The organism is Actinacidiphila yanglinensis (genome assembly GCF_900107965.1).
GTDB classification, from domain to species: Bacteria; Actinomycetota; Actinomycetes; order Streptomycetales; family Streptomycetaceae; genus Actinacidiphila; species Actinacidiphila yanglinensis.
In genome coordinates, this window is the sequence record NZ_FNVU01000005.1 from 56686 (window position 1) to 112747 (window position 56062).

53 protein-coding genes (2 of these 53 running past the window's edge) are annotated in these 56062 nt (G+C 72.3%); 24 read left to right on the top strand and 29 right to left on the bottom strand.

What is annotated here, in order from left to right; genetic code table 11:
- The 6 genes from C4U44_RS12855 to C4U44_RS12880 all read left to right on the top strand — a co-directional run.
- Positions 1-230, top strand: partial view of an ABC transporter ATP-binding protein gene (locus C4U44_RS12855; RefSeq protein WP_103885893.1) — the 3' end only. Its footprint begins 718 nt before the window's first position; 230 of the gene's 948 nt are visible here — the last part of the coding sequence; its start codon lies beyond the left edge, outside the window; its stop codon occupies positions 228-230.
- Positions 227-1441, top strand: coding sequence for an ABC transporter permease (locus tag C4U44_RS12860; RefSeq protein ID WP_103885894.1), 1215 nt, complete (start codon positions 227-229; stop codon positions 1439-1441). The genes C4U44_RS12855 and C4U44_RS12860 overlap by 4 nt, the downstream gene beginning before the upstream one ends.
- A gap of 50 nt (positions 1442-1491) precedes the next feature.
- Positions 1492-2310 (top strand): hypothetical protein, encoded by an 819-nt coding sequence (locus C4U44_RS12865; protein WP_103885895.1) that lies wholly within the window; start codon positions 1492-1494, stop codon positions 2308-2310.
- Positions 2311-2406: 96 nt separating this feature from the next.
- A complete protein-coding gene (locus C4U44_RS12870) occupies positions 2407-3159 on the top strand; it encodes a response regulator transcription factor (protein ID WP_103885896.1) in 753 nt (250 codons plus the stop codon).
- 155 nt (positions 3160-3314) lie between these two features.
- Positions 3315-4847 carry a sensor histidine kinase gene (locus C4U44_RS12875; protein ID WP_235032040.1) on the top strand — a complete coding sequence of 511 codons (1533 nt, stop codon included), beginning with the start codon at positions 3315-3317 and terminating at the stop codon, positions 4845-4847.
- Between the two features lie 196 nt (positions 4848-5043).
- Entirely contained in the window at positions 5044-6627 is a 1584-nt protein-coding gene (locus C4U44_RS12880; RefSeq protein WP_103885898.1) for a hypothetical protein, read from the top strand.
- A gap of 18 nt (positions 6628-6645) precedes the next feature.
- Here the strand turns inward: C4U44_RS12880 and C4U44_RS12885 are convergent, their stop codons facing one another.
- The 3 genes from C4U44_RS12885 to C4U44_RS12895 all read right to left on the bottom strand — a co-directional run bounded on the left by C4U44_RS12885 (position 6646) and on the right by C4U44_RS12895 (position 8454).
- Positions 6646-7011, bottom strand: coding sequence for a hypothetical protein (locus C4U44_RS12885; RefSeq protein ID WP_103885899.1), 366 nt, complete (start codon positions 7009-7011; stop codon positions 6646-6648).
- Between the two features lie 80 nt (positions 7012-7091).
- Positions 7092-7511 carry an RbsD/FucU family protein gene (locus C4U44_RS12890; RefSeq protein ID WP_103885900.1) on the bottom strand — a complete coding sequence of 140 codons (420 nt, stop codon included), beginning with the start codon at positions 7509-7511 and terminating at the stop codon, positions 7092-7094.
- Between the two features lie 88 nt (positions 7512-7599).
- Positions 7600-8454: a chitosanase gene (locus C4U44_RS12895; protein ID WP_235032041.1), complete on the bottom strand. Its 855-nt coding sequence runs from the start codon at positions 8452-8454 to the stop codon at positions 7600-7602.
- Between the two features lie 197 nt (positions 8455-8651).
- Here C4U44_RS12895 and C4U44_RS12900 point away from each other — a divergent pair, with 197 nt between their 5' ends.
- Positions 8652-8882, top strand: a complete 231-nt coding sequence (locus tag C4U44_RS12900; protein WP_103885901.1) for a DUF2277 domain-containing protein — start codon at positions 8652-8654, stop codon at positions 8880-8882.
- A gap of 230 nt (positions 8883-9112) precedes the next feature.
- Positions 9113-9553 carry a PPOX class F420-dependent oxidoreductase gene (locus tag C4U44_RS12905; protein WP_103885902.1) on the top strand — a complete coding sequence of 147 codons (441 nt, stop codon included), beginning with the start codon at positions 9113-9115 and terminating at the stop codon, positions 9551-9553.
- Between the two features lie 259 nt (positions 9554-9812).
- Here C4U44_RS12905 and C4U44_RS12910 read toward each other — a convergent pair whose 3' ends face one another.
- Positions 9813-11258, bottom strand: coding sequence for an LCP family protein (locus C4U44_RS12910; protein ID WP_235032042.1), 1446 nt, complete (start codon positions 11256-11258; stop codon positions 9813-9815).
- A 334-nt stretch (positions 11259-11592) separates the two neighbouring features.
- Positions 11593-12459, bottom strand: coding sequence for a helix-turn-helix domain-containing protein (locus C4U44_RS12915; RefSeq protein ID WP_103885904.1), 867 nt, complete (start codon positions 12457-12459; stop codon positions 11593-11595).
- A gap of 181 nt (positions 12460-12640) precedes the next feature.
- Between C4U44_RS12915 and C4U44_RS12920 the strand changes: the two genes are divergently transcribed.
- Positions 12641-13120 carry an ATP-binding protein gene (locus C4U44_RS12920; protein ID WP_103885905.1) on the top strand — a complete coding sequence of 160 codons (480 nt, stop codon included), beginning with the start codon at positions 12641-12643 and terminating at the stop codon, positions 13118-13120.
- A gap of 90 nt (positions 13121-13210) precedes the next feature.
- Here C4U44_RS12920 and C4U44_RS12925 read toward each other — a convergent pair whose 3' ends face one another.
- On the bottom strand, positions 13211-13447 hold the full coding sequence (locus tag C4U44_RS12925) for a DUF397 domain-containing protein (RefSeq protein ID WP_103885906.1): 237 nt from the start codon (positions 13445-13447) through the stop codon (positions 13211-13213).
- A gap of 235 nt (positions 13448-13682) precedes the next feature.
- On the opposite strand from C4U44_RS12925, the gene metG reads away from it, so the two are divergent.
- Positions 13683-15416 (top strand): methionine--tRNA ligase, encoded by a 1734-nt coding sequence (gene metG / locus C4U44_RS12930; RefSeq protein WP_103885907.1) that lies wholly within the window; start codon positions 13683-13685, stop codon positions 15414-15416.
- A 26-nt stretch (positions 15417-15442) separates the two neighbouring features.
- On the opposite strand, the gene C4U44_RS12935 is transcribed toward metG, so the two are convergent.
- The 4 genes from C4U44_RS12935 to aspS all read right to left on the bottom strand — a co-directional run bounded on the left by C4U44_RS12935 (position 15443) and on the right by aspS (position 19516).
- The gene (locus tag C4U44_RS12935) at positions 15443-16309 is read right to left on the bottom strand and encodes a L,D-transpeptidase family protein (RefSeq protein ID WP_235032044.1); all 867 of its coding nucleotides are present in this window, start codon (positions 16307-16309) and stop codon (positions 15443-15445) included.
- A 32-nt stretch (positions 16310-16341) separates the two neighbouring features.
- On the bottom strand, positions 16342-17133 hold the full coding sequence (locus C4U44_RS12940; RefSeq protein WP_103885908.1) for a hypothetical protein: 792 nt from the start codon (positions 17131-17133) through the stop codon (positions 16342-16344).
- Positions 17123-17659 (bottom strand): SigE family RNA polymerase sigma factor, encoded by a 537-nt coding sequence (locus tag C4U44_RS12945; protein WP_103885909.1) that lies wholly within the window; start codon positions 17657-17659, stop codon positions 17123-17125. Before C4U44_RS12945 ends, C4U44_RS12940 begins: the two co-directional genes overlap by 11 nt.
- Positions 17660-17749: 90 nt before the next feature.
- Positions 17750-19516: an aspartate--tRNA ligase gene (gene aspS, locus C4U44_RS12950; RefSeq protein WP_103885910.1), complete on the bottom strand. Its 1767-nt coding sequence runs from the start codon at positions 19514-19516 to the stop codon at positions 17750-17752.
- Between the two features lie 165 nt (positions 19517-19681).
- Between aspS and C4U44_RS12955 the strand changes: the two genes are divergently transcribed.
- Positions 19682-21835 carry an ATP-binding SpoIIE family protein phosphatase gene (locus tag C4U44_RS12955; protein ID WP_103885911.1) on the top strand — a complete coding sequence of 718 codons (2154 nt, stop codon included), beginning with the start codon at positions 19682-19684 and terminating at the stop codon, positions 21833-21835.
- Positions 21836-21851: 16 nt separating this feature from the next.
- On the opposite strand, the gene C4U44_RS12960 is transcribed toward C4U44_RS12955, so the two are convergent.
- The 5 genes from C4U44_RS12960 to C4U44_RS12980 form a co-directional block, all read right to left on the bottom strand.
- Positions 21852-22232, bottom strand: a complete 381-nt coding sequence (locus C4U44_RS12960) for a YybH family protein (RefSeq protein WP_103885912.1) — start codon at positions 22230-22232, stop codon at positions 21852-21854.
- 140 nt (positions 22233-22372) lie between these two features.
- Positions 22373-23086, bottom strand: coding sequence for an SDR family NAD(P)-dependent oxidoreductase (locus C4U44_RS12965; protein WP_103885913.1), 714 nt, complete (start codon positions 23084-23086; stop codon positions 22373-22375).
- A gap of 274 nt (positions 23087-23360) precedes the next feature.
- Positions 23361-24287: a LysR family transcriptional regulator gene (locus C4U44_RS12970; RefSeq protein WP_103885914.1), complete on the bottom strand. Its 927-nt coding sequence runs from the start codon at positions 24285-24287 to the stop codon at positions 23361-23363.
- Between the two features lie 76 nt (positions 24288-24363).
- Entirely contained in the window at positions 24364-25404 is a 1041-nt protein-coding gene (locus C4U44_RS12975; protein ID WP_103885915.1) for an LLM class flavin-dependent oxidoreductase, read from the bottom strand.
- A gap of 197 nt (positions 25405-25601) precedes the next feature.
- The gene (locus tag C4U44_RS12980; RefSeq protein ID WP_103885916.1) at positions 25602-26984 is read right to left on the bottom strand and encodes a dihydrolipoyl dehydrogenase family protein; all 1383 of its coding nucleotides are present in this window, start codon (positions 26982-26984) and stop codon (positions 25602-25604) included.
- Between the two features lie 329 nt (positions 26985-27313).
- On the opposite strand from C4U44_RS12980, the gene C4U44_RS12985 reads away from it, so the two are divergent.
- The 5 genes from C4U44_RS12985 to C4U44_RS41110 all read left to right on the top strand — a co-directional run bounded on the left by C4U44_RS12985 (position 27314) and on the right by C4U44_RS41110 (position 32103).
- On the top strand, positions 27314-27625 hold the full coding sequence (locus C4U44_RS12985; RefSeq protein ID WP_146088258.1) for a hypothetical protein: 312 nt from the start codon (positions 27314-27316) through the stop codon (positions 27623-27625).
- Positions 27626-27662: 37 nt separating this feature from the next.
- The gene (locus tag C4U44_RS12990) at positions 27663-29279 is read left to right on the top strand and encodes an alpha/beta hydrolase (protein ID WP_103885918.1); all 1617 of its coding nucleotides are present in this window, start codon (positions 27663-27665) and stop codon (positions 29277-29279) included.
- A 70-nt stretch (positions 29280-29349) separates the two neighbouring features.
- Positions 29350-29847, top strand: coding sequence for a hypothetical protein (locus tag C4U44_RS12995; protein ID WP_146088259.1), 498 nt, complete (start codon positions 29350-29352; stop codon positions 29845-29847).
- Positions 29848-29958: 111 nt separating this feature from the next.
- A complete protein-coding gene (locus C4U44_RS13000) occupies positions 29959-31500 on the top strand; it encodes an FAD-dependent monooxygenase (protein ID WP_103885920.1) in 1542 nt (513 codons plus the stop codon).
- A 93-nt stretch (positions 31501-31593) separates the two neighbouring features.
- Entirely contained in the window at positions 31594-32103 is a 510-nt protein-coding gene (locus tag C4U44_RS41110) for a hypothetical protein (protein WP_146088260.1), read from the top strand.
- Between the two features lie 10 nt (positions 32104-32113).
- Here the strand turns inward: C4U44_RS41110 and C4U44_RS13010 are convergent, their stop codons facing one another.
- Positions 32114-33280, bottom strand: a complete 1167-nt coding sequence (locus tag C4U44_RS13010; RefSeq protein ID WP_103885921.1) for a PP2C family protein-serine/threonine phosphatase — start codon at positions 33278-33280, stop codon at positions 32114-32116.
- 133 nt (positions 33281-33413) lie between these two features.
- Positions 33414-34307, bottom strand: coding sequence for an SDR family oxidoreductase (locus C4U44_RS13015; RefSeq protein ID WP_103885922.1), 894 nt, complete (start codon positions 34305-34307; stop codon positions 33414-33416).
- 103 nt (positions 34308-34410) lie between these two features.
- On the opposite strand from C4U44_RS13015, the gene C4U44_RS13020 reads away from it, so the two are divergent.
- Together C4U44_RS13020 and C4U44_RS13025 are read left to right on the top strand one after the other, a co-directional pair.
- Entirely contained in the window at positions 34411-34980 is a 570-nt protein-coding gene (locus C4U44_RS13020; RefSeq protein WP_103885923.1) for a TetR family transcriptional regulator, read from the top strand.
- A 346-nt stretch (positions 34981-35326) separates the two neighbouring features.
- Positions 35327-37390 carry a PD40 domain-containing protein gene (locus C4U44_RS13025; RefSeq protein WP_160145025.1) on the top strand — a complete coding sequence of 688 codons (2064 nt, stop codon included), beginning with the start codon at positions 35327-35329 and terminating at the stop codon, positions 37388-37390.
- Between the two features lie 78 nt (positions 37391-37468).
- Here the strand turns inward: C4U44_RS13025 and C4U44_RS13030 are convergent, their stop codons facing one another.
- The 4 genes from C4U44_RS13030 to C4U44_RS13040 form a co-directional block, all read right to left on the bottom strand.
- Positions 37469-37981, bottom strand: coding sequence for a DUF6907 domain-containing protein (locus C4U44_RS13030; protein WP_103885925.1), 513 nt, complete (start codon positions 37979-37981; stop codon positions 37469-37471).
- A gap of 84 nt (positions 37982-38065) precedes the next feature.
- A complete protein-coding gene (locus C4U44_RS13035) occupies positions 38066-38470 on the bottom strand; it encodes a hypothetical protein (RefSeq protein ID WP_103885926.1) in 405 nt (134 codons plus the stop codon).
- Positions 38471-38637: 167 nt separating this feature from the next.
- Positions 38638-38766, bottom strand: coding sequence for a hypothetical protein (locus tag C4U44_RS43235; RefSeq protein ID WP_265737323.1), 129 nt, complete (start codon positions 38764-38766; stop codon positions 38638-38640).
- The gene (locus tag C4U44_RS13040; RefSeq protein WP_103885927.1) at positions 38763-38960 is read right to left on the bottom strand and encodes a hypothetical protein; all 198 of its coding nucleotides are present in this window, start codon (positions 38958-38960) and stop codon (positions 38763-38765) included. The genes C4U44_RS43235 and C4U44_RS13040 overlap by 4 nt, the downstream gene beginning before the upstream one ends.
- A gap of 222 nt (positions 38961-39182) precedes the next feature.
- On the opposite strand from C4U44_RS13040, the gene C4U44_RS13045 reads away from it, so the two are divergent.
- Both C4U44_RS13045 and C4U44_RS13050 read left to right on the top strand, forming a co-directional pair.
- A complete protein-coding gene (locus C4U44_RS13045; RefSeq protein WP_103885928.1) occupies positions 39183-40022 on the top strand; it encodes a helix-turn-helix domain-containing protein in 840 nt (279 codons plus the stop codon).
- On the top strand, positions 39998-40219 hold the full coding sequence (locus C4U44_RS13050; protein WP_103885929.1) for a DUF397 domain-containing protein: 222 nt from the start codon (positions 39998-40000) through the stop codon (positions 40217-40219). Before C4U44_RS13045 ends, C4U44_RS13050 begins: the two co-directional genes overlap by 25 nt.
- A gap of 44 nt (positions 40220-40263) precedes the next feature.
- Here the strand turns inward: C4U44_RS13050 and C4U44_RS13055 are convergent, their stop codons facing one another.
- Positions 40264-40989: an SDR family oxidoreductase gene (locus C4U44_RS13055; protein ID WP_103885930.1), complete on the bottom strand. Its 726-nt coding sequence runs from the start codon at positions 40987-40989 to the stop codon at positions 40264-40266.
- A 134-nt stretch (positions 40990-41123) separates the two neighbouring features.
- Between C4U44_RS13055 and C4U44_RS13060 the strand changes: the two genes are divergently transcribed.
- On the top strand, positions 41124-41969 hold the full coding sequence (locus C4U44_RS13060; RefSeq protein ID WP_103885931.1) for a LysR family transcriptional regulator: 846 nt from the start codon (positions 41124-41126) through the stop codon (positions 41967-41969).
- A 4-nt stretch (positions 41970-41973) separates the two neighbouring features.
- Here C4U44_RS13060 and C4U44_RS13065 read toward each other — a convergent pair whose 3' ends face one another.
- Both C4U44_RS13065 and C4U44_RS13070 read right to left on the bottom strand, forming a co-directional pair.
- Positions 41974-44121, bottom strand: coding sequence for a WD40 repeat domain-containing serine/threonine protein kinase (locus tag C4U44_RS13065; RefSeq protein ID WP_146088261.1), 2148 nt, complete (start codon positions 44119-44121; stop codon positions 41974-41976).
- An 86-nt stretch (positions 44122-44207) separates the two neighbouring features.
- The gene (locus C4U44_RS13070; RefSeq protein WP_200823253.1) at positions 44208-45668 is read right to left on the bottom strand and encodes an MFS transporter; all 1461 of its coding nucleotides are present in this window, start codon (positions 45666-45668) and stop codon (positions 44208-44210) included.
- Positions 45669-45945: 277 nt separating this feature from the next.
- Between C4U44_RS13070 and sigJ the strand changes: the two genes are divergently transcribed.
- Entirely contained in the window at positions 45946-46932 is a 987-nt protein-coding gene (gene sigJ, locus C4U44_RS13075) for an RNA polymerase sigma factor SigJ (protein WP_103885934.1), read from the top strand.
- A 96-nt stretch (positions 46933-47028) separates the two neighbouring features.
- Here sigJ and C4U44_RS13080 read toward each other — a convergent pair whose 3' ends face one another.
- The 3 genes from C4U44_RS13080 to C4U44_RS13090 form a co-directional block, all read right to left on the bottom strand.
- Positions 47029-48018, bottom strand: a complete 990-nt coding sequence (locus tag C4U44_RS13080; protein WP_103885935.1) for an LAETG motif-containing sortase-dependent surface protein — start codon at positions 48016-48018, stop codon at positions 47029-47031.
- A gap of 372 nt (positions 48019-48390) precedes the next feature.
- Positions 48391-49353 (bottom strand): pirin family protein, encoded by a 963-nt coding sequence (locus tag C4U44_RS13085; protein WP_103885936.1) that lies wholly within the window; start codon positions 49351-49353, stop codon positions 48391-48393.
- Positions 49354-49687: 334 nt separating this feature from the next.
- Positions 49688-50206 carry an SseB family protein gene (locus C4U44_RS13090; RefSeq protein ID WP_103885937.1) on the bottom strand — a complete coding sequence of 173 codons (519 nt, stop codon included), beginning with the start codon at positions 50204-50206 and terminating at the stop codon, positions 49688-49690.
- Positions 50207-50345: 139 nt separating this feature from the next.
- Between C4U44_RS13090 and C4U44_RS13095 the strand changes: the two genes are divergently transcribed.
- Both C4U44_RS13095 and C4U44_RS13100 read left to right on the top strand, forming a co-directional pair.
- Complete coding sequence (locus C4U44_RS13095) at positions 50346-52172, top strand: acyl-CoA dehydrogenase (RefSeq protein ID WP_103885938.1); 1827 nt, start codon at positions 50346-50348, stop codon at positions 52170-52172.
- A gap of 142 nt (positions 52173-52314) precedes the next feature.
- The gene (locus C4U44_RS13100) at positions 52315-53610 is read left to right on the top strand and encodes a M18 family aminopeptidase (protein ID WP_103885939.1); all 1296 of its coding nucleotides are present in this window, start codon (positions 52315-52317) and stop codon (positions 53608-53610) included.
- A gap of 20 nt (positions 53611-53630) precedes the next feature.
- Here the strand turns inward: C4U44_RS13100 and C4U44_RS13105 are convergent, their stop codons facing one another.
- Together C4U44_RS13105 and C4U44_RS13110 are read right to left on the bottom strand one after the other, a co-directional pair.
- Complete coding sequence (locus C4U44_RS13105) at positions 53631-54671, bottom strand: S66 family peptidase (RefSeq protein ID WP_103886266.1); 1041 nt, start codon at positions 54669-54671, stop codon at positions 53631-53633.
- Positions 54672-54721: 50 nt separating this feature from the next.
- On the bottom strand, positions 54722-56062 hold the 3' portion of the coding sequence (locus C4U44_RS13110; protein ID WP_103885940.1) for an FdhF/YdeP family oxidoreductase. Its footprint extends 975 nt past the window's final position; 1341 of the gene's 2316 nt are visible here — the last part of the coding sequence; the start codon falls outside the window, past its right edge; the stop codon is at positions 54722-54724.

The window sequence follows — 56062 nt, forward strand, 5'->3', positions numbered from 1 at the left end:
ATGTGCTCGCCATCATCGACCGGCTCAACGCGTCCGGCCGCACCGTCGTACTGATCACCCACGAGGACGAGGTGGCCCGGCACGCCAAGCGGGTGCTGCGGCTGGTGGACGGGCAGGTCGTGGAGGACGTGCGGCAGGCCGCGGTCGACGGGCCGCCGCCCGCGCTGCGCGACCCGGCGCAGTTCGCGTCCGAGCGTCCGCACGCGCTGAGCGGGGGTGCGACCCGGTGAACCCGTTCGAGATCCTGCGGTTCGCCGTCGGCGGGCTCGCCGCGAACAAGGTGCGCTCGGCGCTGACCATGCTCGGCGTGCTGATCGGCGTGGCCGCCGTGATCATCCTGCTCGCGGTCGGCAACGGCTCCTCGCAGTCGGTCAAGGACTCCATCGAGAAGCTGGGCACCAACTCGCTCACGGTCAGTTCCGGCGGCGGCTTCGGGTCCGGCTCGTCCGGCGCGACCAGCACCAAGCCGCTCACGGTGGACGACGCCCGCGCGCTGGCCGACCCCACGGACGCCCCGGACATCGAGTCCGTCGCGCCCGAGGTCACCACCTCGCAGTCGGCGATCTACAACGGCACGTCGCACACCGTGGGGCAGGTCGTGGGCACGTACCCGGCCTACTTCAAGACCTCCAACAGCAAGGTCGACAAGGGCGACTACTTCAGCGACGACGACGTGCTCAACTCGCGCAAGGTCGCCGTGATCGGCTCCACCACCGCGACCGACCTGTTCGGCACCGTCTCGCCGATCGGCAAGAAGCTGGTCATCGGCGGCACCCCGTTCACGGTCGTCGGCGAGCTGGCCACCAAGGGCGGCACCGGCTTCCAGGACCCGGACGACACGGTGATCGCGCCGCTGCCGACCGTGCAGAACGCCTTCACCGGGTTCGGCCCGATCAGCCAGATCCTGGTCGAGGCGAAGTCCGCCGGCGCGACCACGCCCGCGCAGAACGAGATCACCACGATCCTGATGGGCACCCACGGCATCACCGACGCCAACGCGCTCGACTTCCAGGTCAGCACCCAGGCGTCGCTGCTGAGCACCCAGTCCGACACCAACAAGACGTTCACGGTGCTGCTCGGCGCGGTCGCCGCCATCTCGCTGCTGGTCGGCGGGATCGGCATCACCAACATCATGCTGGTCACGGTCACCGAGCGGACCCGGGAGATCGGTATCCGCAAGGCGATCGGCGCCCCCAAGGGGGTCATCCTCGGGCAGTTCCTGGCCGAGTCCACGCTGCTGTCGCTGATCGGCGGCGGCCTCGGGGTGGTCGGCGGGCTGATCGGCTCGCGCTTCACCATCGTCGGCATCAAACCCGCGGTCATCCCGGAGTCGGTGTGGGGCGCGTTCGCCATCGCCGTCGCCATCGGGCTGTTCTTCGGCAGCTATCCGGCCAACCGGGCGGCCGGCCTGCGGCCCATCGAGGCCCTGCGGCACGAGTGATGTTCACCAAGACAGACAAGCGACACAAGGGATCAGGAAGAGGGGTCGAGATGGCGCGACGCCGCACCGGGCTGGTCAAGGCAGACGCCGAGACCACAGGCGGGATCGAGATCATGGAAGGGCCGCAGCCGACCGGGGGTTCGGACGCCGCGGACAGCCCGGACGGCGGGTACGCCGCCGCCGGGTACGTCAGCGGGTACGACACCCAAGCCGGCGGCCACTCCGTCGAGCGCCCCGCCGAGCACCCCGAGGACATCCTCGCGGAGCCGCCGGACGCCCGTGACGTCTCCGCCGAGCTGGCCGCGCCCCCGCGCCGCAAGCTGCCGTGGCTGACACTCGTGCTGTCCGCCTGCGTGGTGGCCGCGGCCGCGTTCTCCGGCGGCGCCCTCGTCGAGAAGCACCACCTCAACGGCAGCACCACGGCCGGGCGGTCCGGCTTCCCGACGGCTGCGACGGGCGGCGGCACCGCCGGCGGGGGCGGCCGCTTCGGGCAGACCGGCGGCGGCACCGGCACCACCGCCGGCGGCGGCACCGCCGCGAACGGTCTGACGGTCGGCACGGTCAAGCTGGTCGACGGCAAGACCCTCTACGTCACCGACGCCCAGGGCAACATCGTCAAGGTCACCACCGGCGGCTCCACCAAGATCACCGAGTCCAAGAGCGGCAAGGTCTCCGACCTCAAGGCCGGCCAGAGCGTGACCGTGCTCGGCACCAAGGGCTCCGACGGCAACGTGACGGCGACCACCGTGACCGAGGGCGGCAGCACCGCGGGCGGCTTCGGCGGTTTCCCGGGCGGCGGCTTCGGCGGCGGATCGGGGGGCGGCTTCGGCGGCGGCACCGGCGGAGCGGGCGGCGGCACCGGCAACTGACATCCGGCTCACAGCAACAGCACGTACCGTGCGGTCAGGGCGTGTCCGGCAGAGGTGTCGGGCACGGCCGCGCGCACCGGGCCGGGAGGAGTGCCCATGGAGACACCCGAGGCCAGCCTGCTGGTCGTGGACGACGAACCGAACATCAGGGAACTGCTCTCCGCGTCCCTGCGGTTCGTCGGGTTCAAGGTGTCCTCGGCCGCCTCCGGCGCGGACGCGCTGGCCGCCGTCGCGCGGGAGCGGCCCGACCTGGTGGTCCTCGACGTGATGCTGCCGGACATGAACGGCTTCGCCGTCGTCCGGCGGCTCCGCGAGGAGAGCGGGCCGCACGCCCGCGCGGGCGGCGGCGCGCCCGACCGGCTGCCGGTGCTCTTCCTCACCGCGAAGGACGGCGTCGACGACAAGATCAGCGGCCTCACCGCGGGCGGTGACGACTACGTCACCAAGCCGTTCAGCCTGGAGGAGCTGATCGCCCGGATCCGGGCGATCCTGCGCCGTACCGGCGGCCCCACCGACGACGGCCGGCTGGTCGCGGGAGACCTCGAACTCGACCCGGTCGGCCACCAGGTGCTCCGCGGCGGCCGGCCGGTGGCGCTGTCCCCCACCGAGTTCAAGCTGCTCGCCTACCTGATGGCCAACGCCGACCGGGTGGTGTCCAAGCTCCAGATCCTCGACCACGTGTGGGCCTACGACTTCGGCGGCGACCTGAGCATCGTCGAGTCGTACATCTCGTACGTGCGGCGCAAGGTCGACGGCGCCGCGGGTGCCGCGGCGGGCGGGCCGAAGCTGATCCACACGGTGCGGGGGGTCGGCTACGTGCTGCGCCGCCCCGCGCCGGGCCAGGGCTGAGCGGCACCGCGATGGCGTTCCCGCCGCCGCGACCCGCCGGACCGCCCACCGTGCCGAGAACACCCGGAACACCCGGAACACCGGGCGCGGGAAAGGCACCGGGTGTCCTGTGGCGGCGGGCCCGGCGACGGGCGGCCGGCTTCCAGTGGTCGGCGGTGTCGCTGCGCTCCCGCCTGGTGCTCCTCGCCCTGGTGCTGGTGCTGCTCGGGCTGGCGGTGAGCGACACGGTGGTGCTCGGCTCGGTGCGCGGGCAATTGGTGCAGCGCGTGGACCAGCAGCTCCAGCGCTACGGCCAGCCGCTCGCCCGGCGGATCGGTACGGACGGCATCCCGCCGACCCGCTACCTGGCGCCGGGTCCCGGCCGGGGCGGCGGCACGGTGGACGGCTCCCAGGACGCGAACGGCCCCGGCGGGGCGCGGTCCTGGCTGCCCAGCCAGTTCGTCGTCGCCTTCGCCGGGTCCGACGGGCACGTCGCGGACCTGTTCCGGCTGCCGGTCGCCGCGAACGACCCGCAGCCGCTGTGGCCCACGATGGACGCGACCCAGCTGCACGCACGCCTCGACCGGCCCTTCGACGTGCGCAGCGACCACGGCGGCGGCAGCTGGCGGGTGCTGATCGCGCCGGTCCCCACCGGCAGGGGCGCGACCGTCACCCGCGACGGCACGCCCGCCGCCGACCTGCCCGCGGGGGTCGTGGTGGCCGCCTCGCTGGACGACGTCTCCACCACGACCAGCCGGCTCAGCACCGCGTTCCTGCTGATCGGCGGGGTGGTGGTGGCGCTGCTCGGTGTCGCGGGCTGGTTCGCCGTCCGCGCCGGGCTGCGGCCGCTGCGGCGGATCGAGGCGACCGCGGCGGAGATAGCCGCGGGCCGCCCGCTGTCGCACCGGATGCCCGAGGCGTCACCCGGGACCGAGGTCGGGCGGCTCTCGTCGGCGCTCAACGGCATGCTCGCGCAGATCGAGTCCGCGTTCGCCGTCCGCGCCGAGTCCGAGCAGCAGATGCGGCGGTTCGTCGCCGACGCCAGCCACGAGCTGCGCACCCCGCTGGCGGGCATCCGCGGCTTCGCCGAGCTGTACCGAATGGGCGCGCTGGCCGACGAGGCCGACGTGAAGCGGACCATGGCCAGGATCGAGAGCGAGGCGGTGCGCCTCGGCGGCCTCGTCGAGGACCTGCTCACCCTGGTCCGGATGGACGAGCAACGGCCGGTCCAGCTCGCGCCGATGGACCTGCGCACCCTCGCGGTCGACGCCCTGCACGACACCACCGCGCTGGACCCGACCCGCCCGGTCACGCTCACCGGCCCCGGCGCCCCGGACACCCCGCCCGGACCCGCGCCCGTCCTCGGCGACGAGGCCCGGCTGCGCCAGGTGGTCGCCAACCTCGTCGGCAACGCCGTCGCGCACACGCCCCCCGGCACCCCGGTCCGGATCGGCGTCGGCACCTCCGGCGGGTACGGCGTCCTCGAAGTCGCCGACTCCGGACCCGGACTGGCCCCGGACCAGGCCGCCCGCGTCTTCGAGCGGTTCTACCGCGTCGACGCCTCCCGCTCCCGCGCCACCGGCGGCGGCGCCGGCCTCGGCCTCGCCATCGCCTCCGCCCTGGTGACGGCCCATCACGGCACCGTGGAACTCGACACCGCGCCCGGAGAAGGCGCCACCTTCCGCATCCGCCTCCCCTCCGCCCGCTGAGCTCGCCGTTCCGGCGGCGCGGGCGACTCCGCGGCATGGTGCGAGGGTTACGGATGGGTATCGGGGGACAACCATCCGCCCGGATAGCGGCTCTTTGTAGGCACACGCGCGTTCAACTGCGATTTCGGTGATTCGCGCGTCTACGCTCGCGAAGCCCGGGTGGTCCCGCGGCACGCCCGAGGCTGGAAGGTCGCCGATGCCCGAACCGCTGAGCCAGGCACGCCCAGGACCCGCGCAGGTACGCGCGCTCGCCGCACGGAACGCCGGGCGGGCGGAGCGGGCGCCCGCGGCGCAGGCCCCGCGCCGCGACCTGTGGGTCGCGGCCGTGTGCGCGCTGTTCGTGGCCGCCCAACTCCTGCTGGTGCTGCCGGGCGCCCGGCTCGGCTGGGACGAGACGGTGTACACCAGCCAGGTGAGCGGGCGGATTCCGGCCGCGTTCTTCAGCGCCCCGCGGGCCCGGGGGATCTCGTTCCTGGCCGCACCGGTCGCGCAGTTCACCGACTCCCCGGTCGCGCTGCGGCTGTGGATGGCGGCGCTGTCCGGTATCGGCCTGTACGCGGCGCTGCGGATGTGGCGGCCGCTGCTGCCCGAACGCGTCCTGGCCCTGGCCGCGGCCCTGTTCGCCGGGTTGTGGATCACGCTGTTCTACGGGCCGCAGGTGATGCCCAACCTGTGGAGCGCGTACGGGGCGCTCGCCGCGGTGGGCTGCTTCCTGCGGGCGGGCCGCAACCGCGCGGACCGGGCCGCGCTGGTCGGGCTGGCCGCGGGGGTGACCGTGGTGGGGCTGATGCGCCCGCCGGACGCGGCCTGGCTGGTGGCGCCGCTGGCCGTCGCCGCCCTGGCCGTGCCCCGCTGGCGGCGGCCCGCGCTGTTCGCGGTGCTGGCCGCCGGGGTGGTGCTGGGGTGCGCCGAGTGGGTGATCGAGGCGTACGTCCGCTACGGCGGCCTGGCGGAGCGGCTGCACCGCTCCAGCGGCGTCGAGGGCGGGATGGGCCTGCACATGGCGGTGGACGACCAGGTCCGCTCGCTCAACGGGCGTGCGCTGTGCCGCCCTTGCACGGTGTCGTGGCGGCACAAGGACGCGTCGGTGTGGTGGTTCGTGCTGCCGTTCCTGGCCGCGGGCGGCGCCGTCGCGGTGCCCCGGGTACGGCGCTCCGCCGTGTGGCTCGCCGGCCTGATCGCGCTCGCGATGGCCGTGCCGTACCTCTTCACGATCTCCTACGCGGCGCCGCGCTTCCTGCTGCCGACGTACGCGCTGCTGGCGCTGCCGGTCTCCGAGTGCCTGTGGTGGCTCGTCACCCGCTCCGGGGCCCGCGCGGGGCGGCCGGGCGAACGGCCCGGCATGCCCGCCGTGGTGCGGCTGCGTCCCGCCGCCACCGCGCTGGTCGCCGTCCTCCTGCTCGGCCATCTCGCCGTCCAGGGCAGCGTCCTGCGCACCGCCACCCGGAACAACCACCGCACGGGCAACGAGTACCAGGCCGTCGCCGACGGCCTGCACGCCCACGGTGTCCGCGCGCCGTGCACGCTGACCGGTGTCTCGGCGGTCCCGATCTCCTTCTACACCGGCTGCTCGTCACGGCAGTTGAGCGGTCCGGACGAGAGCATCACCACGGCCGGGCTGCTGGCGCAGACCGGTCACCGGCCGGTAGCGGTGCTGGTCACCGGGGGCGGCCGGCCGCCGGCCTTCGCCCGCGACTGGCGCTCCGTGGAGCTCCCCACCCCGCACGGCGCCCGGCACTTCCGCGCCTATCTGGCGCCGGACGCGCCGCGATCGGGATGAGCCTTCGCGGTCACGGCTCTAGACGTCCGCGATCTCCTCGGCGTACACCCGGGTGAGCGGCTGCGGGCCCACGTACTGCTGGCAGTTGCAGGTGCCCGCCTCGTACTGCGTCGGCTTGCGGTCGGCGTCCCACGCGGTCGGCACCTCCACCGCCTCGTGGCACTTGCCCTGCTTGTCGTGCTTGGCGAGGTGGTGGGTGCAGCCGCACACCGGCTCGGGGGCGCGCCCGGCCGCGGCGATCTCGCGCCGCTCGGCCTGCGCCGCCTGCAGCCGCTCCATCTGCCGCTTGTGGCGGGTGCGCAGCGCGGTGCGCACCGTGTCGTTCACCGACTTGACGGCCCCGAGGCCGAAGACGGCTATCACCCACCAGACCCAGGCATCCATCGCACCGCACCCCGTCCGCTCGTGCCGTTCGGCACTCACTGCTGTGACGCGTACAGCTTAAGGGCGCGGCCCGCCCCCGGTCAGTCCGTGCGGACGCCGAGGGTGAGCAGCAGGTTGGCGTACGTCCGCCGGTCGCCGGTGGCGATCACCAGCGCGGTGTCCGCGGCGCGGGCGGCGTCGTAGAAGGCGAAGCGGTCGAGGCCGTCGAGGGGCACGCCGGGCAGCGCGGCGCGGAACTCGGCGAAGACCTCGGGTTCGGCCTGCTCGGGCGGCGGGGTCATCACCGTCGCGGCCTCGAACGGGGCGGCGTCCACCAGCGCCGCCAGCACCTCGGTGACCAGCATCCGGTCCGGGCCGAGGTTGAGGTAGACCCGCTCGGCGGCCGGGTGGGCGCCGGTGGTGTGCGGGAAGTGGCCGTCACTGATCAGCACCCGCGAGCCGTGCCCCGCCGAGGCGAGCGCGGCAAGAATCGTCGGGTGGGTGAGCTGGTAGCGCAGCATGTACGGCTCCTCGAACGCGCAGGCGGGCGTAGAGATCGGATCTCTACGCCCGCGAGCGTACCGGGACCGGCAGGCCCGGCGGCAGGCCCTACGGCAGGGTCAGGATCTGGTACGAGTCGCCGTAGGTCTTCCAGTGCAGCGGCGGGTCGAGGTTGAGGTTCCCGGCGTTCAGGAACACCCGCTGCTCGGTGTCGACCCGGCTGGTGTCGTCGTGCGCGGCCTCGGTGAGCATCGCGGCCTTGCGCGCGTCGAGATACGCGTTCAGGTACGTCGTCTCGTCGCCGCCCTGCGCGGGCGTCTTCGCCTTCTTCATCGCGGTCTTGCGGATCCCGCCGAAGCTCACCGGGTCGTCGCCGGGGCCGTGCATGACCATGGCGTCGTAGTAGATGAACTGGCCCAGCGTGCCCAGCCCGTCCGCCTTGGCCTGGTCGACCGCCGGGTTGAAGTACACGTCGTCGCGCTCGTCGTCCTGCGCCTGCTGGAAGACGGTGTCCTTCGCGGCGGTCTTCCACGCGCTGACGAACGCCGAACCGAGGCCGGAGTGCGAGTCGGAGCCGTTGTCCCGCTCCAGGGCGGGCAGGTACTTCGCGAGCGGGTTGCCCGGCTCCATGTCGGTGTAGTGCTGGACGAGTTCGAGCATGTCACCGGTGCCGGAGCAGAAGCCGATGATGCCTGCCGTGTAGCCGCGGCCGTCGCCGATGTCCTCGATGTACTTGTACTGGGCCTTCCAGTCCAGCGAGGAGTTCTCGGCGGAGGAGACCAGCTCCATCGCCATCTCCTTCTTGTGCGGGTCGTCCAGGCCCGCGCCGGTCGCGGCACTGGAGCTGCCTGCCATCGACAGGGTCGCGGTGCCCGCGGCGAGGACGGCCGCCGCCGCGGCCAGCGCGGTGCGCCGGGTCAGGGTGCGGCGCGGGGCGCCGGCGTGGTGGGGGGAGGTGTGCACGGTGCGTCTCCGTTTCCGGCCGCGGCCCGGTGCGGGGCGCGGCCAACTGCGGTGGCTGTGCCGTTAGTTAGGAAAGCTTCCTAACGTATGCCGAGCATTGAAGCACTCCCGCCGCCGCGTGCCAAGGGGTCGGCGCGGGTCCGGCGGGCGCCGGTCCGCAGCCGCCGCCTGTCGGACCCGCGCGGCACACTGGAGGCATGTGCAGAAGCATCAAGACCCTGCGTCCGCCGATGGTCCCCGAGGTGCACGACGAGGACATCCGCGCCGCCGCGCTGCAGTACGTCCGGAAGGTCTCCGGGTTCCGCGCGCCCGCCGCGCACAACCAGGAGGTGTTCGACGCGGCGGTGGCCGCCGTCGCCGCGGCCACCGCGGAGCTGCTCGACGGCCTGGAGGTGCGGGGGGCCGCGCCCGCCAGGGTGGCGGGCTGACGTACCTCAGGGCTGCGGCCTGGCCCCGCGTCCCGGGCGTTGTCGGCCCCCTCGCCTTGGGCCTGTCGTGTGGATCTCCGTGGGTGAAGGAGCGGTGTCCGGTGCGTACAGCTGCAAGGCGGAGGAGGGAGTCGACGCGGAGCGTCATTGACCGACGAGAACGCAGCAGATGTGCGTGCCGGGCGCCGCGACGCCATGGAGATCCACACGACAGGCCCTAGCCTTGCGCCATGGCGCACATGACCGAGGCGGAGTGGCGCGCGTTCGCCACCACCGGCACTCGCACCGGAAAGCTGGCCGTCCAGCGCAAGAACGGCCGGCCGCACGTCACCCCTGTCTGGTTCGTCCTGGACGACACCGACCCGGGGGACGTCCGGGTCGTCTTCACCACCTGGCACGAGTCGCTGAAGGCCCGCGCGCTCCAGCGCGACCCGCACTTCGCACTCTGCGTCGACGACCAGGAACCCCCGTATTCCTACGTGCTGTTCGAGTGCACGGCCGAGCTGGTCGAGGACACCGTCGTCATCCAGGACTGGGCCACCCGCATCGGCGCGCGCTACATGGGGGTGGAGCGCGCCGCGGAGTTCGGTGCGCGCAATGCGGTTCCCGGGGAGTACCTGGTCCGCGGCCGCATCGACCGTCTCACCGCGGAGGCCCGCGTAGCGGATTGAGGGGACCCCCCGTCTTGGTGCGTTCCGCCCGGTTGAGGGACCACCTACCGGTGGTGGGTCCCCCCGAGCGGGTGCGTTCCGCCCGTCGAGGGACCACCTGCCGGTGGCCGGTTACGCGCGCAGTTCCCCGCGCCCCTTGGTGGTGACCCTCTTTTCGCGGAAGGAGCCGCACATACCAGGGGCGCGGGGAACTGCGCGAACAACCACCGCCGACCGCAAGGTCCCTCAACCGGCGGGACGGGGCAGCCCGGGGGGTCCGTCAGCCGTAGGAGAGTTTGGAACAGGGGTCGGCGTCAGCCGTTCGTGCCTGGTCCGCGAGGGACTTCAGCGGCACCGCGGGCCCTGAGGCGGCGGCCGAATCCGCGTAGTCCTGGCCGACCACGAGATTGATCCCGCTCATCGGCAGAGCTTCCAACTCCGCCCCGGGAAAGAGCTTCGCGACTGTCACGGCCTGCGCAGCCTCCCCCGCGCCGTACTCCACGAGCGTCGTCCGGTGGTCCTGGGACTTCGCGGTGGCCGTGCCGGTCACGGTGAACCCGGACTTCGACAGCGTGGCGGACGCGGACGTGGCGAGCCCGTCCGTCGTGGTGCCGTTGAACACGCCGACGGAGATCCCGGTCCCGTCGACGTGCGGCGCCGCGGACGGCCGGACACCGACCTGCCCCGACGTCTGCCCCGACTTCGCGTCGAGGGTGCCCGAGCCGCCCTTCCCGGCCGCGCTCGCCCCCGACAGCGTCCGGTTCGCCCGCAGTTCGGCGAACAGCTCGTCCACGTCCGGGTGGACCAGGTCCATCCGCGGCCCGGCGTACCTCCAGGGAGCGGTGATGAACTGGATGTTCCTCAGGTCGATGTGCTTGAGCGACAGCCCGAAGGACACCAGCTTCGCCGCGCTGCCCAGGCCCGGGTCCACGGTGAGCGACTTCGTCGCCGCGTCGGCCAGCGGCAGCAGCGTCGTCGGGTTCATGCCCTGCCCCTTGATCTTCGCGATCAGCGCGGACAGGAACGCCTGCTGGCGCAGCATCCGCCCGACGTCCGAGCTGTCGCCGATGCCGTGCCGCACCCGGACGTAGTCCAGCGCCTTCTGCCCGGAGACCTTCTGCATGCCCTTGGGCAGGATCAGCTTCCCCTGGTAGCCGAGGTCGGGGTTCATGTCTCCGGAGTGGACGTCGTTGGGCACGCAGACCTCGACGCCGTGCACGGCGGTCGTCATCGCCGCGAAGCCCTCGAAGTCGACGACCATGGTGTGGTCGACGCGCATTCCGGTCAGCTTCTCCACGGTGTTCTGGGTGCAGGCCGGGTTGCCCTTGGCGGTGTCGCCCATCGAGAAGGCCGCGTTGAAGACCGCCCCGGGCTGGTCCGGCGACCACCTGCCGTCGGGCAGCAGGCAGGGCGGGATGTCGACGATCGAGTCGCGCGGGATGGAGACGCCCACCGCGTGCCGGTGGTCGGGGTAGACGTGCAGCAGGATCGTGGTGTCCGAGCGGCCGATCGCCCCGGACTGGCCCTTCCCGCCCAGCTTGGCGTTGCCGCCGGCGCGGGAGTCGGAGCCGATCAGCAGGACGTTCACCGATGTGTTGTCGTCGGCGTCCGGGCGGTCCTTGCTGAGGCCGGCCGAGTCGAACGTCGAGATGTTGGCGTTCAGCCGGAAGTAGATCGCCCCGACGCCGCCGGCCACCAGCAGCACGAACGACACCGCCACGGCCACGATCCAACGTTTTCGGCTCCGCCGGGGCTTGCGCCCACGAACGCCCATCCGCACACCTTCGGTCCCGACGTGTACTTGCATGCCCTACCTGTCCGGCATGCCACTGTACGTGCTCGGGATTTCGGCGACGGCGAATGCGCGAAGGGGTGACCTGAAAGAGTATTTTCCGGTTGTCGCGCGGGAGTTGCCGCGTCGGTCGGCGGGCATGCGTCAGCGCCGGGGCGCCTGTGGCGGCATCCCCGGATGATGACCCGAGCGGGGGCGGCGCCCCCGCGGGGGAACCCGGCCCGAACCCGTCACCTCGGCGGGCGGTCTCCCACCCGTCCGGGTGATCTCACAACTCGCGTTCCAGCGCGCGCAGCCAGTCCCGCGATGCGGCGGAGTCCAGCGCGATCCGGTCCAGCGCGTCCATCGCCTTGGTGTACTCGACCACTTCGTCGTGCTTGTCGACGTACAGCGCCCCGGTGAGCTGCTCCAGGTACACCAGGTCGGGCAGGTCGGACTCGGGGAAACTCAGCAGCGTGAAGGCACCACCGCCGGCCGCGTGGCCACCGGTCGCGAACGGCAGGATGCGTACGTCGACGTTCGACGACTCGGCCGCTTCGAGGAGGTGGCCGACCTGATCCCGCATGACCTTCGGTCCGCCGAACGCCCGCCGCAGCGCGCCCTCGTCCATCACCGATACGAAATGGGGTGCCCGCTCGGAGACGAGGAGCTTCTGCCGTTCCAGACGTAGGCCGACTCGTCTTTCCACCCAGGAGTCGGCCGCACCCGGGTGACCGAGCCGGATCACCGCCCTTATGTAGTCCTCGGTCTGCAACAGGCCATGCACGAACTGCACCTCGAAGGTGCGGATGAGCGCCGCCGACTCCTCCAGCCCCACGTAGGTCTGGAACCAGGTCGGCATCACCTCGCCGTACCCGTGCCACCAGCCCGCCGCGTTGGCCTCCCGGACCAGTCCCAGCATCGCCAACCGCTCGGTCTCCTCTGTCACTCCGTACAGGGTCAGCAGATCGGCGACGTCCCGCTCCTTGAAGCTGACCCGTCCCAGCTCCATGCGGCTGATCTTCGACTCGGACGCGCGGATCGAGTAGCCCGCGTCCTCCCTGCTGATGCCCTGAGACTCCCGGAGGCGCCGCAACTGCGCTCCGAGCAGCATTCGTCGCACGATGGACCCGCCTCCCGGCTGCCCTGCGCTCATAGGTCACGCTCCGCCCTTAGCTCATCAGCAGTGTGCCACTAATGCGCTGCGGGCAGTACCCATACAGTCACTCTCCATCGTCACGTGCATCAATTCCTTGCAGATGCACGTGCAGACGCCCTTGCATGGTGGGGTACTGATCCATGAGCATGGAGACCGTGCAGATACCTCGGGGGCTCGCATGAGGGCAGAGGCAGCAGCCGTGCTCGAACCGTTATGGCAGGGAGTACTCGCGCCGGAACGACTCGGCGCGGGCAGCGGGGCGACCTGCGAGCTCTCGGCTGCCCCCGAGTCGGTGCGCGAGGCGCGCCGTTTCACGCGTGGCACCCTTCAGCGCTGGGATCTGCAGGTGCTGCGCGACTCGATGGAGCTGGTCGCCTCCGAACTCGTCACCAACGCACTGCGGTACGCGGTGCCCATCGGCACGCCCGGCGTGCCGGTGCGGCTGAGCCTGGTGCGCTGGACATCCCGCGTGGTGTGTGCCGTACGCGATCCCAGCGGGGTGGCGCCGATCGCGAAGGACCCGGACTACGTCGCCGAGACCGGCCGCGGGCTGCACCTGGTCGAGTCCTTCAGCGAGAACTGGGGCTGGCACCCGCTCAACGGAGCGGGAAAGGTGGTCTGGGCGCTTTTCCTCGCGCCCGGAGGTAGTGCTCTTTAACGTTCCTTGCCTCGGGCACCGTTGTCCGGATGCCTGTCGCGGTGCCGGCGCGGGTGCCCTCGGGCCACCGGACACCGGGTTCCCGCACTTCTACGGCATTAGGTGATCGAACTCCCCGGCCTTGACACCGATGATCATCGATTCGATCTCGGCGCGGGTGTAAATCAACGCGGGGCCGTCCGGAAAGCGTGAATTGCGCACCGCGACCTCGCCGTCCGGCAGTGCGGCGAACTCCATGCAGGTGCCATTGGCATTGCTGTGCCGGCTCTTCTGCCAGACCGCCTCAGCAAGATCCTCCGCAGCCATTCCGTTGTGCGTCCGGCGCATCAGCAACTCCTACATATGTGCCTCGTCTGGTACTCGAATCATAACTCGTCAGCAAGTCGCGTGCATGTGCACGTGCATGTGCACGTGCAGTCACGCGCGGTGATCTTCAGGCCAGACCAGCCGGGTTCCGGAGGGGGTTAATCCACCGTCGGTTACCCCTGTTCAGGTCCGATACGCTATTGACGGTCCGTAGACGAATTACTCACTCCGCGCAACGAATTGGGAGCAGCCTGCAATGGCTCGTCACCTCATCACCTCGGCCCTGCCCTATATCAACGGGATCAAGCACTTGGGCAACATGGTGGGGTCCATGCTCCCGGCGGACGTCTACGCCCGGTATCTGCGCGACCGCGGCCACGAGGTGCTGTACATCTGCGCCACCGACGAGCACGGCACCCCCGCCGAGCTCGCCGCCAAGGAGGCCGGCCTGCCGGTCGACATCTTCTGCGCGCAGGCGCACGACGCGCAGAAGGCCATCTACGACGGCTTCGAGCTCTCCTTCGACCACTTCGGCCGCAGCTCGTCCGCGCAGAACCGCGACATCACCCAGCGCTTCGCCCGCACCCTGAACGAGAACGGCTTCATCGAGGAGCGCGCCGTCCGCCAGGTCTACTCGCTGGACGACGAGCGCTTCCTGCCCGACCGCTACATCATCGGCACCTGCCCGCACTGCGGGTACGACAAGGCGCGCGGCGACCAGTGCGAGAACTGCACCCGGGTGCTCGACCCGACCGACCTGATCGAGCCGCGTTCGGCCATCAGCGGGAGCAGCAGGCTGGAGGTCCGTGAGACCAAGCATCTCTTCCTCCTCCAGTCCAAGCTCGCCGGGGAGGTCGAGGCGTGGATCGACGCCAGCAGCGGGGACTGGCCGAACCTGGCGTCCTCGATCGCCCGCAAGTGGCTGACCGAGGGACTCCAGGACCGGTCGATCACCCGGGACCTCGAGTGGGGCGTCCCCGTGCCCGCCGACACCTGGCCGGAGCTGGCCGCCGAGGGCAAGGTCTTCTACGTCTGGTTCGACGCACCGATCGAGTACATCGGTTCCACCAAGGAGTGGTCCGACGCCGCGGCCGAGGGCGAGAGCCGCGACTGGCGGTCGTGGTGGTACGCGGCCGACGGCGGCGAGGCCCCGGTCCGCTACACCCAGTTCATGGCGAAGGACAACGTCCCCTTCCACACGGTGATGTTCCCGGCCACCCAGCTGGGCACCCGCGAACCGTGGAAGAAGGTCGACTACGTCAAGGCCTTCAACTGGCTGAACTACTACGGCGGGAAGTTCTCCACCTCGCAGCGCCGCGGCATCTTCACCGACGCCGCGCTGGAGATCCTGCCCGCCGACTACTGGCGCTACTTCCTGATGGCCAACGCGCCGGAGTCCGACGACACCTCCTTCACCTGGGAGTTGTTCACCTCCTCGGTGAACAAGGACCTCGCCGACACGCTCGGCAACTTCGTCAACCGGGTGCTGTCCTTCTCCCGCAAGCGGTTCGGCGACGCGGTGCCGGAGGGCGGCACCCCCGGTGCGGCGGAGGCGAAGCTCGGCGAGCAGATCGCCACCCTGCTCGGCGAGTACGAGGGCCACATGGAGACCCTCCAGTTCCGCAAGGCCGCGCAGGCCCTGCGGGCGCTGTGGAGCGCGGGCAACTCCTACCTTGAGGAGAAGGCGCCCTGGATGGAGATCAAGACCTCGCCGGAGGGCGCCGCGCTCACCCTGCGCACCGCGATGAACCTCATCCACCTGTACGCGGTGATCTCCGAGCCGTTCATCCCGGCCTCGGCCCGCGCCATGCGCGCCGCCTTCGCCCTGCCCGGCGACGACGCGCCCTGGGTCGACGCCGAGCAGGCCCGCGCCCTCACCACCGTGCCCGCGGGTACCGCGTTCACGGTGCCGCCGGTGCTGTTCGCCAAGATCACCGACGACGACCTGGCCGCGTACACCGAGCGCTTCGGCGGCGACCCGGACGCGTAGCGAAGGGGGCGGCGCGGGGCGGTCCCTCAGCGGGCGAGGGCCTTGGCGTCGCCCATCACCACCACCGGGTGCCGGTCGGGCGTCAGGGTGCGCAGCAGGGTCTTCATCACCGACTGCGGGAGGGAGACGCAGCCGTGGGTCGGCCCGCCATGGTCGACGTGCAGCCAGATGCCGCCGCCCCGGGAGTCGCCGAGCGGCCGGGTCCAGTCCCGCGGGCTGGTGCCGGGCTTGCGGTTGTAGTTGATGGCGATGACGTAGTCGAACGCCCCGGCCAGGGACTCGCCGTGGAAGCCCGTGCCCGGTGAACCGAACCCGATCGGCGCGTGGTCGTACGTCAGCTTCGTGCCGGGGTCGGCGAGCCGGCCGCCCGCGTCGGTGAGGGTGAACACCCCGATCGGGGACCGCAGGTCGCCCCCGTGGTGGTCGTCGCTCCAGCCGCGCAGCGCGTTGTGCGCGGCCCAGACCGGGCCGGCCGGGGTCCAGCCGGTGACCGGGTCGCGCCGGTAGAGCCGCACCGTGGAGGTGGGCGCGTCGTGCCCCTTGCCGGTGACGAGCACCACCTGTTGTGCGTCGGCGGGGACTTCGGCGAGCGTCTTCGGACCGACGCCGGGCAGCGCCGCGGCGGCCGGCGTGGTCGGTACGGTCCGCGGCGCGTCCCGTCCGGCCCGGCCCGCGACGCCGGCCGCGCCGCTCACCGGGTCGCCGAGCGGCCCCTGTTCGGCCAGCCGTGAGGGTCGCGCGCCGCTGCCGCTCGCACCGGCGCACCCGGCGAGCAGGGCGGCGGCCGCGACCACGCTGACGGCCGCGGCCAGGACGGTGCGACCGCGGGCGGTACGGCGCGGGGCCGTACGGCGCCCGGTGCTGCGGCTGCGGTCGGGTCGGGCTGTGCGCATGGTCGGGTCAGGGCCTTTCCTCGGTGGCCGCCTCATCCGAAGTCGGCCGTCGTCAGTACGTCGTGGACCTGCGCCTGATCGGCGCTCGTGGGGTGGGACATGCACGCCGTCGCCTGGATCAGTGCGTCGGAGCCGGACGGGTCGGAGAACGTCTCGACCAGCTGGTCGGTCCCGCCGACCGTCCGGCAGGCGGCCACGACGGGCTCCGGCCCGATCAGCCGTCCCTGCAGGCGGAACTTGTCCGCCATCAACTGGTTGTGCGTGACCCGCACCTGGATCAGTACGCCGCCCTTGTCGAGGTTGCGCACCAGCGGCGTGCAGAAGTCGTCGAGCGCCTGGTCGCAGCCGTTCTTCGGCAGGCCGAGGCGCTGCGTGGACACGTAGGCGGTGTCCTTCCCGGCGGGGTCGAGGACGTACCAGGACGGCGGCGTCCGCAGCCGCGCCCCGGCCAGGGCGGGGAAGGAGGAGAGACGGTAGCCGGGGGGCACCGTCGAAAGTGCCGTGCCGGTCGGCGTCGGGCTGCCCGTCGTGGCCGGTCCGCCGGTCGCGCGGCCGGCCCCCGGCTGCGTGCTCGCCGGGGTGCGCGCGCCGGACTGCGCCTGCGTGCGCTGGGCGTTCGTGGCCCGGCCGGCGCCGAGTTCCGGCAGCAGCAGGCCCACCGCGGCGACCACGACCACCGCGGTCGCTGACGCGCCGATCGCCGCGCGGCGCTTCCTGCGCCGCCGCATCCGCTCCCGCACCCGTTCCAGGCGCTGGGCGGGCGCGGGGAGTTGGGGAACGGCACGTTCGAGCAGTGCGCTCAGCTCGCGCTCTTCATCGGTCATCGGCCCCGCCGCCCGCGCCCAGTACCGACACGGCGGGCGGCAGCCGGTCCCGCAGCGACCGCAGCGCCTTGGATGCCTGGCTCTTCACGGTTCCCTCGGAGCAGCCGAGTATCTCCGCGGTCTCCGTCACCGACAGGTCCTCGAAGTACCTGAGCACGACCACCGCGCGCTGCCGCACCGGCAGCGCGCGTACCGCCAGTCCGAGCGCCTGCTCCAACTCCACGCTCTCGTACGGGTCCTCGACCGCCGCCTGTTCCGGCATCTCCCCGTGCGGCACCTCGCCGCGCCAGCGCCGGCGCCACCAGGAGGCGTGCGTGTGCACCAGTGCCCTGCGCACGTACGCCTCCGGGTTCTCCCCGGCGATCCGGCCCCATTTGGGCCAGGTCCGGGCGAGCACCGTCTGCAGCAGGTCCTCGGCGAGATGGGCGTCGCCCGTGAGCAGCCAGGCGACCCGGAGGAGCCGAGGGCCCCTCGCCGCCACCCACTCCTCGAACCCGGGTTCGCTCAACGCATGTCCTCTCCACACCTCTTCAACAGGGTGGGGCCCGGAAGAGGTTGCCTCGCGAGAGGGGGTGCCGCCGAAGGGGCGCGGCTGACCGCGCCCCTTCCTGCTAGCTCATCCCTTCGGGGCGGGCTTGCGCAGCTGGAGGTTGAGTTCGCGCAGCCGGGTGTCGGGCACCTCGGACGGCGCCCCCATCAGGAGATCCTGCGCGTTCTGGTTGAGCGGAAACGCGATGGTCTCGCGGATGTTCGGCTCGTCGGCGAGCAGCATGACGATGCGGTCCACACCGGGGGCGATCCCGCCGTGCGGGGGCGCGCCGAAGTGGAAGGCGCGCAGCATCCCGCCGAACTCGGCCTCGACCGTCTCCCGGGAGTAGCCGGCGATCTCGAACGCGGTGTACATGACGTCGGGTTCGTGGTTCCGGATCGCGCCGGAGGACAGCTCGATGCCGTTGCACACGATGTCGTACTGCCAGGCGAGGATGTCCAGCGGGTCCTTGGTGCGCAGCGCTTCGAGGCCGCCCTGCGGCATCGAGAACGGGTTGTGCGAGAACTCGATCGCGCCGGTGTCCTCGTTCCGCTCGAACATCGGGAAGTCCACGATCCAGCAGAACCGGAAGACGCCCTCGTCGAACTGCCCGGCGCGGCGGGCCGCCTCGACCCGGACCGGGCCCATGATCTTCGAGACCTCGTCGAACTCGCCGGCCCCGAAGAAGATCGCGGTGCCCGCCTTGGCGCCGACCGCGTCCAGCAGCGCGGTGGTGTCCTGCTCGGTGAGGAACTTCGCGATCGGACCGGTGAGCGCGCCCTCCTCGCCGACCCGGACCCAGGCCAGGCCCTTCGCGCCGAGCGAGACGGCGTAGTCGCCGAGCGAGTCGAAGAACCGCCGCGGCTGGTCCGCGGTGTCGGGCACGGCCAGCGCGCGGACGTGCTTGCCCGCGAACGCCTTGAAGCCGGAGTCCGCGAAGATCCCGGAGACGTCGACGAGTTCGAGCGAGGTGCGCAGGTCGGGCTTGTCGTTGCCGTACTTGAGCATCGACTCGCGGAACGGGATCCGCGGGAAGGGCGAGGTGACCGTGCGCCCGCCGCCGAGCGCGGTGAACAGGTCGGTCATCACCTTCTCGATGACGCCGAACACGTCCTCCTGCTCCACGAAGCTCATCTCGACGTCGAGCTGGTAGAACTCGCCGGGGGAGCGGTCGGCGCGGGAGTCCTCGTCGCGGAAGCAGGGCGCGATCTGGAAGTACCGGTCGAACCCGGAGATCATCAGCAGCTGCTTGAACTGCTGCGGCGCCTGCGGCAGCGCGTAGAACTTCCCCGCGTGCACCCGGGAGGGCACCAGGAAGTCGCGGGCGCCCTCGGGCGAGGTCGCCGACAGGATCGGGGTGGCCATCTCGTTGAACCCGAGCGCGGTCATCTCGCGGCGCAGGAAGGAGATGACCTGGGTGCGCAGCATGAGGTTGCGGTGCATGCGCTGGCGGCGCAGGTCGAGGAAGCGGTTGGTCAGCCGCATCTCCTCGTTGGCGTTGTCCTCGGGGAAGACCGGGAAGGGCAGCGGGTCGGCGGCGCCCAGCACTTCGAGCGCGGTGACCTCGACCTCGACCTCGCCGGTGGGCAGCTCCGGGTTGACGTTCTCCGCGGAGCGGGCCAGCACGCGGCCGTCCACCCGCAGCACGGACTCCTTGGACTGGCCGCTGAGCTGGTCGTAGACCGGGGAGCCGGGGTGCACCACGAGCTGCGTGAAGCCGTAGTGGTCGCGCAGGTCGACGAAGAGGATGCCGCCCAGATCGCGGCGATTGTGCAGCCAGCCGGACAGGCGGACGTCGGTGTCGACGTCGGTGGCGCGCAGCTCGCCGCAGGTGTGGGACCGGTACCGGTGCATCAGCTTCGTCCTAGGCGTGGGATGTGACAGAAGTCGTGGAATGTCGTGGAATGCGGTGGAGTCGCGTGGCGTGATTCGGCGAGGGCAAGCCTACCGGCGCCCCTGGGCCGGTCCTCCACAGGGATCTATTCGCCCATATCATCCGCCGCACCATAAACTGGCCAAATGCGCACAGAGGACGTCCTTGCTGCGGTGGGCTACGGCCTGTGGCAGTGGGACGAATCGACCGGCACCATCGCGGTCGACGGACGTGCCGCCCGCCTGCTCGGTCTGCCCGGCGGAGCCGCCACCCGCCGGTCGTCGGAGGTGCGGGCCTGCCTGCACGCCGCCGACTACGTGGCGCTCGCCGGCGCCGTCTCGCTGGCCGCGGCCGAGGGCACCGTCGCCGAGGCGCTGCTGCGGGTCGTCGGCGAGGGCGGCCGGGTGGAGCGCACCGTGCGGGCGCGGGTGCGGCCGCAGGGCCCGCTGCTCAGCGGCACCCTGCACGAGATCCGCGAGCCGACCGGTGGGTACGACGGCCAGGACCCCGGTCGCCCCGCCGGCGACGGGCGGCTGCACGGCCACGGCCTGGGCCACAGCACCGGCCTGTCCGACCTGGCCCGCACCCGCGCCAACCACGGCGACTGGCGGCGGGCCCGCGAGGCGTTCCTGCTGGACGCCGGCCGGGCGCTCGCCGAGGCCGACTCCACCTCGGAGGTGCTGCGGGTCGCCGCCACCTTGTCGATGCCCGGCTTCTCCCCTGACGGCCTCGCCGTCTTCGGCATCGACGGTGACCGCCTGTCGCTGATCGGTCACCACGGCCAGGAGATCCAGGACACCTTCCTCGTCGACATGCCGCTGACCACCGAGTACCCGGCCGTCACCGCCGTGCGCACCGGGAAGGCGGTCTACCTGCCGAGCCCGGAGTCGTACCAGGAGCGGTATCCGACCAGCTGGCCGCTCATCAAGGGGTACGGCCGCTCGTCCTGGGCGTACCTCCCGCTGACCGTCGCCGGGTCCACCATCGGTGCGTGGATGGCGGCCTTCCGCGAGCGGGTCGAGTTCACGCCCGACGAGCGCTCGGTGCTCACCACCGTCGCGCGCATGCTCGCCCAGGCGCTGTCCCGCGCCCACCTGCACGAGTCGGAGCGGGCGCTGTCCGACGGGTTGCAGCGCACCATGCTGCCGGCCCGCGAGCCCGAGATCGACGGCATGGCGGTCGCCGCGCGCTACGTGCCGACCGGCGGCGGCCTCCAGGTCGGCGGCGACTGGTACGACGTCATCGACCTGCCGTCCGGCCGTACCGCCCTGGTCATCGGCGACGTCCAGGGCCACGACGTGCGCGCCGCCGGGATCATGGGCCAGATCCGGATCGCGCTGCGCGCCTACGCCGCCGAGGGGCACAGCCCCGACGCGGTGCTCTCCCGGACCTCGCGCTTCCTGTCCGGCCTCGCCGACGACGCGGCGCCCGACGTGCCCGGCGGGTCCCCCGACGTGCGCTTCGCGACCTGCCTCTACCTGGAGGTCGACCCCACCGACGGCACCGTCGAGGTGGCCCGGGCCGGCCATCCCGACCCCGCGATCCGGCTCGGCGACGGCACCACCATCCTGCGGCGCACCGCGGGTGGCCTGCCGCTCGGCGTGGCCCCCGACACGGACTACCCGACCACCCGGCTCGTCCTCGAACCCGGCGAGGTGCTGATGATGTGCACCGACGGGCTGATCGAGACCGGCGGGCACGACCTCGACACCGGCTGGCACCGGCTGCGCGAGGTCTTCGAGGCCGGCCCCGCCGAGGATCTCGAGCAACTCGCCGACAGCATCGTCCGCGCGGTGCACGGCCCCGCCTCCCACCACACCACCGGTCCGCTGGCCGACCGCCGCGAGGACGACATAGCGCTGCTGCTGCTGCGCCGCGACCCCGACGGGCCGACCTGCGCGGTACCGATCCGCCGTACCGTCGTCACCATCCCCCAGTCCGAGCCCGCGCAGATCCGCTCGGCCCGCGAGGACATCCGCTCGCTGCTGCACGACTGGGCGTCGCCGGACCAGTTCGAGTCCGTGGTCCTCCTGGTCTCCGAGCTGATCACCAACGTCCTCGTCCACACCGACGACGACGCCGTCCTGATCGCCCAGGTGACGGGCATGCCGGGGACCCGCCGGGTCCGGGTCGAGGTGGCCGACCGCTCCGACGACATGCCCCACCCCCGCTCCCCCGGCGAACTCGCGTCCTCCGGGCGCGGCCTCTTCCTCATCGAGGAACTCGCCGACTGCTGGGGCGTGGACCCGCGCGGCGACGGCAAGTCGATCTGGTTCGAGCTGGTCGAGTCCCGCGCCTGACCCGCCGCCCTTCGCCTCAACTCCCCTGTGCCGAGCGGGAGACCTGGTAGTACGCGATCTGCCAGCCGCCGTCCGTGCGCCGCACCACGACGCCGAGGTTGACGGTGCGGGTGGGCTGGTCGGTGAAGGTGAAGTCCACGCTCAGGTAGCCGAGGACGAGGTCGTCGGACAGGTGCCGGGTCTCCAGCACGCGGTAGGCGGCGGCCATGCCGAGGGGCTGGGACGCGTAGTACTCGGCGACGCCCTGCCGTCCGACGGTGTAGGGGTGCAGGCCCTGGAAGACCGCGTCCTCGGTGAAGTGCGCGGCGACGCGCTCCGGCTGGTGGCGGTCGACGCCGTCCTTCCAGTCGTCGAGGACGCCGCGGAGGATCGCTTCGGTGTCCGTGGTGCTGGTCATGGCCGTTCTCCTGTCGGGGTGGGATCGGGATGGGATCAGGCTGAAAGGGGTCAAGGGGTGCTGGGGCCAGGGGTACTGGGTGCCGAGGGGAGGTCGCGGCGGCCGGCGCCCGTGCGGGCGCCGGGACCGCGGACGGCACGTCAGTGCCCGGCGCTCATACCGCCGTCGACGTGCAGGACCTCGCCGGTGACGAACGGCGCGTTCTCCAGGTAGAGCACCGCGTCGACGATGTCGCTCGACTCGCCCATCCGGCCGACCGGGTGGAGCCCGGCGAGCACCTCGTGGGTCTCCTCGGGGTGCATCGGGGTCTTTATGGTGCCGGGCGAGACCGCGTTGGTGCGGATGCCGCGGGTCGCGTACTCGATGGCCAGGGACTTCGTGGCGGACTGCAGGCCGCCCTTGGTCAGCGAGGCCAGCACGGAGGGCACCCGGGCGTCGGCGTTGTCGACCAGGCTGGTGGTGATGTTGACGATGTGACCGCCGCCCACGGCCAGCATCTGCTCGATGGCCAGCTGGGTGATCCGGAAGAAGCCGGTGAGGTTCACACCGATCACGTCGGCGTAGTCGGCCGCGGAGTAGTCCGTGAAGGGCTTGGCGACGAAGATGCCGGCGTTGTTGACCAGGGTGTCGACCCGGCCGAACCGCTCCACGGCGGCGGCGATGACGCGCTCGGCGGTGCCCGGGTCGGCGATGTCGCCCTGGACGGTCAGGACGCCCGCGTCCTGGGAGGGGGCGATGGTCCGGGACGTGGCGACGACGGCGTAGCCGAGCTTGCGGTAGCCCTCGACGATCCCGGCGCCGAGGCCCTGCGAGGCACCGGTGACGACTGCGACCTTCTGGTTCTGTGCGTTCATGACGACCTTCGTGCAGATGGTGGGTGGGTTCCTGCCGGCCGATCTACTAGCCGACCGGTCGACTATTTGAAAGTAGGTCGCCGCCCGGACGAAGTCAAAGGTCAGCGGTGCTCCGGTGGGACCCGCTGCCTCGTAGCTGGGAGGTGCGTCCTCCCAGTGCACGTCACCGCGCTGCGCACCGCGGGCGGCCCGGTCGCGTACGGGCTCCGGCCCGAGTAGGGCCCGGGCGCGGGTACAGGCTCGGGCGCGAGAAGGGCTCAGGCGCGGGTACGGCTCAGGTGCGGCGGTGCGGGTCGTCCTCGGGGAGCCAGGAGTCCGGTCCGTGGATGCCGGCGTCCCCCACGCCCCCGCCGAGCGCGTCCGCGACGTCCAGCACCGACGTGCGCACCTCGCCCTCGCGCTGGACCAGGGACCAGGTCCACAGCACCCGCGGCGCCACCACCGGGCGCCGTACGAGGTCGGGCGGCAGCGGGATGCTCTGTCCCTTGGGCGAGTTGATGATCGGGCGGCCGTGGCGGCGGACGTGGTCGAAGAACGCGGGGCCGGTGATGCCGCCGTCGGAGATGCGGACGACGCGGGCGCCGGTGGCCGCGGCCAGCTCTTCGGCGTAGACGTTCCAGGACGACCAGGAGGTGGTGTCGTCGTCCACCAGGACGAGGGCGTCCCGGGCGGCCACGTCGCCGGTGTCCCGGCCCGGGGCGACGGCCTCCAGCCGGTCGGCGCCGAGCAGCCGGGCGCGCAGCCCGAGCCGCTCCAGGTCCCCGGTCCGCACCCAGCACACGGCCAGGTCCAGGCCGCCCTCGGCGACCCGCGCGGCCTGGGCGTGGGAGGGGGCGACCCACGTGTCGACGTGCACCCGGGCCACCGCGGACCCGCCGGCGCGCAGGGCCGGGGGGAGCCAGGTGACATAGCCGAGCCGCACCGGCTGCGCCCCCGGGAACGCGCGGGCCCGCCGCTGGAGGGCGTCGGCCTGGTCGAGCAGGGCGCGGGCGGGCGGGAGCAGGTTCGCGCCGGCCGCGGTGAGGGACACCGAACGGCGGTCGCGGTCGAACAGGCGCACCCCCAGGCTGCGTTCGAGCGCCTTGATCTGCTGGGACAGCGAGGGTCCCGCGATCAGGAGCCGCTCGGCGGCCCGGGCGAAGTTCAGCTCCTCGGCGACGGCCACGAAGTAACGAAGTTGGCGCAGCTCCACGCCCGCCAGGATAGGTCGGGCGCGGGCCGCGGCACGGTCAGGGCAGCCGCGCGGCCCCGGGTGGTCCCCCGGCCGGGCCCGCCGGTCAGCCGGCCAGTTCCGCGCGGACCCGGGGGACGACCTGCGTGCCGTAGAGCTCGATGGCGGTCATGAGCTTGTCGTGCGAGAGGCCGCCCATGGCGTACTTGAGGTCGAAGCGGCTGGCGTCCAGCAGCCGCAGGTTCGCGGCGATCTTGCGCGCGACGGTCTCCGGCGAACCCACGTAGAGGGCGCCGTCGGGGCCCGTCTCCCGCAGGAAGGACTCCTCGGTGGGCGTCGCGAAGCCGCGCTCCCGGCTCATCCGGCGCATCATCGCCAGGAAGTGCGGCCAGAACTCCTCGCGGGCCTGCTCGTCGGTGGCGGCCACGTGGCCGGGGGAGTGCACGCCGATCGGCCGGGGGGCCTGGCCGAGCTGCTCCAGCGCCTCGCGGAACAGCCGGGAGAACGGCACGAAGCGCGCGGCGGGCCCGCCGATGATCGCCAGCATGAGCGCGTAGCCGTGCGTGGCGGCCCGGACCACCGACTGGGGGCTGCCGCCGACGCCGAGCCACGCGGGGAAGGGGCCGTTCTCCAGGTGGGGGACGATGTCCTGCTCGACGAGCCGCGGCCGGGTCCGGCCCTTCCAGGTGACCGGGCCGCCCTTGAGGATCTCGGCGAACAGCTGCGCCTTCTCCTCGAAGAGCACCTCGTAGTCGGCGAGGTCGAAGCCGAACAGCGGGAAGGAGTCGACGCTCGACCCCCGGCCGAGGATCACCTCGGCGCGGCCGCCCGAGACGGCGTCGAGCGTGGAGTAGCGCTGGAAGACCCGGATCGGGTCGTCGGAGCTGAGCACGGTGACCGCCGAGCCGAGCCGGATCCGCTCGGTGCGGGCCGCGATGGCGGCGAGCACGACGTCGCCGGCGGGCATCGGGAAGGCGTCGGTGTGGTGCTCGCCGATGCCGAAGAAGTCGACGCCGACCTGGTCGGCGAGGACGCCTTCCTCGATCACGTCGCGAAGCGTCCGGGCGTGCGACAGCGGCCGGCCGTCGGTGTCGGCGGTCCGGTCGCCGAACGTGTCCAGGCCGAGGACGAGGGGGAAGTCGGTCATGGCGCGGTCTCGCTTGTCTGCTGAGGGGGGTTCGGTTCGCCTTCGCGCCCGGACCGCGGGCGGCTGCGGGGCCGCCGGTCCTCGGCTTCACCCGGCGGACATCTACTTGACGCGTCAAGCATAACTCATGCTTGATGTGTCAAGTAGATGGCCGATTCCGGTTCTGGCCTCTCCTGGCGAGTGGCGGGGCCGCCGCGTCAGGCGGTTCCGCGCGCGCTCTTCGCGACCTGCTCGTGCAGGTCCTTGAGCGCGGCGACGTAGATCTCCGAGAAGGTGGGGAACGGCTGGATGGTGTCGCGCAGCACGTCCAGCGGCACCCGGGCGCGGATGGCCAGCGTCGCCTGCTGGAGCCACTCCCCCGCCTCCGGGCCCAGCGCGTAGGCGCCGGTGACGAAGCGGCCGTCGCTCAGCAGCGTGAGGAACCCGTGGGACTCGGCGTAGGCGCGGGTGTAGGCGGCGGTCTTGGCGACTCCCGCGATCGGGACGGTCGCGCGGAACTCCGCCTCGACCGCGCCCACCGACGCCGCCTGCGGGTCGGTGTAGACCACGCGCGGCACGGCCGTGTAGTCGGCCACGCGGGGCTCGCCGAGGATGTTGGCCGCGACGATCTCGCCCTGGTACTTGCCGACATGGGTGAGCATCCACAGGCCGGTGGCGTCACCGACCACCCACAGCCCGTCGGCGGCGCGCAGCCGCTCGTCGACCGGGATGCCGCGCTCGGTCGCGCGCACGCCGACCGACTCCAGCCCGATGCCGTCGACCCGCGGGCGGCGTCCGGTGGCGACGAGCAGCTTGTCGCCGCGCAGCTCCCGGCCGTCGTCGAGGGTCAGGACGTAATCGCCACCGTCCCCGCCGTCCCCGCCGTCCCGCCGGGCGGCCACCGACCGTGCGCCGAGGACGAGTTCGATCCCGTCGCGGCGCAGCACCGCGCCGAGCGCGTCGCCCAGCGGAGCGGGCTCGCGCGGCAGGACGCGGTGGTCGCCCGCGGTGAGCACCACCTCGCCGCCGAGCCGGCGGACGGCCTGTGCCATCTCCACGCCGACCGGTCCGTTGCCCAGGACCAGCAGCCGCCGCGGGACCGCCTTCATGCCGGTCACCTCGCGGTTGGTCCACACGCCGTCCAGCTCGCGCAGGCCCGGCACCGGCGGCACGAACGGCGACGCCCCGGTGGCGATCACCACGTGGTCGGCGCTGTGGCGGGTGCCGGCCACCTCCACCACGCCCGGTCCGGCCAGCCGTCCGGCGCCGCGCAGCAGGTCGATGCCGTTGTCGGCCAGCCAGCGCTCCGCCCCGGCATCGGAGTAGTCCGACACCATGAAGTCCCGCCAGGCCAGGGCCTCTTCGACGTCCACCTCGGCGGTCGCCGCGGCGTCCCGGGCGCCCTGCACCGCCTCGCCGGGCCGCAGCAGCGTCTTGGACGGGATGCACGCATAGTACGAGCACTCCCCGCCGACCAGTTCGGGTTCCACCACGGCGACGCGCAGGCCGCCGTCGGCGAGGTAGCCGGCGCAGTGCTCGCCGGGGGATCCCGCGCCGACCACGATCACGTCGTAGTCGCGGCTCGTGCCCCCGGCTACCACGCCGGCTCACCGGCGCGAACCGGCACCTCGTCGGTGGTCACCCGGTGCTCCCGGGTCGCGGTGCGGGCGGCGGCTCCGCCCGGGAGACGGTCCGGCATGGCTGGCCCCACTTCCTCGTCCGCGGACGAGCCCGCGGGAGGGCCCGCCCTCCTTCTCCGGCCAGCGTAGGCACGCGCGGGGGGCGCCGCATGCGGGCGGTTCCGACGACGAAGGGGGCGCCTCCCGCCGGAGGCAGGGGGACAGGTGCCGTGCCGGGCGGCGCGAAGCGCTGAACTTTTCCGGTCCCGGCGCTAGCGTGAGCACCCGATCACCGGGGGAAGGGAGGCGCGGTGTCCGGTCGGATGGTCGACAACCCGCGGCGTGCCTGGCTGCAGTCCCTGCTGACCAGCATGGATACGACACTGGAGACGATGCGCCCGGCCCTCGACAGGCCGGCGTCGGACTTCGGCGGCGGCACGGTGTGGACCGGCACCGCGGCGGCGGACACCTTCGCGTCCGACATCACCGGACGCAGCCGCAGCATCCACACCCTTACCGACGGGCTGCGCACCACGGTCGAGAACGCGCTGCGCGCGGAGCCGCTCCAGGTCACCGAGGACCAGGCCCGGCAGATGCGGCGCGAGCAGCAGCACGACCGGTAGTCCGGCCCGACGACGGCTCCCGGGGGGAACCAGGGACATGGGGAAGATCTCCGCGATAGATCCCGCCGCGCTGAACGGCGCCATACAGAAGATGGACACCGGCGCGAACACCCTGGCCGGTGCCTGCCGGTCGCTGACGGCCGAGTTCGGCAGGTACGGCCTGGACACGTCGGGACTGCGGAAGCTCGACGCGATCGCCGCGTGGACCCGTGACCAGTTGCCCGACCTGCGCAGGCGCCACGCGCTGGCCGTGGCGGCGAACAGGGCCCACCCGAACGACACCCTGGCGCACATAGCTGAGCCGTTCTCCCTCGGTGCCGCCGACCACGCCCTGTACGAGCAGGCCGTGGCGGCCGGGGACCGGGCGTCGGTCGCCCTGGTGACGAGCGACCTGCGCGCGCACCTGGACGACCCGGAGTTCCTCCAGGCGTACGCCGACGCGGCGCCGGACGACGTCACGGCCTTCCAGGGGTTACCCGCCGACGTGGCGGACCGGCTGAACCGGCTGCGGCTGAAGGCCGACGTGGAGAAGCCGGGGTGCCCGCAGGAGTTGAAGGACCTGTGGGCCCACCTGACCGACCCGGCCGACCGGACCCACCGCTCGGACATGTTCCTGCTGGGCTACGACGCCCTCGGCAACGGCCACGTCGCGGTCTCCTACGGCAACCCGGACACCGCCGCCAACACGGCCGTGTACGTGCCCGGCACCGGATCGGCGCTGGCGAAGGCGTCGGGCGACCTGAACCGGGCGCTGACGCTCTACGCGTCGGCGAACGACACCGGGGCCGCGGGCACCACCGCGTCGATCTACTGGCTCGGCTACGACGCGCCGGGCTGGAGCTTCCCCGGCCCGGCGTCCCAGAGCTTCGCCGACGCCGGCGCCCCGAAACTGGCGGCGTTCGTCAACTCCCTTGCCCCGCAACACACCGGGGCCGACCACGTCACGGTGATCGGGCACAGCTACGGCACCACGGTCGTCGGTGACGCCTTCGCCCACGCCGGGATGAAGGCCGACGACGCGGTCTTCGTCGGGTCGCCCGGGGTGACCGTCGACAGGGCCTCGCAACTGGGGCTCGACCCGGGCCATGTCTGGGCGAGCAAGGCCAAGTTCGACCCGGTGCCGGAGGTCTCCGCCACGCTGGACCCGCTGAAATGGCTCGACGACCACTCCGACCGCTTCGGCAACGACCCCACGTCCTCCTCCTTCGGCGGCCGCACCTTCGACTCCGGCGAGGGCAGCGGCGTCACGCACGCGCACAGCGAGTACTGGGACCCGGGCCCGTCGCTCACGAACATGACGGACATCGTGATCGGCCGGCCGGACCGGGTGACCGCGATGCCGCAGGAGGACAGGACCGGCGTCCTGCCGAACCTCGCGGACCAGGTGGACCCGGTCCTCGGGATCCCGAACCTCCTCGGCCCGGCCCTCCAGAACCTCGGCCACCGCGTGGGAGGCTACTGGGGCGCGCCGATCGAGGACTCCGGTGACGCGCTGCACTCCTTCGGGCAGGCCGAGAACGATGTCGCCGGCACCGTCACGGACCTCCTCACCGGGGACCTCGACAGCGCCGGGCACGAGATCGAGGACATCGGCAGCGACCTGGCGGACAGCGGCGAGAACGCCGTCCGCGCCGTCACCGACTTCTTCACGTGAGGTCCGCGGCGGGTTCCGGGGAGGTCCGGCGAGTTCCGGCGAGTTCCGGCGAGTTCCGGCGAGGGGAAGCATGCGCAGGACCAGGCACATCACGAGCGCCGTGGCCACCGCCGTCCTGGCGTGGGCGGCGGCGGGCTGCGGAGGATCCATGGACCACGGCGGCACCTCACCCTCCTCGGTGGAGAAGAAGGCCCGCACCCTCACCCGGCAGACGCTGGACGCGATCCGCCCGGCCGCCGGGTCCGCGGGCACCTCGGTCACCGGCGGCACCTGGCAGCAGTGCTCGACCGAGACACCCGGCACGCACCGCTTCGAGTACCGCTACGTCGTCACGCTCGATGTCCCCCAGGAGCGGTCGGAGGACGTCATGACCGCGGCCAGGGCCCACTTCGTCGAGCAGGGCTACCGGCTCGACCTGCCGGACCCGGGGACGGCACGGGTCGGCGCCACCGAGCCGCACGCGACGTACTGGGTGGCGGTCGGCGTGAACAGCGACAAGAAGTCCATGTTCCTCAGCGTCGACTCCGGTTGTGTGGGGGTGAGCCACGACCCGAAGAAGAAGGCGTGAGCCGCAGCCGCCACCGCAAACCGCCCCGTCTGTCAGTTTGGATTGACATCCTCAGCGTTGTCAGTCCAGACTGACATCACCGGCACCCGGCCGGGCGAGGGGGGCAGTGGCATGCGTGAGGACACCGGAATCGGCACCGGCACCGGCACCAGCACGAGTGACATGGCGGACGTGGTGATCGTCGGGGGCGGCCCGAACGGGCTGCTGCTGGCCGGGGAACTGGGGCTCGCAGGGGTACGCCCGGTGCTGCTGGAGCGGCTGGGCGGACGCTCGGCCGCCGCGAAGGCGAACGGGCTGGTCGGGCGAGTGGTCGAGGCGCTCGACCTGCGGGGGCTGTACGGGGAGCTGGCCGGGCGCGGCGGCCCGCCGGCACCGCTGCCGTACTACCAGTTCAGCGGGATCGCGCTGGAGTTGGGGACGCTGCCGGAGAACCCGATGCACACCCTGCCCGTCCCGCAGGCCCGGATCGAGGAGGTGCTGGAGGCGCGGGCGGAGCGGCTGGGCACGGAGATCCGGCGCGGGCACGAACTGGTCGCGCTGGCCCAGGACGCGGACGCGGTCACCGTGGAGGTCCGGGACCCGGACGGCAGGACGTACGCGCTGCGCACCCGCTGGCTGGTGGGGGCCGACGGCGGGCACAGCAGCGTGCGCAAGGCCGCGGGCATCGCCTTCCCGGGCGACACGGACGACAGCTTCTCCTCGTGCGCGGCCCACGTCGTGCTCCCGGACTCGCTGCTGGCACCCGGAACCGGCGAACTCAGGTTGCCGGACAGCCCCGTTGCGCGGGGTCCGCTGCGCCCGTACGCCCACAACCGGCTGCCCGCAGGCGTGTTCACCTTCGCCGAGATGCCCCCGGGTTCGGGTGTCCACGTGGTCGCCACCTTCGAATGGGACCGCCCGCCGGGCGCGCCGGGCGGGCCCATGAGCTTCGACGCGCTGCGGGCGAGCGTGCGGCGCGTGCTCGGCACGGACCTGCCGATGAGCCCGCCGGAGGGCCCGGGTCCGCACCCGCTGCGCCGGACCGACGGGGTCAACTCCCGCCAGGCGCAGACGTATCGCGCCGGCCGGGTGCTGCTGCTCGGCGATGCCGCCCACGTGCACTCCGCGGTCGGCGGCCCGGGGCTCAACCTGGGCCTCCAGGACGCCCTCAACCTCGGCTGGAAGCTTGCCGCCCAGGTACGCGGCTGGGCGCCGCCCGGCCTGCTCGACAGCTACGAGGCCGAGCGCGCGCCGGTCAGCCGCCGCGTACTGATGCACACCCGCGCGCAGATGGCCCTGATGCGCCCGGGCGAGGGCATCTCCGCGACCCGCGAACTGCTCGCCGAACTCCTCGACGGCGACCCGGGCCGAGCCGCCCGCGCGCACCTCGCCGCACTGCTGGCGGGCAGCGACGTCGGATACGGGCGGTGGTACCCGCGGGTGCGGGCGCTGATCGGCGAGGGACGCGCGGGGATCGACGCGGCGCTGCGGTCCGCCCGCCCGGTCCTGGTCCGGCTCTCCGACGACGCACCCGCCATCGCGGGCTGGGGCGACCGCCTCGCCACCGTCACCGCACGTCCGGCCGTCCCGTCCGCCGCACATTCCGAGTCGGGAGCGGACGCCGCTCCGCTGCCGCCGGCCTTCGTCGTACGCCCCGACGGGTACCTCGCCTGACCAGGTATCAGGCGCACCACGGGAGGGTAGGAGGACGCGGCCCGCACTTCCCCCCCCGGGCCGGTACCTCACCTCATCCGAACGGAACGGCACATGAAGATATTCGGCCGGGAGCCCGCGCTCTGGCTCTCCCTCCTCGCCGTCGTGATCAAGCTCAGCACCGCCTTCGGGCTGGACCTCGGCGACAAGCAGCAGGCGGTCGTCAACGCCTTCGCCGCCGCGGTCGTCGGCCTCCTGATCGCGCTCAGCGTCCACGACGGCGTCAACGCGGCCGTGCTCGGCCTCATCCAGGCGGGCATGTCGCTGGCGATCGGCTTCGGCCTGCACTGGTCGGCCGACCAGCAGTCCACCGTGATGAGCCTGGCCTCCGCGGTCCTCGCGATGTGGACCCGCACCCAGGTCACCGCGAAGGTGCCCGCGCCCGTTCCGGCCGTACCGCCGGCCCCGGCCGCACCCGCGCCCGCGCCCGCTCAAGCCGCACCCGCTCCGACGGCACCGGCTCAACCCACCACCTCCGCCGCGGTACCCGCACAACCGGCCCCCGCCCAACCGGCACCTGCACCCGCACCGGAAGCCCCCGCACCGGAGACCCCCGCACCGTGACCGACTCCCCTCACGCCCCCTCACGCCGCCGCGCGCGGCCCGAGGGAGTGCGGGTGGAAGGAGCGCGCTCGATGACGAGGAGAGCGGCGTCGTCGGTCGGCGGCCCGCCGGTGTGCGTGAGCAGGTCGCGGTGGAGGTGGCGCAGCAGCGTGTCCGGGCTGGACGCGGGCAGCGCCGCGACCCGCTCGGCGAGGGGGTAGAACGCACCCTCCGGTGAACGCGCCTCGACGACGCCGTCGGTGTAGAGGACGAGCATGTCGCCGGGCTCGAAGGAGAACGGCTCGGTGTGCAGGGTTCCGACGGCGAGCGGGTCCGGACCGCAGACGCCGAGCGGGGGCGAGGTCCGGCGGGCGTAGAGCGCCGTGACGCGGTCGCCATGGAGCAGGAGCGGCGGCGGATGGCCGCAGTTGATCATCTCCGCCCGCGCGCCGTCGTCGGGGAGGTCGAGGATGAGCGCGGTGATGAAGTGCTCGCCGGGATCCAGCCGGGTGTCGGCGACCTCCTCCATGTTCCGGCTGACGCTGTCCTCCAGGGCGATCACGAGGTCGGGCAGGGCGGTGTGCCGATGCGCCCCCTCGCGGAAGGCCCCCAGCACGAGCGAGGCCTCGCCGATGGAGTCCAGGCCGTGGCCCCGCACGTCACCGATGATCACGCGGGTGGAGGGGTGGGCGGCCCGGGTCGTCGCGAAGAGGTCGCCGCCGATCTGTGCCTCGTCCTCGGCGGCCAGGTACAGCCAGGCCACCCGTTGCGGCCCGATCCGGCGGGGCGGAGGCCGCAGCAGGACCCGCTGGGCGGTCTCGGCCACCGAACGCGCCCGGTCCAGCTCGCGGTTGCGCCGGTCCCGGGCGACGCTCACCAGGACGACCAGCACGGACAGCACCGCCAGCGCGATGATCTGCGCCACGTGGTTCGACGTGCCGAGCCCGCCGTGGAAGGCCGCGATGAACACCTGGGCCGCCACGGCCACCGAGCCCGCCACCGCGGTCAGCCGCGGGCCGGCCAGCGAGGCGGTGAGGGCGGGCGCGATCACGAGCAGCGGGCCGAGGTGGACGTCGTCCGGGACCTGGACGTCGATCGCGGTGATCGCCGCGATCAGCACGAAAGGGATCGCCACCAGCCAGCTACGGCCCGAGGGCTCCTGCAGGAGGCGGTCCACCGACCAGCGCCGACCTTCCATTCCCCCAGTCTCCGCCCGAACGCGCCACCAGTCACCTGGGCAGCCGCCCCGCCGGAGCGGGCTGCCCAGGTGACCGGTGGCACATCGGACGCGCATCGCCGCGCGGTCCCCGGCCACGCCGGCGCAGCGCCGGTCAGGCGAAGTAGTGCCCCTGCTCCAGGTCGTCGAGCAGGCCGGGCTCGCTCGGCTCCCAGCCCAGCAGTTCCCGGGTCGCCGCGTTCGACGCGCTGACGTCGAGCCCGAAGATGTTCCCGATCCAGCCGAAGTGCGCGACCGCGTCCTCGGCCGGGACGGACACGACCGGGACGTCGAGCCTGCGGCCGATCACCTCGGCGATCTCCCGCGTGGGCACCCCTTCCTCGGCCTGTCCCTGCAGCGGGGTCCCGGCCGGGGCCTTCTCGACCGCGAGCCGGAAGAGGCGGGCGGCGTCGAGGCGGTGCACCGCGCCCCAGCGCTGGGAGCCGTCCCCGATGTAGCCGGAGACGCCCTTCTCGCGGGCGGTGGCGATCAGCCGCGTCACGAATGCCTTGTCGCCCTCGCCGTGCACGGTGGGCGGCAGCCCCACGGCGGACGCACGCACGCCGCGCTCGGCGAGGCCCAGCGCGATCCGCGCGTTGACGGCGCGGGGGCCCGCGGCGGAGGCGGGCCCGTCTCCCTCTGCCGGGGCTGTCCCCCCGGGAGCCGGAATCGCGAGGGTGCCGGAGGCGATGACCAGCGGGCGCCCGGAACCCTCCAGCGCGGCGCCGATCGTCTCGATGGCGTTCCGGTCGGCGGCCACGGACTTCTCGAACGCGCTGAAGTCGTGGATGAAGGCGAGGTGGACGACCCCGTCGGACTCGGCCGCGCCGGCCCGCAGGCTCTCGAGGTCGTCGAGGGAGCCGCGCCGGACCTGCGCCCCCGCGGCGGCCAGTGCCTCGGCGGAGGCGTCGGAGCGGGCCAGCCCGACGACCTCGTGGCCTGCGCCGATGAGCTCGGGTACGACGGCGGAACCGATGTAGCCGGAGGCGCCGGTGACGAAAACACGCATGGGAAGGACTCCTCGACAAAGGCGATGTCAGTTACTGACATCAACCGTAGCACCCGATGTCAGTCACTGCCATCACGCTTTCCGGTCGCGTACGATCGGGGGCATGGGGCGATGGGAACCGGACGCACGCGGGCGGCTCGGACAGGCGGCGATGGAGCTGTACGCCGAGCGCGGGTTCGAGCAGACCACCGTGGCGGAGATCGCCAAGCGGGCCGGGCTGACCGAGCGGACCTTCTTCCGGCACTACGCGGACAAGCGCGAAGTGCTGTTCGGCGGTTCGCACGTCCTGGAGGACCTGGTCGTCGGCACCGTCCGGGACGCCCCCGAGGGCACCGCCCCGATCGACGCGGTCGCGGCCGGCCTCGACGCCGCGGCCACCGGGATCTTCTCCGACCTCCGCGACTTCGCGCGGCGCCGCCAGGCGATCATCACCGCGCACCAGGACCTCCGGGAGCGCGAGCTGATCAAGCTCGCATCGCTCTCCTCGGCTCTCGCGGACACCCTGCGCGGACGCGGGGTGTCAGAGCCTGCCGCGAGCCTTGCCGCCGAGGCGGGCACGGCCGTCTTCAAGGTCGCCTTCGAGCGCTGGGTCGGCGACGGCGAGACCCGCGACCTCGCCGCGGTGATCAAGGGATCCCTCGCCGAACTCCGGTCCGTGGCCGCGGGAGAGTAGCCGCTCCCCCGGCCGCCGTCGCGGGGCACGGCGGCCCAACGCTCCCTGATCCACGGCCGATCACGACCCGCCTGCCACCGACTCCCATGATTTCGTGGCCGATTGGTGGGCTGATGTTCATCAGGGGTTCGACGACAGCTCCGGACAAGGGCTCTTGCGCCTCATAGGGTCCCTCAGGCCGACAGGGGCTCCCCCGGCTGTGGCGACGCGCGTCCCGCGCGCACCCACCCGGGACACGGCCGACCGTCGCGGGGGACCACCGGGGGGATACCGGGGTACGGGTCGGACCTGTCGGCGCACACACCAACTCGATGCCTTGCCGCATCGCGTCTTTGGGGGGTTCTTCTTGGATGCTCGCTCGCGCCGCAGACTGGCGACGCTCGCTTCGGCCGCCTCGCTGGCGGCCGGTGTCCTCGGCGCGACCGCGCCGCAGGCCGGGGCGCTGACGATCAGCGCGAAGACCGGCCAGATCTCGGTGGTCAACGCCACCGGCGTCACCACCGCCGATGCCGACGGCGGCAACTCCGCCGTCGTGCCGCATCTTCCCAACACCGGCCGGCTCTCGGCCAACTGGGCACCGGACGGCAGCCGGCTGGTCGCCGGCGGACAGGACCCGACCCGGCTCACCAGCACCCGCCTGGTCGGCGACGCCTCGCACGTCACCACCGAGTGGCCGCAGAGCGCGTCCGGCACGCAGTACACCGACGCGACCTTCTGGCTCGACGGCAGCGACATCGTCACCAGCAACGGCACCCAGCTCTACTACGGGCCGTCCGACGCGTCGTTCGGGCAGCAGCCGCTGCTGACCGGCGGCAACCAGCAGCCGGCCGGGACCTGCGACTCCCACCCCAGCGCCAGCATCCTCGGGGCGCTCGCCTTCGAACGCTCCACCTGCGGCGCGTCCGGCTCCGACATCTGGACGCTTGACCCGTCCGCGGACACCGTGCAGCGAATCGTCACCGACGGCGCCGACCCGGCGTTCTCCGCGGACGGCAGCCAGCTGGCCTTCACCCGGGTCGTCGACGGCAACCGCCAGATCTTCACCGCCGCGGCCGACGGCACCGGCGCCAAGCAGGTCACCTCCGACGCGGTGGACCACACCGACCCGTCCTGGGACCCGGCCGGCGGCCGGATCGCCTACGGCGTCACCGACGCGTCGGCCGGCACCGCCTCGACGAAGATCCTGGACCTGTCCGACGGCACCAGCACCACCTTCAGCACCGACGGCAGCAAGCCGGCCTGGCAGCCGGTCCGGAGCAACACCCTGGACCGGGTGTACGGCACCGGCGGCATCACCATCGACCAGGCCGCCTCGCGGTTCACCTTCGACGCCACCGGCGCGGCCCACGAGCCCGGCCTGATCACCGCGCACTCGGCGGTCCTGGTCAACAAGGCCAACGCCACCTACGCGACCCCGGCGATCGCGCTGGCCGCGGAGAAGCAGGGCCCGGTGCTGATGACGTCCAGCGGTTCGCTGGACGCCACCGTCACCGCCGAGCTCAAGCGCACCCTTCCCAAGGGCAGCACCGTCTACCTGGACGGCAACACCACGCAGTTGAGCGCGAAGGTGTCCTCCCAGATCACCGCGCTCGGCTACACCGCGCTGCGGATGGACGGCGCGGACCTGGCGTCGGTCTCGGCGCGCGTCGCCACCCAGATCACCAAGAAGCCCGACTGGGTGTTCGTCGCCGACGGGATGGACTACCACGACCCGGTGTCGGCCGCGACGGCCGCGGGCTCGCTCGGCTACAAGGGCCTCGGCGTGGTGCTGCTGGTCAAGGGCACGACCATTCCCACCGCCGTCAAGACCTACCTGAACTCGCTGAACCCGGCGACCACCGGGCTGGTGACGGTGGGCGCCAACGCGCGTACGGCGATGGAGAACACGCCGCTGGCCCAGCAGTGGGAGTTCTACGACATCAGCGGCAGTTCGTACGAGCAGACCGCGGTCAACCTGGCGAACTTCTGGTGGGCCGGGCCCAACGTCGCGACCGTCGACGAGAGTTCGGTCTGGTCGAACTCGGTGGTCGGCAACGCGGTGACGGCGATCTACGGTCCGGCCCTGTGGTCCACCGCCGCCTCGCTGTCCACGACGACCGCCGGCTACCTCACCAAGGAGTCCGCGAGCGTCCAGGAGGTGGTGACCTTCGGCGGCAACGCCCAGTACTCCGTCGCCCAGCGCACCGCCCTCGGCAACGCGATCGGGATCAGCAGCACCCAGCTGTCCACCATGTGGTGGGCCGGCGGCGTGCTTCCGGCGGCCAGCGCCACCCCGTCGGCCAGGAGCCTCGCGAAGTCGCTGCCGACGATCCACGGGCCGGCCGCCGAGGCACCCGCCTCCGGCCGTCCGTCGCTGATCGTGGACACCCCCGGGGCGCACCTGACCCCGAAGAACGACCGCACCCGCTGAACCCCTCCGCACACCCTGGTGGGCCCGGCCGCATCGGCCGGGCCCACCGGCGTTTCCGGGCCCGCGAGCGACCGCGGCTCAGGGCCGGCCGGGGCCGCCGGGCCCCGGGGCACCCTGCGCGGACCAGTCATTGCGGGCAGCTAAGAGAGCCGGGCGCACCACGCGGTCGAGGCGGTCCGCCTGGGCACGCAGCAGGTCGGCGACGCGGAGCAGCCCGTCGGGGTCCAGGTCGGTGATCCAACTCTCCTCGCAGAGATGGAGGTTGACCACCGGGACGCGCGGCTCGGGCGGCTCCGCGTAGGGGGTGCAGTCGAGGGTGCAGGAGAGGATCTCCTGCTCGCAGGGCCGTCCCGTGCGGTCCGCCGCGGTGTAGACGGCGGCGGTCTGGCCGGGGAAGCGCGCACAGTGGTGGATGTCGGCCAGCCGGTCGGCCAACTCCCCGACGGGCACGTTGTGTTCGCTGGGATCGTCACCGGCCCACGGGGGCAGGTAGCCGCTCAGGGTGTGCCCGTCGGCAGCCGAGAGGGTCCATCGGCGCGGGAGCCCGGGCGGGGCCGGCGACCCGGTCGGAACAGGGGGGAATCCGATCATGCGAGGTGGTCCTTCTCTGCGGACAACGGTCAACGGTGGTCGGTGGCGATCACTTCGGGGCGGGGCGGGGCGCGCCGCGCGGGGCTACATCCACGTTCGGAGCGGGAACGGGAAGGTGGTGGCGATGCGGGGTGGGTCCGAGAGCTCCCAGCTGTGGCCGCCGGGATGGCCCTCGAACTCGCTGCAGGGCTCGTCGACTTCACGCCCGGCCGGGCAGTCCGGGATCTCGATCACCGCGCTCGGCTCCGCCCCGTCCCGCCACAACGCCCACAGCGTCCCGGCCTCCGGCCCGCGCAAATTGAGCACCGCGCCGTAGTGAACGGGCCCCCGGTGCACCTCGATCGTGCACACCAGGGTCGCGAACATGTCCTCGCGGGTGTAGCCGAACACCTCGTCCGCCGCCGCCAGGCCCAGCACCGTGCCCACCAGCGCCTCCGGCACCAGGATCCGCCGGCCACAGATGAAACGCTCCCCGCGCCGAACAGGCATGGCCCCCAACTCCTCACGTCCTACGTCCCGCTGCGTACCGATGGAAAAAAGACCCGCTCCGGCCAAGGGCGACCAAACCGTGAGTCCCACCCCGCCCGGGGGTGAAAAGACGGGGACCTTGCCGGGACTCGGCATGGCCGGAGCGGGCGATCGAAGGGGCCGTACTCCTACGGCCCGTACCCCGGGTCACCGGCGATCGCGAGCCCGATCTCCAGCCCGCACAACGCCGCGAGCCCGACGACGACGAGGATCCCGGCCCAGCCCATGAGCAGCACCAGACCCCACTTCCGGATCACCGTCCCGCCCCGTCCACGCCCGCGACCGCGCGGAGTTCGGAATCGGTCGCACGCCGCACCGTCCCCGGGTCCGCCGACCACGAACCGCCCCGCCCGGGCCGTTGCAAAGCCAGCAGCCCACCGCCCTGCCGCAGCACCTCGCCGAGGTCCCCCGTCATCGTGTCCACCACCCAAGTGCCTTCCGGGTACACCATGTGACCGGTCTCTCCGTGATCGATTCCTGACGTTCCGTGAACAAGGATGCCCGGTGCGTCCTACGATCGGCAGAGGTGAGCCATTGACGCAGCAAGGTGGCTACACAGCGCGCTGCGCGCGGACGACAGGGGGTGCGTACTACGCGGTCCATCGACACTATTGGTCGCGCAGTACGCAACTTGACTCGGCGTCAGGTCAACGTATGGGAGCTCTGTTTTGTGATGAACAGCACGGATGACGGCACTATCTCAGCTCGCGTGGTGTTTGCGAAAGAGCTCGCTCGCCAACGCAGGCTGCTCGGGATCAGCCTCGTGGAGCTGGCCAAGCTGTGCAACTACGAGCAGTCGTACCTGCACCGCCTGGAGACGGGCAGCAGGCTGGGCACGCTGGAAGCGGCGCAGTCCCTGGACCAGGTGTACGGCACCGGTACGCACATCGCCGACCTGTGGAAACTCGCGAAGGAGGAGGCCAAGCGGGACCGGTACGGGAACTTCGAGGAAGTGGAGGCCGTGGCAACGAGCATCCAGGAATTCTGCGTGAGTACGGTGCCCGGCCTGTTGCAGACAAGCGGCTACGCCGAGGACCAGCTACGCGCGGCCGAAACGGCGAGCGTCGAGGAACAAGCCGCGGGGGTGGTGGCACGCATCAAACGGCAGGACATCCTCACCGGTAAGAAGGTGATCGCCTACCGCGCTCTCATCGACGAGTCGGTGCTGAAGCGCCCCACGTTGGATCCGGAGGTGTGGACCGGGCAACTGGAGAAGCTCATCGAGGCGGCCCAGCAACCGAACATCGCCCTGCAGGTCGTACCGTTTCGGGCGGGTCTCTATCGTCTGCTGCCCAGTTCGATGAAGCTCCTGTGGCTGCCGACCGGGCAGACCGTCGCGTACGTCGAGAGCAGCTGGAGCGGCCAACTCATCGAGGAATTCGAGGACGTGGAGCAACTGCGCTTGTCCTACGATCGACTACGAGACTCGGCCCTGTCACCCTCTGAGTCCCTTGATCTACTACGCCGCTCATTGGAGGACCACACCTCATGCCTCACACCCCCGTCGATCTGAGCGCCGCCGCCTGGCGGAAGTCGTCGTACAGCAACGGCTCGGACCCGAACAGCTGCGTTGAGGTCGCCGACGGCTACCCCGGGATCGTCCCGGTCCGCGACTCCAAGGACCCCCAGGGCCCCGCCCTGACCTTCACCGCCGACGCATGGACCACCTTCGTCGGCGCCGTCCGCGCGGACGAGTTCCCGACAGCCTGAACCCGGCGGAGCCGGAGGCGCCGCCGGGTTCGCTGCTGCGGGTGCTACCAGGGCACCACGCCCTCGTCGTCGAAGAAGCCGCCGGTGGGGCCGTCGTCGGGGAGGGTGGCGAGCCGGATCGCGATCGCCGCGCCCTGCTCCGGGGTGCGGACGCCGCGGAAGCCGTTGAGGTCGGTCGCGCAGTATCCCGGGCAGCCGGCGTTGATCAGGATGTTCGTGTCGTGCAGCTCCTTGGCGTACTGGACCGTGACGGCGTTCAGGAACGTCTTCGAGGGTGCGTAGGCCAGGGAGATCGGGCCCGTCTCGCCGCCGGGGGCGGTCTGCCGGGAGAGCGAGCCGACGCTGCTGGACATGTTCACGATCCGCGGCGAGGCCGAGCGCCGCAACAGCGTGAGCAGCGCGTTGGTGACGCGGATGACGCCGATGACGTTCGTGTCCACGGCGGTCCGCACCGCGGCGAGGTCCGCGGTGGTGGGCGTCTGCGCCATCCCGCCGGTCACGGCGGCGTTGTTGACGAGGACGTCGAGCCGGCCGGACCGCTCCTCCAGCAGTCGCGCCGCGGCCGCCACGCTGGCGTCGTCGGTCACGTCGATCGGGACGCCGAACGCGTCGGCGCCGGCTGCCCGCAGCTTCTGGACGGCGGCCTCCCGGAGCTCGTCGTTCCTGGCACCGACGCCGACGCTCCAGCCGAGGGCGCCGAGGCCCACCGCGATCTCGTATCCGATTCCCTTGTTCGCGCCGGTGACCAGCGCGATCGTCTGTCCGCTCATGTCCTCCAGCCTGCTGGGCGCACCCGGCGGGAAGCCAACACCGTCTGGGTGGGCAGCGATACCGCTGGGGTATCGGCGCAGCTCATCGACGTAAGAACGGGAGTCGGCGGGGCGCCGTCGGGTACCTTGGCAGCATGGAGACGCGGGAGTTGCGGTACTTCGTCGCGGTCGCCGAGGAACTGCATTTCGGGCGCGCGGCGGAGCGGCTGGGCATCGCGCAGCCTCCGCTGTCGCGGGCGATCCAGCAGCTCGAACGGCGGATGGGGGCGGCGCTGCTGGACCGTACCAGCCGGGGCGTCGCGCTGACCGAGGCCGGATCGGTGCTGCTGCGGGAGGGCCGGGCGGCCCTCGACGCGGTCGACGCCGCCGACCGCCGCACCCGTCGTGCCGCCGCCGCGAGCGGCCGGCCCGGGGTGGTCCTGGTGACGAAGGCGGGCGCGTCCGGCGAGTTGCTGGCGAAGCTGCTCGCCGCGTACGCCGCCGAGCCCGACGCGGTCGCCGTCGACGTGCAGTTGTGCGGGCCCGGCGAGCAGGAGCGGTGGCTGCGTGACGGGCGGGCCGATGTCGCCCTGCTGCACCGGCCGTTCGACTCCACGACCGGGCTGGACACCGAGGAGCTGTCCACCGAGGGGCAGGTCGTCGTGCTGCCCGCAGGGCACCCCTTCACCGGGCGGTCCCGGCTGCGGGTCGCCGACATCGCCGAGCTGCCCGGTCTGCCGCTGCCGCGCTGGCCGCGCCACGACGGGAGCCACTCCGACGGCCCGGGACCGGTGGTCCGCGACAACACGCAGTTGCTCCAACTCATCGCGCTCGGCCGGGCCGCGGCCATCCTGCCGGAGTCGTCCCGGGCCCAGCTCCGGGACGACCTCGTCACCGTGCCGCTGGTCGACGCGCCCTCGGTGACGACGCTCATCGCGTGGCCGCCGCAAAGCCGCTCCCTCGCCGTCGCCGGCCTCGTCCGGGCGGCCACCCGCCTCTAGGACGTCAGGTGAGGGTCCACAAGGTGAGGTGGGCGCCGCCGCCGGCCAGGGTCCTGCCGTCGGAACTGAAGGCGACGGAGGCGCCGGGAGGGCCGTAGCGGTAGCTGTTGCCGACCGCGCCGGTGTCGGCGGTGGCGAGGATGCGCCGGGTGGCGGTGGACCAGAGGGTGATCGTGCCGTCGAAGTTGCCGGTGGCCAGCAGGGTGCCGTCGGGGCTGAAGGCGACGGCACTCGCCGTGCTCCCCTTGTTGATGAGCATCTCTCCAGCCGCATGGGTGACGGCGTCCCAGAGCTGAACGGTGCCCTTCCCGGTGGCGACGGCGAGGGTGCGGCCGTCGGGGCTGAAGGCGACCGAGTTCAGGTTGCAGTTGGTGGTGGCGAGCGACCTGACCTTGCTGCGGCTGCGCACGTCCCACAGGTCGACGGTCCCGTGGTCGCTGGTGGCGGTGCTCTGACCGTCCCCGGAGCCGACGACGAGGGTGCGGCCGTCCGGACTGAACGCCATGGCCTGGTTCCACCAGTCGCCCTGCCCGAACGTACCAATCCGCTGGTAGGAGGTGAGGTCCCAGAGCGAGAACACCGCGGAGTCGTAGCTGGTCGCCATCAGCTTCCCGTCCGGGCTGAGGGCGACGACGTTGAGGAAGCCCGTCCACACGCGGTCGTCGGTGTGGGCGTCGACCGCCCCGGCCTCCGTGCGCGAGGCCATGTCCCAGAGCTCGACGGTGCCGTCGCCGTTTCCGGAGGCGAGCCTCTTGCCGTTCGCGGCGAACGCCACCGAGTTGACCGACTCGGTGCCGGGTGCGGTGGAGTGCCGGGTGGTGCCGAGGGTCCCGGAGCGCTTGCCGCTGCGGGTGTCCCAGACGGTGACGTCGCCGATGCCCTGCGCGGCGGCGAGGGTGGTGCCGTCGGGACTGAACGCGATGCCGAACAGGCCCTTGGCGGTGCCGTCGTCGAGGGTCGAGCGAAGCGTGAGGGTGGCCTTCGTCCGGGCCTTGGTCCGGACGGTACCCGCGCCTCCACCGGACGGGCTGCCACCCCCGCCTTTGCCCCCGCCGAAGTTCCGCACGGCGAGCGGGATGCCGACACCGGCCGCGACGACGGCGCCGACACCGGCGGTGATGAGGGCACGGCGGGAGGGCGCACGGCCGGTGGTGTCCGCCGGGTGCGGCGGCCCCGCCCCCTCTCCGCCGGGTCGCGGGTCGCCGGTGACCCGGTCCTCCCCGCCCGGTCCGTACCGGGTGGCGCCGTCGTGAACGGGTCCACCGCGGCCGGGGCCCTTGTCCCCGAACGCGAGCGTCGGTTCGGTGCGGGCCGCAGGTCCCGCCGGTCCTGCCGGTCCTGCGAGCCGGTCGAGAAACCGCGCGACCCACTCGGCGTCGGGACGCTCGGCCGGTACCTTCTCCAGCAGCGCCTCCAGCAAGGGCGCGGACTCCGCGGCCCGCTCCACCGGCCGCGGCGGCTGGAGCAGGATCGCCACGCAGAGGTTGGTGAGCGTCTCACCGGTGAACGGCACCCGGCCCTCCACAGCGGTGTACAGCGTCGCCCCGAGCGACCACAGGTCCGACGCTGCCGTGACCTCCTTGCCCTCCAACTGCTCGGGGGACATGTAGAGCGGGGTGCCGATCAACGAGCCGGACACCGTCAGGGTCGTACCGCCCTCCGCCAGGCGGGCGACGCCGAAGTCCGTGAGGGCGGTGCGCTCCGCGGTCAGCAGGATGTTGTCCGGCTTGACGTCCCGGTGCACGATTCCCGCCGCGTGCGCGTGCACCAGGGCGTCCAGCACGGCCGCCCCGATCCGTGCCGCCTCCGGCACCGGCAGCGGCCCCCGCTCGTCGAGCACGGCACGCAGCGAGCGGCCCGCGACGTACTCCATCACGATCATCGGGGCGCCGTCGTGATCCACGATGTCGTGGACCCCCACGATCCCGGGGTGGCGCAGGTTCGCCGCGATCCTCGCCTCCCGGCGGAACCGCTGCACCAGAACGTCCTGTTCAGCGGCCGAAGTCCCCTGCGGCGGCAGGATCTCCTTGACCGCGACGTCCCTCTCCAGCGCCTCGTCCCGACCGCGCCAGACCCGCCCCATCCCGCCGCGGCCCACCAACTCGACCAAGCGGTAGCGGCCCGCCACCACGTCCCCCTGATTCGCCGTCACACCCGCCACGGTATTGAGGGCGCGTCACCCTGCTCAACCACCGGCTGCCGCTTGTGCCGATTCCGTTGCACCCGAGCCTGCAGGCGTCAGGACCGCGCCGTCCCGACCGGTTCCGCGGGACTCCCGGCGGCGTCCACGGGCTCCGCGGGTACCGGGATCGGGCCACGGCGCAGCAGCGCCCCGCAGAGGACGGCGCCCCCGGCGAAGACGCCGGCGCACCACCAGAACACGGTGGTGTAGCCGTGGATGGTCGCCAGGTGGATCAGCGCCGGCGTCGGCCGGCCCTGCGCGTGGTGCGCCACGTAGTGGGTCGTGGCGTTGGTGGCAAGGGAGTTGAGGAGCGCGAGGCCGATCGCGCCGCCGACCTGCTGCCCGGTCTGGATGCTCGCCGAGGCGATCCCCGCGTCGTGCGGCGCCACACCGGACGTGCCGGTGCGCAGCGTCGAGGAGAAGATGAGCCCCATCCCCACGCCGGCCACCATGAGCGGGCCGAGCAGGGCGGACGCGTACCCGGAGTCCACGTGGATCCTGGTCAGCCAGGACATGCCGCCCGCGCCGAGCAGCATGCCGACGGCGACGAGCGGCTTGGGGCCGACCCGAGGCATCAGCCGGATGTTGCCGACCGCGGCCGCCACCGCGACGGTCCCCACCATCGGGAGCAGGCCGACCCCGGACCTCAACGCCGAGTACCCCAGGGTGCCTTGCATGTAGTAGATGACGAACAGGAAGATGCCGTACATCGCCGCCCCGACGAGCAGCATGGTGAGGTACGCGCCGCCGCGGTTGCGGTCCAGGACGATGCGCGGCGGCAGCAGGGGCTGCGCGGCGCGGCCCTGCCGGACCGCGAAGACGATCAGCAGCACGGCGCCGGCGATCAGGAAGCCCCAGGTCGAGGGCGTGCCCCAGCGGTGCGAGGAGGCGTTGGAGAAGCCGTAGACCAGGCAGAACATCCCGGCCGACACCGTCACCACGCCCGGCAGGTCCAGGCGGGCGGCGGGCCTCTTGGGCGGCCGGGACATCAGCAGTGCGCCCCCGACCACCGCGAGCCCGGCGAAGACCAGGTTGACGTACATGCACCACCGCCAGGACAGCGTGGAGGTCAGCGCGCCGCCGATGATGAGCCCCAGGCCGCCCCCGGCGGCCGCGATCGTGCTGAAGGCGCCGAACGCCTTGCCGCGTTCGGCGGGATCGGTGAACGTCGTGGTCAGCAGCGCCAGGGTGGCGGGCGCCAGCAACGCGCCGAAGATGCCCTGGCAGGCCCGCGACGCCGCCAGCATCTCGAAGTTGACCGAGGCGCCGCCGACCGCGGAGGCGGCGGCGAAGCCGACCAGCCCGGTGAGGAAGGTCTCCTTGCGGCCGATGATGTCGACCAGCCGCCCGCAGAACAGCAGCAGGCTGCCGAAAGCCAGCAGATAGGCGGTCACGATCCACTGCCGGTCCGCGTTGCTGAACCCCAGGTCCCGTTGCGCGCTGGGCAGCGCCAGGTTCATCACCGTCGTGTCGAGGACGACCATCAACTGCGCGACGCAGATGACGCCGAGGACCATCCACCGGCGGGGATCCCCCCGCACGCCGCCGGCCTCTCCGGTGGTCGCGGTCGCCGCACTGTGAACTGCCACGTTCTTCTCCTTGCCCTGTCGAACTGCCCTGTCGAACGGATACGAGCGCCCATACGACGGGTACGGCGGGGCGGAGTGTGACATGGCCGCCCTCCGGAGGACCGGCAGCCGGTGTGACGTGGACCACAACGGGCGGTGAGCTGTCACATCCCCGGGTTCCGGGCGGCTCTCCCTTCGGAACACGCCCGCGACGAGAGGTCCGAAGATGTCCCCACTCCCGTCAGACGACCCGGCGCCGACCGCGACGGAGACCGCGCCGGACCTGGCGACGCAGACCGCGACGCAGACCCCGACGGAGAGCTTCACCGCGCATCGCGACCTGCTCTTCTCCGTCGTCTACAACATGCTCGGCACCGTCGCCGACACCGAGGACGTGCTGCAGGAGACCTGGCTGGCCTGGGCGGCACGCAGCCGGGCGGCCGGCTCGGAGGCGATCAGGAACCCCCGCTCCTACCTGGTGCGGATCGCGGCGAACCGGGCCATCGACCACCAGGCCGCCCTCAGCCGCCGCCGCGAGACGTACGTCGGGCCATGGCTGCCCGAACCGCTCGCCACCCCGCGCGTGCAGGCGCCGGCCTCCACCGGTACCGGCGACGCCGCCGACGCGGTGCTGCACGCCGAGTCGGTGTCGATGGCGCTGCTGGTGGTGCTGGAGACCCTCTCTCCGCTGGAGCGGGGGGTGTTCGTCCTGCACGAGGTGTTCGGCTACACCCACACCGAGATCGCCGGCATCCTCGACCGCTCCCCGTCGGCGGTCCGCCAGCTCGCCCACCGCGCCCGCGCCCACGTCGACGCCCGGCGCCCCCGCTACGAACCCGATCCGGCCGTCCGGCAGCAGGTGACCGAACGGTTCCTCGCGGCCACCCTCGGCGGCGACGTGGACGCCCTCCTGGAAGTCCTCGCACCCGAGGTGACCCTGTGGGGCGACGGCGGCGGCAAGGGCCACCCGGCCGCAGGGCTGCGGACGTTGCACGGCCGGGACGAGGTCGTCCGCACGCTCGTGAGGAACGCGCGCCGCTTCGGCAGCGGCCTGGACATCGTGTACCGGAGCGTCAACGGCGACCCGTCGGTCCTCATGTGCGACGGCGGCACCACCCGGGCCGTCCTCGTCCTCGACCTCCTCCCGGGCAGCGACCAGGTGTGCGGGATCTACATCGTCGCCAACCCCGCGAAGCTCACCCACGTCGTCTGAGCGCCGGGGCACCCGAGAACGGAGAAGGGGGGTCGCCCGGCCGGGCGACCCCCCTTCTGTGCGAACGGCCTACGGCCGCCGCGGATGCTGGACCGGTCAGCCGGCCAGGCCGCCGGGCGTGCCCGTCTTGCGGCGGCGGACCAGGAAGACCGCGCCCGCGCCGAGGACGACGACCGCCCCGCCGACGCCCGCGATGGTCGGCAGCGCCGAGGAGCTTCCGGTCTCGGCGAGGTTGCCGGTGGCCAGCTCGGTGTCACCGGCGGGCTTGGCCGGAAGCGGCTTCTCGCCACCGGTGGTGGGCACCGCGCCGCCACCGCTCGCCGACCCGGCCGCGAGGACGTCGAAGGTGTAGAAGTTGTCGCCACCCGAGATCGCGCACTGGCCCTGGTCGTCGGCGTAGACACCCGCGCCGAAGACGTAGCCCTCGCCCGCGGGGGCCTTGGCGTCGACGTTCAGCCGCAGCTTGAGGGTGAAGGAGTCGTGGCCCTTGACCTCGGTGTAGCCCAGGTAGTTGGCGTCGGGGTCGTTCTCGTCGAGCGAGATCGCGACCCACTTGCCGGTGTCCGGGTTCTGGAACTGGACCTTGAGGTGGCTGGTGTCCTCGTTCCAGTCCTTGGCCGAGACGGTGGCCGCGAACAGTGCGAAGTCGACGCGCTTGTAGTCCTTCGCCGAGGAGTTCTTCACCGCCAGGCCGAAGGGGTGCCAGCCGCTGCCCGCGGCCACCTTGCCCGGCAGGCCGCTGATCGTGGTGGTCAGGTTCTTGTCGACCTGCGGCTCGTCCGAGCTGTCGTCACAGGCGGTGCCGTCGTCGGGCGGCGTCGTGGCGCCCGTGGTCGGCGTCGCGGGAGTGGTCGCCGGCGACGTGGTGGGAGTGGCGGGCGTCGTGGGCGCGTCCGTCGTCGGCGCGGCGGTGGGCGCGTCCGTCGTCGGCGTCGCGGACGGGGTCGTGGTCACGGTCGACGTGGCCGACGCCGTCGGCGAAGGGGTGTCACCCGCGGCGGCGGACGCGGACGTCGCGGCGAACAGGGCGACGGGGGCGAGCGCGGCGGTCGCGGCAACCGACACCACGGCACGGCGAAGCTTCATGGGTGCCTCAATCTGGCAGGTCACAAGGGATGCAGACGGGATGCTGAGAAGAAGTGAGGGGTCCGCTACTACGCGTGGGGCGGAGCGGGGGAGGCGATGCTATCCCGAGCCGTCCCGGCACCGCCGTCGCCCGGACGGCGTTCCGCACCCCCAGGCGGCGCGGTCGTCCCACGCGCCACAGCCTTCTCACAGGAAAGGGACAGGAAGTGAGGAATGGCCCGTTCCGTGTGCCGAGCATCACACAACCGCTGGGGCGGACGGTACGGCTCCGCGAGCGGCGACAGGGCCCCGACGCTACGAAACAGCGTCAGGGCCCGGACAGCACGAAGCGGCCCGAGGCGGTGGTGCGCGCCTCGGGCCGGGAACGTGGGATCAGCGGCCGAGCGGGGAGTCGGCCGGGATGCTGCCGAGCCGGCCGGCCTGGAAGTCGTCGAAGGCCTGGGCGAGTTCGGCGTGGGTGTTCATGACGAACGGGCCGTACTGCATCATCGGCTCGCGGATGGGCAGCCCGCCGAGCAGGACGACCTCGAAGTTGGCGCTGCGGGAGTCCTGCTTGTCGTGGGCGCGCAGGGTGACGGCGTCGCCCTCGCCGAAGACGACCGCCTGGCCCATCTGGAAGGGCCGCTCCCCGGGGCCCGCGAAGCCGCGGCCGGCGAGCCCGTAGGCGAGCGCGTTGAAGTCCTTGCGCCACGGGAGGGTGACGGTCGCGCCCGGGTTCACCGAGAGGTGGATCATCGTGATCGGGGTGTGCGTCGAGCCGGGGCCGCTGTGGCCGCCCAGGTCGCCGGCGATGAGGCGGATGAGGGCGCCGCCGTCCTCGGAGGTGAGCAGCTTCAGCCCGCCCGCGCGGATGTCCTGGTACTTCGGCGGCATCATCTTGTCCGCCTTCGGGAGGTTCACCCACAGCTGGAGGCCGTGGAAGAGCCCGCCGCTCATCACCAGCGACTCCGGCGGCGTCTCGATGTGCAGCAGCCCGGACCCGGCGGTCATCCACTGGGTGTCGCCGTTGGTGATGGTGCCGCCGCCACCGTGGCTGTCCTGGTGCACGAAGGTGCCGTCCATGATGTAGGTCACGGTCTCGAAGCCGCGGTGCGGGTGCCACGGGGTGCCCTTCGGCTCGCCCGCCGCGTACTCCACCTCGCCCATCTGGTCCATCATGATGAACGGGTCCAGGTGCCGGTAGTCGATCCCCGCGAAGGCGCGGCGCACCGGGAAGCCCTCGCCCTCCAGCCCGCTCGGCGCGGTGCTCACCGCTCGCGCGGGGCGTGGGGTGCTCTCCGCCCCCACGCTCACCCGGGGCAGGCTCAGCGGGTTCTCAACGGTCACTGCGGGCATGACGGCCTCCTCCTGTTGCTCACAACCAAAGTAGTTGAACTCTGAACAGATCGCAAGGCGTCACCATTCCCTCACGGAGATGGGGGTGCCCAGACCCTCCGGGGCGGCTTGTACTGCCCGTCGAGGGACCACCTGTCGGTGGTGGGTTGCGCGCGCAGTTCCCCGCGCCCCTGGGTATGTGCGGCTCCTCCCGCGAAAAGAGGGCAACCCCCAAGGGGCGCGGGGGGGCACCTCCCAGCCGCCAGGCTGCGGGAGAACTGTGCGAACAACCACAGCCGGACCGCAAGGTCCCGTGTCAACAGAACGGGGCACCCCGGGGGGTCAGGGGCGCGGCTCAGCCGTACATGCGGCGCATGGTGAACTCGACCATCTGCTCGACCGCCTTCGCGTCGAACACCATGCGGTGCTGCCCGTCGATGTCGAGCACGAACCCGTACCCCGTCGGCAGCAGATCCAGCACCTCCGCCCCGGTGATCACGAAGTACTTGGACTCCTTGCCCGCGTACCTCCGCAACTCCTTGAGCGAGGTGAACATCGGGATGACCGGCTGCTGGGTGTCGTGCAGCGCCAGGAACCCGGGGTTCTCGCCGCGCGGGCAGTACACCTTGGACGTGGCGAAGATCGCCTGGAAGTCCTCGGCCATCATCGCCCCGGTCGTGAACGCGCGGACCGCGTCGGCCAGCGACGGCGGGGACGGCTCCGGGTACGCGGGCGCCGGCTCCGGGTAGCCGGGGCCGCCCATCGGACCGCCGTCCATGGGCGCGCCCATCGGCGGACCCATCGGGGGACCCATGGGACCGGAGCCCATCTGACCGCCCTGGCCGCCATTCACGCTCTGCTCGTAGCCGTACACGGGCCCCAGGGTATCGAGCCCGGCACGCGGGCAACGAGGAAGGCGTCACATCGGGCCGGAAGGGCTTGCTTCTTATTACCGACCGGTAGCATCATTTCGGATGAAGCCTTCTTCTTGACTGCGATACGGAGCCTCCTCCATGGGCCACTACAAGTCGAACCTCCGCGACATCGAGTTCAACCTCTTCGAGGTCCTGGGCCGCGACCAGGTCTACGGCACCGGTCCGTTCGCGGAGATGGACGTGGACACCGCGAAGGACATCCTGAGCGAGCTCGCCCGCCTCGCGGAGCACGAGCTGGCCGACTCCTACGCCGACGCCGACCGCAATCCGCCGGTCTTCGACCCGAAGACCAGCACCGCGCCGATCCCCGACTCCTTCAAGAAGAGCTACGCCGCCTTCATGGACGCCGAGTACTGGCGGCTGGGCCTGCCCGAGGAGATCGGCGGCACCACCGCGCCGCGCTCCCTGATCTGGGCCTATGCCGAACTGGTGCTCGGCTCCAACCCCGCGGTGTGGATGTACAGCTCCGGCCCGGCCTTCGCCCGCATCCTCTTCGAGGAGGGCACCGAGGAGCAGAAGAAGATCGCCTCCCTCGCGGTGGAGAAGCAGTGGGGCTCCACCATGGTCCTCACCGAGCCCGACGCCGGCTCCGACGTCGGCGCCGGCCGGACCAGGGCCGTCCGGCAGGAGGACGGCAGCTGGCACATCGAGGGTGTCAAGCGCTTCATCACCTCGGGCGAGCACGACATGTCCGACAACATCATCCACTACGTGCTGGCCCGTCCCGAGGGCGCCGGCCCCGGCACCAAGGGCCTGTCGCTGTTCATGGTCCCGAAGTACGCGTTCGACTTCACCACCGGCGAGCTGGGCGAGCGCAACGGCGTGTACGCCACGAACGTCGAGCACAAGATGGGCCTGAAGGCGTCCAACACCTGCGAGATGACCTTCGGCGACAAGCACCCCGCCAAGGGCTGGCTGATCGGCGACCGGCACGACGGCATCCGCCAGATGTTCCGGATCATCGAGTTCGCCCGCATGATGGTCGGCACCAAGGCGATCGCCACCCTGTCCACCGGCTACCTGAACGCGCTGGAGTACGCGAAGGAGCGGGTGCAGGGCCCGGACCTGGCCCGGTTCACCGACAAGGCCGCGCCCAAGGTCACCATCACCCACCACCCCGACGTGCGCCGCTCCCTGATGACGCAGAAGGCGTACGCGGAGGGCATGCGCGCCCTCGTCCTCTACACCGCGACCGTCCAGGACGGCATCCAGGCCGCCGAGGCCCGCGGCGAGGACGCCAAGCACCTGCACGGGCTCAACGACCTGCTGCTGCCGATCGTGAAGGGCTACGGCTCGGAGCGGTCCTACGAGCAGCTCGCACAGTCGCTCCAGACCTTCGGCGGCTCCGGGTACCTCCAGGAGTACCCGATCGAGCAGTACATCCGGGACGCCAAGATCGACACCCTCTACGAGGGCACCACCGCGATCCAGGGCCAGGACTTCTTCTTCCGGAAGATCGTCCGCGACCAGGGGCAGGCGCTGACCGCGCTCAGCGAGGAGATCAAGAAGTTCCTCGCCGAGGCGCCGGGCGGCGACGAGCTGACCGCGGCCCGCGACCAGCTCGCGAGGTCCGCGGCCGACCTGGAGTCGATCGTCGGCACCATGCTCACCGACCTCGCGGCCACCGAGCAGGACGTGCGCTCCATCTACAAGGTGGGCCTGAACGCCACCCGGCTGCTGCTCGCCTCGGGCGACGTGGTCACCGGCTACCTGCTGCTGCGCGGCGCCGCGGTGGCGGCCGAGAAGCTCCCGTCGGCGACCGGCAAGGACCGGGCGTTCTACGCGGGGAAGGTCGCCGCGGCGACGTTCTTCGCGAGCACGGTGCTCCCCGAGGTCGGTACCGCGCGGGCGCTGGCCGAGACGGTCACCCTGGACATCATGGACCTGCCCGAAGAGGCGTTCTGACCCGAGGGCGTCCCGGGCCCGCCGGCCCGCCCGGCTGCCGGGCCGCCCGTCCCCTCCCGCGCTTCCCGCGCTCCGACGGCGTGCCGTCGCCTTCCCCGGCGACGGCACGCCGTCGCGTATGGCCGAAAACTAAGCTGTGCCCATGACCTCTCAGCACCCCGCGTTCGACCGCACGCACACCGACGACCTGGCCGCCTTCGTACGATCCGCGCCCTCCCCCTACCACGCGGCGGAGACCGTGGCCGAGCGGCTGGACGCGGCCGGATTCCGCCGGGTCGAGGAGACCGAGCGGTGGGAGGACGGCGCGGCCGGCGGGCGCTACGTGGTGCGCGGCGGCGCCGTCGTCGCCTGGTACGTGCCCGAGGGGGCCTCGCCGGGCACCCCGTTCCGGGTGGTGGGAGCGCACACCGACTCGCCGAACCTGCGGGTCAAGCCGCAGCCCGACCTCGGCTCGCACGGCTGGCGCCAGGTCGCCGTCGAGATCTACGGCGGCCCGCTGCTCAACAGCTGGCTCGACCGCGACCTCGGCATCGCCGGCCGGCTGTCCCTGCGCGACGGCACCTCCCGCCTGGTCGACGTCGACCGGCCGCTGCTGCGGGTGGCCCAGCTCGCCATCCACCTCGACCGCTCGGCGAACGACGCGCTCACCCTGGACCGGCAGCGCCACCTCCAGCCGCTGTGGGGGCTGGGCGACGCCGAGGAGGGCGACCTGATCTCCTTCCTCGCCCAGGAGGCGGGGGTCGCCGAGGCCGACGTGACCGGCTGGGACCTCATGGCGCACGACGTCCAGCCGCCGGCCTACCTCGGCCGCGACCGAGAACTGTTCGCCTCCCCCCGGCTGGACAACCTGCTGTCCGTGCACGCCTGCGTGGCCGCGCTGATCCGGGCCGCCGAGCAGCCGGACCTCGCCCACATCCCGGTCATGGCCGCCTTCGACCACGAGGAGGCCGGCAGCGGGTCCGACACCGGCGCCGGCGGCCCGCTGCTCGGGCGGGTCTTCGAACGCTCCGTGCTGGCCCGGGGCGGCGACCGCGAGGACCTGCTGCGCGCGCTGGCCGGAACGGTCTGCGCGTCCTCCGACGTCGGCCACGCCGTCCACCCCAACTACGCCGAGCGGCACGACCCGAGCCACCACCCGCGGGCCAACGGGGGCCCGATCCTGAAGTCCAACGTCAACCAGCGCTATGCCACCGACGGGGCCGGCCGTGCCGCCTTCGCCGCCGCCTGCGAGCGGGCCGGGGTGCCCTTCCAGCACTTCGTGTCCAACAACACGGTGCCCTGCGGGACCACGATCGGGCCCATCACCGCGGCCCGGCACGGCATCACCACCGTGGACGTCGGCGTCGCGCTGCTGTCGATGCACTCCGCCCGCGAGCTCGCCGGCGCGGACGACCCGCACCTGCTCGCCAGCGCGCTCGCCGCCTTCCTGGAGAGCTGAGGGCCCCTCCCCGCCCGCCGCTAGTAGGTCACCGTGATGCGGCGGGCGGGGCCGTCCACGCGGACCCGGCCGCCGTAGGGGATGACCTGCTGCGGGTCGGTGTGGCCCAGGTCGACGTCGAAGACGATCATCGTCTCGGGGGCGTACAGCCCGAACGCGCGCAGCACGGCGGCGCGTTGCCGCTCGCGGTGGGCGACGCGCTGCTCGGGCGGGAGCGGCCGGTCGAAGGACCATGCCTTCGCGCGGCCCATCAGCAGCGCGGGGAAGCGCCGGAGCAGCCCGCGCTCGCCCATGTTCCGCAGGATGCGGAACACCTCCTCGTCGGAGGGGAGTTCCTCCGAGGTCTCCAGGAAGAGCACGCACCCGTCGTACTCCTCCGGCGGCCGGATGCCGCGGTCGGCCATGAGCAGCCAGGACAGGATCTCCAGGTTCCCGCCCCAGCTCGGGCCCTCCACCACGCGGTCGGGGCGGTGCCAGGTCCAACCGCCGGCCGGCTCCATCCGCGGCGCGGAGTCGAAGGTGTGCGGGTCCTCCCAGCGGCGCGCCATGTCGGTGAACTCGGCCGCCGGCGCGAGTTCGTACGTCCCGGAGCCGAGCAGCGCCGCGCGCAGCGACCGCTCGGTCACCGGGTGCAGGGCCCCGGGCCGGCCGAACTCCACCATCACGCTGCCGCCGTGGTAGCCGACGATCCCCAGGTTCCACAGGTGCACCAGCAGGTTCGTGTTGTCGCTGTACCCGAAGAACGGCTTGGGGTTCGCCCGCAGCAACTCCGCGTCCAGCAGCGGCAGGACGGTGATCTGGTCGTCCCCGCCGATGCTGCTGATCACCGCCTTCACCTCGGGGTCCGCGAACGCGGCGTGCAGGTCCGCGGCCCGCTCGGCGGGTGTGGACCCCATCCGCCGGGTGCTGGGGTACTCCACCACCTCCAGCCCGAACTCCGCCCGCAGCCGGGCCAGTCCGAGCTCGAACGGCAGCGGCAGCACCTGCGGCAGTCCGGCCGACGGCGACACGACCGCGACCCGGTCCCCCGGACGCGGCTTGGCGGGACAGAGAGGCTCCATCCCGCCATGATCGCCGATCGCCGCCACCCGGGCCGCCCTTTTTCCGCCCGCTACGACGCCGCCGGCAGCGGCTCCAGGCGGACCACGACCCCCTTGGACGTGGGGGTGTTGCTCACGGCGGCCACGCTGTCGAGCGGCACGAGCACGTTGGTCTCCGGGAAGTACGTGGCGACGCAGCCGCGCGCCGTCGGGTAGCCGACCAGCCGGAAGTCCTCGGCCCGCCGTTCCACACCGTCGTCCCAGACGCTCACCAGGTCCACCCGGTCCCCGTCGGCCAGGCCGAGCGCGTCCAGGTCCGCGCGGTTGATCAGGACGACCCGGCGGGAGCCGTGGATGCCCCGGTAGCGGTCGTTGTTGGTGTAGGGGACGGTGTTCCACTGGTCGTGCGAGCGGATCGTCTGGAGGATGAGGTGCCCCTCGGGGGCGGTGAGCATGGTGAAGTCGTTGCGGCTGAACTCCGCCTTGCCGCTGGGGGTGGGGAAGACGCCTTCGTTCACCGGGTTGGGCAGCGTGAAGCCGCCGGGCTTCGCCACCCGCAGGTTGAAGTTCTCGAACCCCGGCACGACCCGGGCGATCCGGTCCCGGATCACCCCGTAGTCCTGCTCGAACCCCTCCCAGGGCACGTCCACCCGGTCGCCCAGGGTCCGGCGGGCCAGCCGGCTGAGGATCGCCACCTCGCTGAGCAGCAGCGCGGACGCGGGTTCCACGTGGCCGTAGGAGGCGTGCACCGCGCTCATCGAGTCCTCGACGGTGACGAACTGCTCGCCGCTCGCCTGCCGGTCGCGCTCGCTGCGGCCGAGGGTGGGGAGGATCAGTGCGGTGTCGCCGCAGACCGCGTGCGAGCGGTTCAGCTTGGTGGAGATCTGCACCGTCAGCCGGCAGCGGCGCATCGCCTCCTCCGTGGCCCGGCTGTCCGGCGTGGCCCGGACGAAGTTGCCCGCCAGCGCGAGGAACACCTTGATCCGGTCCTCGCGCATCGCCCGGATGGTGTCCACCGTGTCCAGGCCGTGCTCGGCGGGCGGGGTGAACGAGAACTCCCGTCCCAGGTCGTCCAGGAACTCCTGGGGCATCTTCTCCCAGACGCCCATGGTGCGGTCGCCCTGGACGTTGCTGTGCCCGCGCACCGGGCACGCACCGGCCCCCGGCTTGCCGACGATCCCGCGCATCAGCAGCAGGTTGACCGCCTCGCGGATGGTCGGGACGGCGTGCCGGTGCTGGGTGAGCCCCATCGCCCAGCACAGCACGATCCGTTCGCTGCGCAGCACGAGGCCGGCCAGCTGCTCGATCTGGTAGCGGGTCAGCCCGGTCGCCTCCAGCACCTCCGGCCAGGAGAAGCCGGCCCGCAGGTGCGCGGCGTACTCGGCGAAGCCGTTGGTGTGGGTCTCGATGAA

What these genes read in the sequence shown, in the direction of transcription:
- C4U44_RS12890 (WP_103885900.1), bottom strand. Translation starts at nt 7,511, where the DNA reads ATGCTGCGCTACCAGCTCACCCACCCGACGATTCTTGCCGCGCTCGCC.
- metG (WP_103885907.1), top strand. Translation starts at nt 13,683, where the DNA reads ATGGCTCGTCACCTCATCACCTCGGCCCTGCCCTATATCAACGGGATC.
- C4U44_RS12925 (WP_103885906.1), bottom strand. Translation starts at nt 13,447, where the DNA reads ATGCGCCGGACGCACAACGGAATGGCTGCGGAGGATCTTGCTGAGGCG.
- C4U44_RS12905 (WP_103885902.1), top strand. Translation starts at nt 9,113, where the DNA reads ATGGCGCACATGACCGAGGCGGAGTGGCGCGCGTTCGCCACCACCGGC.
- C4U44_RS12955 (WP_103885911.1), top strand. Translation starts at nt 19,682, where the DNA reads ATGCGCACAGAGGACGTCCTTGCTGCGGTGGGCTACGGCCTGTGGCAG.
- C4U44_RS13020 (WP_103885923.1), top strand. Translation starts at nt 34,411, where the DNA reads ATGGGGCGATGGGAACCGGACGCACGCGGGCGGCTCGGACAGGCGGCG.
- C4U44_RS12960 (WP_103885912.1), bottom strand. Translation starts at nt 22,232, where the DNA reads ATGACCAGCACCACGGACACCGAAGCGATCCTCCGCGGCGTCCTCGAC.
- C4U44_RS12975 (WP_103885915.1), bottom strand. Translation starts at nt 25,404, where the DNA reads ATGACCGACTTCCCCCTCGTCCTCGGCCTGGACACGTTCGGCGACCGG.
- C4U44_RS12915 (WP_103885904.1), bottom strand. Translation starts at nt 12,459, where the DNA reads ATGAGCGCAGGGCAGCCGGGAGGCGGGTCCATCGTGCGACGAATGCTG.
- C4U44_RS13030 (WP_103885925.1), bottom strand. Translation starts at nt 37,981, where the DNA reads ATGATCGGATTCCCCCCTGTTCCGACCGGGTCGCCGGCCCCGCCCGGG.
- C4U44_RS12885 (WP_103885899.1), bottom strand. Translation starts at nt 7,011, where the DNA reads ATGGATGCCTGGGTCTGGTGGGTGATAGCCGTCTTCGGCCTCGGGGCC.
- sigJ (WP_103885934.1), top strand. Translation starts at nt 45,946, where the DNA reads ATGTCCCCACTCCCGTCAGACGACCCGGCGCCGACCGCGACGGAGACC.
- C4U44_RS13050 (WP_103885929.1), top strand. Translation starts at nt 39,998, where the DNA reads ATGCCTCACACCCCCGTCGATCTGAGCGCCGCCGCCTGGCGGAAGTCG.
- C4U44_RS12990 (WP_103885918.1), top strand. Translation starts at nt 27,663, where the DNA reads ATGGGGAAGATCTCCGCGATAGATCCCGCCGCGCTGAACGGCGCCATA.
- C4U44_RS13105 (WP_103886266.1), bottom strand. Translation starts at nt 54,671, where the DNA reads ATGGAGCCTCTCTGTCCCGCCAAGCCGCGTCCGGGGGACCGGGTCGCG.
- C4U44_RS41110 (WP_146088260.1), top strand. Translation starts at nt 31,594, where the DNA reads ATGAAGATATTCGGCCGGGAGCCCGCGCTCTGGCTCTCCCTCCTCGCC.
- C4U44_RS12995 (WP_146088259.1), top strand. Translation starts at nt 29,350, where the DNA reads ATGCGCAGGACCAGGCACATCACGAGCGCCGTGGCCACCGCCGTCCTG.
- C4U44_RS12870 (WP_103885896.1), top strand. Translation starts at nt 2,407, where the DNA reads ATGGAGACACCCGAGGCCAGCCTGCTGGTCGTGGACGACGAACCGAAC.
- C4U44_RS12880 (WP_103885898.1), top strand. Translation starts at nt 5,044, where the DNA reads ATGCCCGAACCGCTGAGCCAGGCACGCCCAGGACCCGCGCAGGTACGC.
- C4U44_RS13100 (WP_103885939.1), top strand. Translation starts at nt 52,315, where the DNA reads ATGACCTCTCAGCACCCCGCGTTCGACCGCACGCACACCGACGACCTG.
- C4U44_RS13040 (WP_103885927.1), bottom strand. Translation starts at nt 38,960, where the DNA reads ATGGTGTACCCGGAAGGCACTTGGGTGGTGGACACGATGACGGGGGAC.
- C4U44_RS13045 (WP_103885928.1), top strand. Translation starts at nt 39,183, where the DNA reads ATGAACAGCACGGATGACGGCACTATCTCAGCTCGCGTGGTGTTTGCG.
- C4U44_RS13055 (WP_103885930.1), bottom strand. Translation starts at nt 40,989, where the DNA reads ATGAGCGGACAGACGATCGCGCTGGTCACCGGCGCGAACAAGGGAATC.
- C4U44_RS13015 (WP_103885922.1), bottom strand. Translation starts at nt 34,307, where the DNA reads ATGCGTGTTTTCGTCACCGGCGCCTCCGGCTACATCGGTTCCGCCGTC.
- C4U44_RS13035 (WP_103885926.1), bottom strand. Translation starts at nt 38,470, where the DNA reads ATGCCTGTTCGGCGCGGGGAGCGTTTCATCTGTGGCCGGCGGATCCTG.
- C4U44_RS12920 (WP_103885905.1), top strand. Translation starts at nt 12,641, where the DNA reads ATGAGGGCAGAGGCAGCAGCCGTGCTCGAACCGTTATGGCAGGGAGTA.
- C4U44_RS12900 (WP_103885901.1), top strand. Translation starts at nt 8,652, where the DNA reads ATGTGCAGAAGCATCAAGACCCTGCGTCCGCCGATGGTCCCCGAGGTG.
- C4U44_RS13010 (WP_103885921.1), bottom strand. Translation starts at nt 33,280, where the DNA reads ATGGAAGGTCGGCGCTGGTCGGTGGACCGCCTCCTGCAGGAGCCCTCG.
- C4U44_RS13095 (WP_103885938.1), top strand. Translation starts at nt 50,346, where the DNA reads ATGGGCCACTACAAGTCGAACCTCCGCGACATCGAGTTCAACCTCTTC.
- C4U44_RS13000 (WP_103885920.1), top strand. Translation starts at nt 29,959, where the DNA reads ATGCGTGAGGACACCGGAATCGGCACCGGCACCGGCACCAGCACGAGT.
- C4U44_RS12865 (WP_103885895.1), top strand. Translation starts at nt 1,492, where the DNA reads ATGGCGCGACGCCGCACCGGGCTGGTCAAGGCAGACGCCGAGACCACA.
- C4U44_RS12940 (WP_103885908.1), bottom strand. Translation starts at nt 17,133, where the DNA reads ATGACCGATGAAGAGCGCGAGCTGAGCGCACTGCTCGAACGTGCCGTT.
- C4U44_RS13070 (WP_200823253.1), bottom strand. Translation starts at nt 45,668, where the DNA reads ATGGTCCTCGGCGTCATCTGCGTCGCGCAGTTGATGGTCGTCCTCGAC.
- C4U44_RS12965 (WP_103885913.1), bottom strand. Translation starts at nt 23,086, where the DNA reads ATGAACGCACAGAACCAGAAGGTCGCAGTCGTCACCGGTGCCTCGCAG.
- C4U44_RS13085 (WP_103885936.1), bottom strand. Translation starts at nt 49,353, where the DNA reads ATGCCCGCAGTGACCGTTGAGAACCCGCTGAGCCTGCCCCGGGTGAGC.
- aspS (WP_103885910.1), bottom strand. Translation starts at nt 19,516, where the DNA reads ATGCACCGGTACCGGTCCCACACCTGCGGCGAGCTGCGCGCCACCGAC.
- C4U44_RS13060 (WP_103885931.1), top strand. Translation starts at nt 41,124, where the DNA reads ATGGAGACGCGGGAGTTGCGGTACTTCGTCGCGGTCGCCGAGGAACTG.
- C4U44_RS13080 (WP_103885935.1), bottom strand. Translation starts at nt 48,018, where the DNA reads ATGAAGCTTCGCCGTGCCGTGGTGTCGGTTGCCGCGACCGCCGCGCTC.
- C4U44_RS12935 (WP_235032044.1), bottom strand. Translation starts at nt 16,309, where the DNA reads ATGCGCACAGCCCGACCCGACCGCAGCCGCAGCACCGGGCGCCGTACG.